Genomic DNA, 57,671 nt, shown 5'->3' with positions numbered 1-57,671 from the left:
GTGTGCAATTCTCATCACCCAAGGTAAAAACTTACCTTCTTCATTATAATTACCCTTTTTTAAAGTTTTAATTACTTTAATAAAAGTATCCTGAAAAACATCTTCAGTAATATCTTTATCTTTAACCTTACTGTATATGAAGCTGAATAGTCTTTGCTGGTGTCTTTTAATTAAAACCTCTAAAGCTGCTTCATTTCCTTGAATATAATCACTAACCAAGGTACTATCTGAAATTGTGTTTTTTCGCATCATAACTACTTTTTTGAAGAACAAAGTGGTTCTTACAATCTATTATTTTATTAATAATTTAAAAAGTAATTTTAAGCTATATGCGTCTAATTTTGTGATTCTTAAGTGTTCAAATATAGAATATATTTTTAATCTAACAAACTTTTTAACAAATTCTATCTTCATCTTTTTTAAAATTCATTTAAAATAGTGGTATTTTTATAGCTTATATTTTATTTTGATGAAAACAGATATTTCAACTATAAGTCCAAAAGAAAACATCATTATTAAAGGAGCTAAACTTCATAATTTAAAAAATATAGATGTTGTTATTCCAAGAAACAAACTAGTTGTTATTACTGGGCTGTCTGGTTCAGGGAAATCTTCTTTGGCTTTTGATACGCTGTATGCAGAAGGTCAAAGACGTTATGTAGAAAGTTTGAGCTCTTATGCTCGACAGTTTTTAGGAAAATTAGACAAACCAAAAGTAGATTATATAAAAGGCATAGCCCCAGCAATTGCTATAGAGCAAAAAGTAAATTCTACAAATCCACGTTCGACTGTAGGAACATCTACCGAAATTTATGATTATATTAAATTATTATATGCCAGAATTGGAAAAACCTTCTCTCCTATTTCTAGTAATGAAGTTAAAAAAGACACAACAACAGACGTTGTAAATTTTGTAAAAAAGTTTGATGAAAAAACAAAACTACTGTTATTATCTCCAATTACTATTGATGAAAACAGAGACATCAAAACCGTTTTGCAAGTTTTAGAACAACAAGGTTATGCTCGTTTAAAATGGAATGATACTGTTTATAGAATTGCAGATTTTCCTCAAAATGATCTTAATAATGAACCTTTATTTTTAGTAGTAGATAGAATTGTAACTAAAAATGAAGAGGATTTTTACAACAGATTAGCAGATGCAATTCAGACCGCTTTTTTTGAAGGAAAAGGAATTTGTTTTATAGAAAATTTAAACAATAATAAAGTAACTGAGTTTAGCAATCAGTTCGATTTAGATGGAATGTCTTTTTTAGAACCAAACACCCATTTATTCAGTTTTAACAATCCTTATGGAGCTTGCCCAACTTGCGAAGGTTATGGAAATGTAATTGGCATTGATGAAGATTTAGTAATTCCAAATACAGGTTTATCTATTTTTGAAGATGCTATTTTTCCATTTAGATCTCCTTCTTATATACATTATAAAGAAGATTTAATTGCAGTTGCCTATCAATTTGATATTCCTATTCACAAACCTTGGTTTCAATTAACTGATAAACAAAAAGAATTGGTTTGGAATGGAAATAAGTCTTTTAATGGAATCCACCATTTTTTTAATATTTTAGAAGAAAAAAGTTATAAAATTCAGAATCGAGTGATGCTATCACGTTATCGTGGAAAAACAAAATGTACTACTTGTAATGGAAAACGATTAAGGCAAGAGGCGAATTATGTAAAAATAAATGAGAAAACAATTTCTGATCTAGTTACACTTCCTTTAGATGAATTGGCTGTTTTTTTCAAAAATATCAAACTAGATAAATACGAAGAAAAAATTGCAAAAAGGTTATTGACTGAAATTAAAAATCGTTTAAAGTTTTTAACAGATGTAGGTCTCTCCTACTTAACCATTAACAGAACTTCGAATACACTTTCTGGTGGAGAAAGTCAGCGTATAAATTTGGCAACTTCTTTAGGAAGTTCGCTTGTAGGTTCTATGTATATTTTAGATGAACCTAGCATTGGTTTGCATCCAAAAGATACAGAACGCTTAATTGGTGTTTTAAAAGATCTACGCGATTTAGGCAATACAGTTATTGTTGTTGAGCATGATGAAGAAATCATGAGACAAGCAGATTATATTATCGATATTGGACCAGAGGCAGGTACTTTTGGTGGAAATGTGGTTGCTGAGGGAACGTATTCTGAAATCTTAAAATCAAACTCATTAACTGCAAAATATTTAAATGAAGATTTAAAAATTGAAGTTCCAACAAAACGCAGAACATCAAAAAATAAGATCGAAATTATTGGAGCTAGAGAGCATAACTTACAAAACATTAATGTTACTTTTCCTTTAAACTGTCTGTCTGTTATTACTGGTGTTTCAGGTTCTGGTAAAAGCACTTTAGTTAAAAATATTTTATATCCATCCATGCAAAAAAAATTGGTTGGTTATGGAGATAAAATCGGACAGCATACAGAAATAAAAGGAGATTTCGAAAATTTAAAAAATGTTGAATTTATTGATCAAAATCCTATTGGACGTTCTTCGCGCTCAAATCCTGTAACTTATATTAAGGCATATGATGATATTCGCGCATTATTTTCTAATCAGAAATTATCGCAAATTAGAAACTTTAAACCCAAGCATTTTTCTTTTAATGTAGAAGGTGGTCGTTGTGAAACTTGCAAAGGTGAAGGAGAAATTACGGTTGAAATGCAATTTATGGCAGATGTGCATTTAGAATGCGATGTTTGTAATGGAAAACGCTTTAAGAAAGAGGTTTTGGAAGTTAAGTTCGATGGAAAATCGATTGACAATATTTTAAATTTAACGATTGACGATGCTGTTGAATTTTTCTCAGAAAACTTGGTTAAAAAAATTGCTAGCAAACTAAAACCTTTGCAAGATGTTGGTTTGGGTTATGTCACTTTGGGGCAATCTTCCTCTACACTTTCTGGTGGTGAAGCACAAAGAATTAAACTAGCTTCATTTTTGGTAAAAGGAAACACCAAAGACAAGGCTTTATTTATTTTTGATGAACCTACAACTGGTTTGCATTTTCATGATATTAAAAAATTACTAAAATCTTTTAATGCTCTAATCAATAAAGGGCATTCTATTATTGTAATTGAGCATAATATTGATCTTATAAAATGTGCTGACTATATTATTGATTTAGGCTTAGATGGTGGTAAAAATGGAGGAAACCTTATCTTTCAAGGAACTCCTGAAGAATTGGCTAGAAATAAGGAATCTTATACAGCTAAATATTTGGCTGAGAAATTGAAATATTAAAAACAAAATTATTTTTGTTTGAAGCTATTTAAAGCTTGGAAATTTTCTGGTACGAAGTCGAAAGGCAAAATCTTTTTTCTTCTGTTCTCGATAAAAATTTGTTCATTACTCTCAAATTCACTTGAACTGAGAGAGAAAAGAATGAAATTCCAGCCAAGGTTAAAATTATTTTTTAAAGAATTATTTTTAATTTTATCATTTTTACCATAACGATTTTGATAAAATCCAAATTTGCAACGAATTCTAATTTATACTTCACGAATTCTAAAACACCCAAAATTTAACTGAACTTCTCTTCTACTTTTGGAGTGTATTAACACTTAAAAAATAGAAATCATGAACACAGTATTTAAAAAATCAGTATTTGCATCAGCAATAATTATTACTGCAAGTTTTTTTACAGCATGCAATTCATCCTCAGAAAATCAGCAAAAAGAAGAAATTGCAATTGTAGAAAATAATTCAGAAAACATTATCGGAAAAAACATTGTTACTAGAGAACCTGTGGTTTTTATTACAGGTTATGATAAAGTTGAAGAAACCTATTACAATAATGCAAGAGCATACTTTAAAGAAAGAAGAGTTGAAGTTGTGGAAGACCAATATTCTTTAGAAGAAGTGATTAATTGGCTAAATAACAATGCCATCGATCTTCCTTATGGAGAAATACATATTGTAAACAAAAGCAATCCTTTTAAAGGTTTAACTTTAGAAACTATTGTAAAAGGCGAACCAATAACTGCAGAAACATTAAGAAAAAATATCACTAAAGGTACTTTACCTACTTTAAAAGAATCTGTAAATGCAAATTCAAAAATTATAATTCATGCAAATGGTTTGGGCGAAAACAAAGAGTTAATGAGAACTTTAAAAGATGCTTTTTGTGCAGTCGAATTACCAAATGTGATTGCATCTCCTTATTATTCAATTTTTAATGGTGAATTTTCTAAACATTATTTAGCAAAACCTTTTTATGTATTTTATCCTACTGCACATTCTCCAGGAAAAATGGATTTATCTAAAGAAATTGCAAAAAAATATCCAGAAGAAAAAGATATTGATTGGTTTGATGCTTTAAATAATGATGAAGAAAGATATGTTGGAGAGGCTTATACAACTCAATTTACAATACCTGTAAAGTTCGAATTAGATTATCATAATTCAGATAATGAAATGCCAAATTTTGAACTTCAAGAAGAAGTGATGGATTTTATAGAGCAAAAAGAAGAACTTTATTCAGAAATTAAAAAATTGAATATTCCTTTAGAAAAATTCAGATGGAATTGGAGCGTAAAAAACAGCACTTTAACCATTAAAGGAAAAACCACAGGTTTAATTGTTTTAAAACCTTTGATAAAACCTTATGGAGAATTAGAATACATTCAGCCAGACACGAATAACAAAAGGCTGTATGCCATGAAATAATTTGGAATGGAAATTGTAGTTTTACCAACGTCATTGTGCAAATAATTGTGCAGTGACGTTTTAATAGTTTGTTATTTATGATGTTTCGCAAAAAAATCCTTCTCCTTTACAGTTGTTTTCTTATGCTCAACCTACAATCGCAAGAAACAAAATTTAAAAATTTTTCTTTAGATGATGGCTTGCCAGGTGAAATGGTTTATAACATCATTCAAGATGAAATTGGCTATTTATGGATTGCCACAGAAAAGGGAGTCGTAAAATTTGATGGTATTAATTTTGAAGAAATTAATAAAACACCAACATTCTCAATTTTTTCAGATGGACGAACTAAGTATTTTGGATTAGATAATGGTTTGTCCATTTATAAAAACAACAAAACGCAATTTTTTGAATCAAAGAAAATACTAAAAATTTTATCTCATAATAACAATATCTTTTTAGCTACCACAGAAGGTGTATCAATTTTGATGGAAGATTACATTCAGCCCATTCCAATAAATGGTAATGTAGATTTTTCTATAATTAACGATATTTTATTTTTTGATGACGCATTTTACATCGCTTCAAACAAAGGTCTTTGGAAAGTTAATAATTTAAAGAAACCTGAAAATAGTAAGTTACTAATTGATGATTCCATTATTAGTATTTTAGAGTTTGATAATAAATTAATTGTAGCTACTAAAAACAATGGACTAAAAATAATTAAAAACAGTGGAATATTAAATAGCTACAAAACAATTTCTGATGTTTCCGCCATTAAAAAAGTAAACAATGAACTTTGGATAACATCACATACAAATGGAATTGAAGTTTTAGTTCTGCCCTCTTTTTCATTTAAAAAAAATATAAATAAATACAATTCTTTACAAACAGACTTTATAAATTCAGTTTATATAGATAAAAACAATAATGTATTTATCACTTCAAATAAAGGTATTTATTTATTTGAAAATGAAATGATTGTAAATTCAAATAAAAAAATATATTTTGAAAATTTAATAATCAATCATCAACATTCAGATTCACTTTTAACAAGTAAAGCACCAATCCTTTTATATCCATCAGAAAACAATATTTCTATAAGTTTTAAAACTGTAGACTTACAATCACCTAAAAAAATACAATACAGATATCAATTTACAGATGGCTTTTCTGACTGGAGCTATAGCAATCAGTTGCAGTTTGCAAATTTAGATGCTGGAAAATATACCCTAAAAATACAATCTAAAGTAGGTGATCTATTGAGTAATATTAGCAGTTTAAAATTTACAATTAATACACCTATATATAAAGGAGCACCATTTATATTAACTTTAAGCATCATTTTATTGCTAACAGGGTATTTATGGATTCATTTTTATATTAAAAGCATTCACACCAAGAATAAGATAAAATTTAAGGCACTTCAAACAAAGAATCACTTACTTACTTTAGAACAGAAAGCTTTGCAACTGCAAATGAATCCGCATTTTATATTTAATGTTTTAAACGGAATTAAAGCTTTGGGCAATAATGGTAAGATTGACCAGTTAAATACCACTATAAATAAGTTCTCTATATTATTAAGAAGTATTTTACACAATTCAAGAAAAGAAGAAATAACCCTAAAAGAAGAAATTGTTGCGATTAAAAATTATATAGAACTAGAGCAAAGTATGAATTCTAAAGTTTTTGAGTATTCTATAGAAACAATTACAAACAATATTGATCTTGATGAAGTAATAGTGCCTTCTATGCTAATACAGCCATTTATAGAAAATAGCATTCAACATGGATTCCAACCAAACAAAAAAGGAATTCTTACTATTAAAATAGAAATAATTCATGGTTTTTTACACTTTACTATAATTGATAATGGTATAGGAATTTCCAATTCAAGAGAAAAAACATCCACCACAAATAATAATTCTCTCGCTTTAAAGGTTACTAAAGAAAGAATTTATTATCTTACACCCGTTAATTCTTTTAATATTGATGATATAAAAGAAGGATTAAACATAACAGGAACAAGAGTTTATTTTAAAATTCCTTTAAAAACAGACTATTAATGACAAGACTTACATCATTTGTGGTAGAAGATATTCCAGAGGCATTAGAAATGTTGTTGAATGATATTGAAATGCATCATCCTGAAATAGTAATTATAGGTAAAGCTACAAGTGTTGTAGATGCTGCAAAGCAATTACAGAGCAAGAAACCAGATATTCTATTCTTAGATATTATGCTAGGTGATGGAACAGGCTTTGATATACTGGAAATAGTGCCTAATATAGATGCTAAAGTTATATTTATAACTGCTAGTGATGAATTTGCATTGAAAGCTTTCAAGTTCTCTGCTATCGATTACCTATTAAAACCCTACTCTTTATCAGAGTTAGCGAGTGCAATCTCTAAAGCAAGACAGCAAATCAATCCTAAAGTGGAACAAATTGAAGTTTTAAAAGAATTAATAAACAAACCTCACCACAAACCGAGTAAAATATCATTACATACTTCTGATAAAATCATTATTGTAGATATAGAAGACATTATTCGTTGTCAATCTGACAATAATTATACTACTTTCTATCTTATTAGTGGGGATAAAATTTTAGTTTCTAAAACATTAAAATATTATGCAGATATGCTGAAATTTTTAGATTTCTTAAGAGTACATCAAAGTCATTTAGTAAATAAAGCCTATATAAAGGAGTTTATTAAGACTGATGGAGGTTATTTAATCTTAAAATGTGGTGAAAATATTCCTGTTTCTACTCGAAAAAAGCCCGAAATCATTGAGATTTTAAAAAAAATATAAAATAATTTAAAAAAAATCATTGTTTGTGGTATTTATTTATTACATTTGTTGAGCCCCATATTATGAAAAGCGAAGATAAAGAAAGAGCGGATAGAATTATAGAGGTTTTTAAAGACTCTGAATTAAACCAAAGACAGTTCTCGGAACTCTTAGGAGTTTCACAACAGTTGGTGAGTGCAGTAGTTAATTATACAAAAAAACCGAATGAAACAATTTTACTCGCTATTATTGACAATATTGAAGGAATAGATCCCATGTGGTTACTCACTGGAGTCGAAAAAAAAGAAATTAAAAACAATGCCCCTAAAAATGATGAGGTTCAATCCCCCATTGAACTTCATATAAAAACAATAGTTCAGAAGCAATTAGAAGAATTATCGTCAGAAATTCTTCAGAGATTATCAAACATTGAAGAGTTTGTTAAACAAGCTAACCCCTAGTTCTGTTTATAGAATAGCAAAAAAAACTCTTTAGCAACATTGTTCCCTAAACAATGTTGTCTATTGAAAAAGACCTTCAGTGTTTGATTAGCTTCTAAATTTTAAATTGTCCCCTAATTAAAACCCCCAAATATCCCCCTAAACCCCTAAAAAAAAGCCTTCTCAATTGAGAAGGCTTTTTTATTTTGGGTGGAAGACGGGACTCGAACCCGCGACACTCGGTACCACAAACCGATACTCTAACCAACTGAGCTACAACCACCATTTAATTTCGGTTGCAAATATAATTTATTTTTGATTGTAGAAAAACAAAAAATTAAATTAATTTACCTAAATTTTCGACAGAAACGTAACGTTCTGATGTAAAACCTTCTGCGTATTCTACACCAATAATTCTTCCCAAATCTCTGGCTCTATAATTTACACTATCAATAAAATTTTTACTGGTTATAGGTGTTTCTGCTTCTTTACTATTTGGATCAAAGAACTGTGATGAATATGCTAAAACTGCATTTGTTTTTTTATCAATAAAACCAGTAACGTTTACTACAAAATCTGGCTCAATATTTTTCCATTGAATATAATGATATACATTTTCTGGTCTCCATTTTTCTTGAAAATTCCCTTCTACCTTGGTTTCTATTTTTTGCAATCCACTTAAAAAACAAGCATTCGAAACTAAACTACTTCCCTTTGAATGATCTATATGTCTGTCTGAAATAGCATTGCACAATACTATTTTGGGTTGATATTTACGAATCATTTTAATAACTTCAATTTGATGTTTCTCATCATTAACAAAAAAACCATCTTTAAATCGTAAATTTTCTCTGACTGAAACTCCTAATATTTTAGCTGCTTTTGTAGCTTCTTTATCTCGTAAATCGGCAGAACCTCGTGTTCCTAATTCGCCTCTAGTTAAATCTATAATTCCTACTTTTTTTCCTAAAGAAATCTCTTTGGCAATTGTTGCTCCACAACCCAATTCTACATCATCTGGATGCGCACCAAAAGCTAATATATCTAATTTCATAAATGTTAATTTAACTTATTGTTCTGTATTCATAACAAGTTTTTCGATGCCTAAAATTATTTATACATTTTTAAAAAATAGAAATGAATACTATTTTTATGTAATAATTGACTTCAAAAGTAATTAAAATCAAAGTAATAATTACGAATACTAAAAATCTATTTCGTTTTCGTTTTTTGTTTTTTTAAAATTAGGTGGTAAAATCGATTAGAATGTGAAAAATGCTCTGAAATCATTAAGTATGACTTTTGTCATAAAATCAAATTACACTTGGTTATAACTTTACTCCTTATTAATAAGGAACAAATTTAATCGATAAAAAATGATGTATTTAATGATTGTGATATTAGTTATAACAATCGGATTATTTGTATGGGGAAAGTATTCACCTGATGTAGTTGCTTTAGTTTCTATGTTGAGTTTATTTTTATTTGGTATACTCGATTTAAGTGAAACTTTGAGTGGCTTTAGCAATCCTACTGTAATCATGATTGCAGCTTTATTTATTATTGGTGAAGGATTATCACATACAGGTTGGACTGCTTTGGCTGGTAAAAAATTAATTGAATTGGCAGGTAAAAGTATTCCTAAATTATTAGTTATTATCACTTTAGGATCTGGAGTGTTATCTGGTTTTGTAAGTAATACAGGAACAGTTGCTACCTTATTACCAGCAACAATTTCTTCTGCTTGGAGTATTGGCACAATGCCATCAAAAATATTAATTCCTGTAGCCTTTGGTTCTAACACTGGAGGTTTATTAACCTTAACAGGAACGCCACCAAACATCATTGCAAATAATGCGCTTATTGAAGCTGGTTTTGAAGGGTTTTCTTTTTTTGAATTTGGCTTGATAGGTTTACCGCTTTTAATAATTGCTATTTTATATTTTAGATATATTGGTTTTAAACTTTTACCAGAAAATAAAACAAATAATAAACCAATTAATATAGACAGTACTTTACACGACTGGATTAATGATTATAAAATTGATAATGATTATTACCAATTAAGAATTAGATCTATATCTCCTTTAATAAAAACCAAAATTGATGATTGGGATTTAGAAAATTCGTATAAAATAAATATTATTCGTTTAAAAAGAAGACATCCAAGTATGTTAAAAGGCATACAACCATTTATAGAATTTCCAGAAAAGGGAACAGAGTTAAGATATCATGACATTTTAACTGTAAAAGGGGAAACTGAAGATATAAATAGATTGATGATTAAATTTAGACTAGGCTTAATACCTAAAGAATCTGTAGAAATTGAGCTTCGAAATAACTTAATCAATCAAGAGGTAGGAATGTCAGAAATCATTGTAACTACGAAGTCTAGATTAGTAGGAAGAAAAATAAAATTACACGATTATTTCAAAAGATATGGCATTCAATTATTAGCTGCATCAAGACATACAAAACCTTATTTAGAAGACACCATTACTGTTGAAGCTGGTGATAGTTTTATTATTAGAGGTCCTTGGGGGGATATTGAAAAATTACAAGATCAACACGAACATATTGTAGTTGTAGGTAGACCAGATGAAATGTTGAAAGATGTTGATGAATTAACACCCAAATCTTTTATTGCTTTAGGTGCTTTAATTTTGATGATTGCATTATTAGTTATCAAAATTGTACCAGGAGCAATAGCTGCATTAATAGCTGCAGGTATTGTTTTATTTACAGGATGTGTACCTTTTGCAAAAGCTTATAAAACAATTAGTTGGACGAGTGTAATTATGATTGCAGCAATGATTCCTATGGGAGTTGCCATTCAAAAAACAGGCACAGCTTCTTTAATTTCTAATTCAATGATTAGTCTTTTAGGAAAAGAAAATCCTACATTATTATTAGGAGGTGTTTTTTTATTGACAACAACATTTAGTCAATTTATTAATAATTCAGCTACAGCAGTTTTAATGGCTCCCATTGTATTGTTAGCTGCAAGTACATTAAATATATCACCAGAACCATTATTAATAACAGTGGCCATAAGTGCTTCAACTGCATTTTTAACACCTATTGGTACTACAACAAATGCAATGGTATTAACTGCTGGAGATTATAAGTTTTCAGATTATTTTAAAGTAGGTGCTCCCCTACTTCTAATATTTTTCTTAACAACAACAACATTAGTGCCTCTAATTTGGCCATTTTAATTAAACTTTTTAAATATATTTTACATGAAAAAATCAGACAAACAAAATACTAAAGATGTCCTTCAATATGGAATTAAAAACGCAACTGTTCATTGGGATTTAAGTCCTGAAAAACTTCAGCAAATTACAGTAGAAAAAGGCATGGGTAAAGAGACTAAAAATGGTACTTTAGCTATTAATACAGGTAAATTTACTGGAAGATCTCCTCAAGATAGATTTATTGTTAAAGATGATTACACTGCAGATAAAGTTTGGTGGGGTAAAACTAACAAACCAGTTTCTGCGGAAAACTTTGATAAACTTCAAAACAATATTGTAGACTATTTATCTAACAAAGAATTATTTGCTAGAGATGGTTATGTATGCGCAGATCCAAAATACAAAACAAACATTAGAACCATTACAGAATATCCTTGGTCTAATATGTTTGTGTATAATATGTTTTTAAGACTTACAGAAAAAGAACAAGAAAATTTTCAAGAAGATTGGTTAATTCTTTGTGCTCCTGGTTATCAGTGTGATGAACCAAAAGAATACGGAATTAGACAAGGTAACTTTTCAATTTTAAATTTCACTAAAAAAATAGCTTTAGTAGGTGGATCAGCTTATACAGGAGAGATGAAAAAAGGAATTTTTTCTGCCTTAAATTTAATCTTACCTACAGAAAAAGAAGTCTTACCAATGCACTGTTCAGCAAATGTTGGTGAAGATGGTGATACTGCTATTTTCTTTGGATTATCTGGTACTGGTAAAACCACATTATCTGCTGACCCTAATAGAAAACTAATTGGCGATGATGAGCATGGTTGGACAGCAGAAAACAGAATTTTTAATTTTGAAGGAGGATGTTATGCAAAAGTAATTGACTTATCAGAAGACAAAGAACCTGAAATTTATAGAGCTATAAAACCTGGAGCAATCCTTGAAAATGTTGTATTTAAAGAAAATGGAGAAGTTGATTTTATGGATAGTTCAATTACTCAAAACACCAGAGTTAGTTATCCTATTAATCATATAGACAATATTCAAGAATCTTCTTTTGCAGACAATCCAAAAAATATTTTCTTTTTAACTGCTGATGCTTTTGGAGTATTGCCTCCAATATCAAAATTAACTCCTGGTCAAGCTGCTTACCATTTTATATCTGGATACACTGCTAAAGTTGCAGGAACTGAAGCAGGAATTACAGAACCTGTACCTTCTTTTTCAGCTTGTTTTGGAGAACCTTTTATGCCTTTACACCCAACAAAATATGCAGAAATGTTAAGTAAAAAAATGACTGATGCTGGTGTAAATGTTTGGTTGATTAACACAGGTTGGTCTGGAGGACCTTATGGTGTTGGATCAAGAATAAAACTAAAATACACTAGAGCAATGATTACTGCTGCTTTAGAGGGTAAATTAGACGATGTTGAGTTTGAACAACATCCAATTTTTGGATTATTTATGCCTAAATATTGTCCAGGTGTTCCAACAGAAATGTTAGATCCTATGAATACTTGGTTACAAAAAGGAGCTTACGTAAGTAAAGCAATTCATTTAGCACATTTCTTTCATTTAAATTTTGAAAAATTTGCCTCAGAAGCTTCAGATCATATCATGGAAGGAGGGCCATTAATTGATGAACATCATCATTTAGGAGATCATATTTAATAATTATTAGAAACCTTAAAGGCTAGATTTTGTGCAAAAATCTAGCCTTTAATTTCCCTAAAATGAAAAAGTATATTTTTATTTATTTTTTGATTTTTTTTAAACTAATGGCTTTTAGTCAAACTAATGCTGAGAAAAAATTTGGAAGTTGGTATGTTTTGTATGCAAATCATAGAATTTCAGATAAATGGACTATACTCACAGGTTTTGAAGAGCGTAATTACCAAACATTTAAAAATTATAACCTAACACTTTATACAATTGGGACAAATTATAAATTAACAAATCAATTAATAGGTACTCTTGGTTATATGTATCTTGATATTGATAGAACTTTTGATCCTGATGTAGACCCAAATACCATAGAGAATAGGATTTATCAACAATTAATTTATGCTACTAAATATTTTGAGCTCCCATTTTCTCATAGATTAAGATTTGAGCAAAGATATTTAAACTCAATGGGAGTTAAAACCAACATAAATAGAGTACGATACAAGCTAAAAGCAAAAATTCCATTGTCTGAAAAATTCTACTTAACGTCTAGTAATGAATCTTTTTTAAATTTTAAAGGAAATTTTTTTGCAGAAAATAGATTTATATCTTCTATAGGATTTAAAGCAAGTAAAAATGTTTCTATTGAGGCTGGTTATTTAGGTCATTATATAAATAACTTACACCTAGACAGATTGTTAGTTGGTTTATACATTAAAACAGATTTAAGAAAAAAAGCAAAGAATTAATTCTTTGCCTTTTTTATTGCCTGTTCTATATCATTTATTAAATCTTCAGATTCTTCAATTCCAACAGAAAAACGAATTAAACCATCTTTTATTCCTCTTTCCAAACGTTCTGCTTCACTTAACAAAGCATGTGTAGTTTGTGCTGGACTTACAGTTGTACTTTCCAAACCAGCTAAACTCATTGATGGTTTAATCAATTTTAGATTACGCTGAAATTCCATAGCATCTATTCCCTCTTTCAACTGAAAAGACAACATTGCTCCAAAACCTTTCATTTGTTTTTTTGCAATTTCATATTGAGAATGACTTTTTAATCCTGGATAATAAACAGCATCAATATTTGAGTTTTTCTCTAAATACTCTGCCATTATTTGCGCATTCTCTGTTTGAGCTTTCACTCTTAAATTCAAAGTTTTTAAACTTCTTTCTAACAACCAAACTGTTTGATCACTTAAATTTCCTCCTAAATTAATGGCTGTTTTCCAAATTTGGCCTATATGTTCTTTTGATGCTGCAACAGCTCCTGCAGAAATATCTGAATGACCACCCATATATTTTGTTGCAGAATGAATTATAATATCAATTCCGAAATCAATAGGATTTTGATTGATAGGTGATGCAAAAGTATTATCTATCATTGTTAAAATCTTATGTTCTTTGGCAATTTTCGAAATTGCTTTCATATCTGTAATTCCTAACAATGGATTTGAAGGCGTTTCTATATAAAGAATTTTAGTGTTTTCTTTTATTAAAGATTTAAAATCATAAGCATTATCGCTTTCTGTAAACGAATATTCAATTCCATATTTATCAAATTCTGATACTATAAAATTATAGGTTCCTCCGTAAATAACTTGCTGCACAACAACATGATCTCCCTTTTGTAAAAAAGCCAACATTGCAGATGATATTGCAGCCATTCCAGAACTAAAAATCAGTGCATCTTCAGTATTTTCTAATGCCGCAATTTTTTTACACAACATTTCTTGGTTGGGAGTATTGTAATAACGAGGGTAGCGTTTTACATCAACATTATCAAAAGCATACGAAGTAGACATATATATAGGAGAAACTGCTCCTTTAAATTGTTCGTCTTTTACTTCACCAACATGAACGCAAGTTGTATTTATTCCTAGTTTTTTTAATTTTTCCATATTCAAGTTTCTGAATGCTAATTTAACAAAACTTAAAAACATGTTGTCTTAAAATTTCAATATCTTCGTTTTATGATATCAATTTTACTAATTGGAAAAGGAAATGTAGCTACTCATTTATATAATGTTTTTTCCTCTATTGATGTTTTAAAAGTTACACAACTCAATTCCAGAAAGTTAGAAAACATTCCACAAGCAGATGTAACCATTATTGCTGTTTCAGATGATGCTATTGCTAAAGTTTCTTCAAAAATAAAAAATAGTTTTGTGGTGCATACTTCTGGAAGTGTTGCCTTAAAGGATTTGAAAAACAATACTAAAAAAGGCGTTTTCTATATGTTACAAACTTTTTCTAAGGATAAAAAAATTGATTTTTCTAAAGTTCCTTTTTGTTTAGAAGCAGAAAATGATGATGAATATCTATTATTAGAAAGACTTGCAAAATTGATTGGAGAAAAAATCTACAAAATAAACTCCGAGCAAAGAAAAACCTTGCATGTTGCTGCAGTTTTTGTAAATAATTTCACCAATTATTTATATAAAATTGGGGAAGATATTTGCAAAAAAAATAATATCCCTTTTGAGGTTTTACATCCTTTAATTATGGAAACATCTCAAAAAATTAAAACTTTATCCCCAGAAAAAGCACAAACAGGACCAGCAATTAGAAACGATAAAAAAACCATAAAAAATCACTTAAATTTGCTGAATAAAGAGCAACAAGAAATTTATAAAATTTTAACAAAATCTATCCAAAATGGAAATTAGTTACAAACAATTATTACCAAATATAAACACTTTAATTTTTGATGTTGATGGAGTTTTAACCAATGGATTGGTAACCATAATGCCTAATGGTGAGCTTATTAGACACATGAATATTAAAGATGGCTATGCTTTAAAAACTGCAGTAGACCAAGGTTTTAATATTTGTGTAATTTCTGGCGGAACAAATGAAGGTGTGAGAACACGTTTAGCCAATTTAGGGATTAAAGATATTTATTTGGGCGCTCATGATAAAATTAAACAATACAATGAATTGGTTGATAAATACAATTTAAAACCAGAAAATGTGTTATACATGGGTGATGATATTCCTGATTTTCCTGTAATGAAATTAGTAGGTTTGGCTTGTTGCCCAAATGATGCTGCTCCCGAAATTCAAAAAATATCAAAATATATTTCTTACAAAAAAGGTGGTGAAGGATGTGTTAGAGATATTATAGAGCAAGTATTAAAAGTACAAGAAAAGTGGGATGATAATTTTAACGCAAAATATGATTAAATAATTAATCTAAAATCTTAAACAATTTTTATTATGAAAAAAATACTATTAATTTCAACTTTATTAATTTTTACATTATCGATAAATGCTCAAAATATTTTCGGAAAATGGCACTCTAAAAACGATGAAACTGGTGAAGTTGATTCTGTTATAGAAGTATACGAAAAAGAAGGAAAAGCATTTGCTAAAATTATTGAAATTAAAAATCCTGAAAGAAAAAATGCTATTTGTGATTTATGCGAAGGCGAAAATAAAAACAAGCCAATTATGGGTTTAAATATTCTTACTGGTTTAAAGAAAGATGGAGACGAATGGTCTGGAGGTAAAATTTTAGACCCAAGAAATGGTAAAATATATAAATGCTATATTCAGTTAGAAGATACTAACAAGCTGAAAATTAGAGGATTTATTGGTTTTTCTTTACTTGGAAAAACCGCTTATTGGGAAAGAGCTAAGTAGTTTTTAGTTTTTAGTTTTTAGGAAAATTGAAAAATTATCAACTTTGAAACTTTTAAACCTTGAAACTTTTAAACCTTGAAACCTTGAAACTTTGAAACCTTAAACCTTTGAAACTAAAACTAATTTTTCTCTTCTAACATTGGTACAAAAGCAAAATCACCTAATTCGTGTTTTTCGAATTCTTTATTAGATTTTCTGATAAATAATGTCATTATTTGAGTTTCATCACCAACAGGAATTAACAACATCCCTCCTATTTTTAGCTGACTTAATAAAGGATTTGGCACAAAAGGTGCACCAGCTGTTACAATTATTTTATCGAAAGGAGCTTGACTTTTTAAGCCTTTGTAACCATCACCAAAAATAAATCTTTTCGGTTTATAACCTAATTTTGGCAAAAACATAGACGTTTTTTTAAACAATTCATGTTGTCTTTCTATAGAATATACTTCTGCTTTTAACTCTAACAACACTGCTGTTTGGTATCCAGAACCTGTGCCAATTTCTAATACTTTATCTCCATTTTTTATTGCTAAAGTTTGCGATTGAAAAGCAACAGTATAAGGTTGGGAAATAGTTTGATCTGCTGCAATTGGAAAAGCTTTATCTTGGTATGCATGAGATTCAAAACTCGAATCTATAAACAAGTGACGTGGAATTTTTCTAATAGCATTCAACACATTTTCATCTGTGATTCCTTTTGCTTTTAAAACTGTAGCTAATTGATTTCGAAGTCCTAAATGTTTTGATGTGTCTTTCAATTTTGGTTTGGTTTCTAAAGTCTAAAAATAGTAATAAATTGATTTAAATTCTTATAAAATTGTATCTTTGTTTTCATCAGATTTTTATACAAAAACAATACATTAAACGCACGTCTTTAAAATTGTGAATTCCAAAGTAATTTATGAACTTGGTTTTTTTTACTTTTTTCACGGAGACAAAATAAAATACAAATATGCTAAAAGTTGGAGTTTTAGGTGCTGGACATTTAGGGAAAATTCATCTTAAATTATTAAATCAATCAGAAAAATATGAGTTAATTGGTTTTTATGATCCATCCAAAAAAAATGCAGAAAAAGTTGTAAATGAATTTGGTTACAAGTTATTCGATTCTATAGATGATTTAATTGAGGCTGTAGATGTTGTAGATATTGTAACACCTACTTTATCTCATTTCGATTGTGCAAAAAATGCTATCGAAAAAGGTCGTCATATATTCATAGAAAAGCCAATTGCCAAAACTGTTTTAGAGGCTGAGGCTATTAGAACTTTGGCAAGCCAATATCATGTAAAAGGTCAAGTAGGTCATGTAGAGCGTTTTAACCCAGCTTTTACGGCTGTAAAAGACAAGATTAACAACCCAATGTTTATCGAAACACATAGATTGGCTGAGTTTAATCCAAGAGGAACAGATGTGCCTGTGGTTTTAGATTTAATGATTCATGATATAGATATTATACTTTCTTGTGTAAAATCGAAAGTAAAAAATGTGCATGCAAGTGGCATTTCTGTAATTTCTGATACTCCAGATATTGCAAATGCAAGAATTGAATTCGAAAATGGTTGCGTGGCTAATTTAACTGCAAGCAGAATTTCGATGAAAAATATGCGTAAAACACGTTTTTTTCAGAGAGATGCTTATATTTCTGTAAATTTTTTAAGTAAAGAATCTGAAATTGTTAGAATACAAGATGCTCCTAAAAACCCTGATGAATTTGCAATGATTCTAAAAAATGACGAAGGAATTGAGAAACAAATTTATTTCGAAAACCCTGAAGTTAGCAATAACAATGCAATTTTAGACGAACTAGAAACTTTTGCTGATGCTATTTTAAATGATACAGAACCTGTTGTTACACTTAAAAATGGTGCTGAAGCTTTAAGAATTGCTCAATGGGTAATTAACTGTTTTAAAACGGAAGCAGATTTATAGTTTTTATAAAAGCTGGCAAATAATTGCGTTAGGGATTGAATGGTTTGTTTGAGCTCTTTTTGTTTTTCACAAAAAAGCGAGGAATGAAAGCCCGTAAAAACGCCCAAAATAATATTAAAAGATTGGAAAATTAAATGATTCGAACTTTTAAACATTAATCAATAAACTTTTAAATACAAATTCATGAAAAATATAGCTGTAATTGGTGCTGGAACTATGGGAAATGGAATTGCGCACACCTTTGCTCAATTTAATTATAAAATACATTTAATTGATATTTCTGAAGCTTCTCTAGAAAAAGGTATTGCAAACATTGCTAAAAATTTAGACAGAATGGTTGCCAAAGAAAAGATTTCTGAAGAAGAAAAAACAAAAACCTTAGCCAATATTACAACATTTAACTCTATAAAAAATGGCGCAGAAAATGTAGATTTAGTAATTGAAGCTGCTACTGAAAATGCCGTTTTAAAAGCTAAAATTTTTAAAGAGTTGGATGAAGTTTGCTTAGAAAATACGATTTTGGCTACGAATACTTCATCAATTTCTATTACCCAAATTGCTGCTGTAACCAAAAGACCAGATAAAGTTATTGGGATGCATTTTATGAATCCTGTGCCAATTATGAAATTGGTAGAAATTATTAGAGGGTATAATACTTCTGATGAAATTACAAACACGATTGTTGAGCTTTCCAAGAAAATTGAGAAAATTCCTGTAGAAGTAAACGATTATCCTGGCTTTGTTGCTAATAGAATATTAATGCCTATGATAAACGAATCTGTTGAGACTTTATACAATGGTGTTGCTGGTGTTGAAGAAATTGATACAGTGATGAAATTAGGAATGGCTCACCCAATGGGTCCTTTGCAATTAGCAGATTTTATTGGTTTAGATGTTTGTTTGTCTATTTTAAAAGTGATGTATGATGGTTTTAAAAATCCGAAATATGCTCCTTGCCCACTTTTAGTAAATATGGTTAATGCTGGTAAATTGGGTATAAAATCTGGAGAGGGTTTTTATGATTATTCAGAAAGCAGAAAGGCTGAAAAAGTTGCTAAGATGTTTGTTTAAAACTTGTCAATGAAAAAAAGCATTTTATTCGTATTCCTTTTTTTTGCATTAAACTTAATGGCTCAAGAGAAAAAAACATCGAAATTAAAGCCTTATAAAATAGGCTTTCTATACAATTTTGGAGCAAACGAATATTTTTTTCATGATGATCCTGACTATACCTACTCTACAAATACTTATAAAGGCCAAGCTTTTTACAAATTAGGCAACTGGAAAAGTTTTGATTTTGAGTTAATTGTTCAGCCTCAAGTTCAGTTTTTAAAACATCAATTAATAAACGAACAATTTATTACACCAGATCAAGAAAACTATTTAGAGAAAAGATTAGAATTTACGAAACCAAAAGCAATGAGTTTATACGCCTTAGAGTTTGGCTTTTCTGCTAAAAGAAAAATTATAAATAAACTAGATATTCAAGCTTCTTTTGGCTTAGGTTTTTCTTTTATAGATACTAGAACAGAACGTTTGGCTAAAGGTTTTACCTTTTTAGAAAATTTCTCTATAGGTTTTAACTACAATATTTTTAAAAACTCCTATCTTTATATAGGTTCAAATTTAGGCCATATTTCTAATTTAAATTTCCAAAAACCTAATGATGGTTATAATATTTTAGGTTTAGAAGTAGGTTGCTCTTTTAACCTATAAACTTTACAACTTGAAAAATATAGAAAATTTGGTAATTTTTTAGAATAACTATAATTATTATTGATAGTTTTAATATCTTTATCAAAAATTCTTATTAATGACGATTACTCAATTAAAATACGTTTTATCTGTTGCAGAGTACCAAAACTTTACAGTTGCTGCAGAACATAGCTTTGTAACACAACCTACGTTGAGTATGCAAATTCAAAAATTAGAAGATGAATTAGGTGTAAAAATCTTTAATCGTTCTAAAAAACCAATTGAATTGACCGAAGTTGGTAAAAAAATAGTGGAACAAGGTAAAGTTATTGTAGATGAAAGTAATCGAATTTTAGACATTGTTCATCAGCAAAAAGGATATATTGGGGGTGAATTTCGACTAGGAATTATACCTACAGTAATGCCCACTTTATTACCAATGTTTTTAAATAATTTTACAAAAAAATACACTAAAGTAAAATTAATTATAGAAGAACTTACTACCGAAGAAATTATAAGAAAATTAAATGATGGGCATATAGATGCTGGAATTGCAGCTACACCTTTAGAGAATGAAGCTATAAAAGAAAGACCTTTATATTACGAACCTTTTGTGGGTTTAATTCCTGAAAATCATCGACTTTACAAAAACAAACAAATTTCTGCGGATGAATTAGAAATGGAAGATATCTTATTATTAGAAGATGGCCATTGTTTTAAAGACAGTGTAATTAATTTATGTAGAACTCATAAACTTGATAACAAAAAAGGATTTCAATTAGAAAGTGGAAGTTTTGACACCTTAATAAAACTCTCTAAAGAAGGTTTAGGAATGACACTTCTTCCTTATTTACATACCTTAGATTTAAACGAAATCGATAAAACTCATTTACGAGAATTTACAAATCCACCACCTGCAAGAGAAGTGAGTTTAATTTATCATAAATCGCAATTAAAGATGCAATTGATAGAAGCTCTAAAGAAAACTATTGATGGTGTTGTAAAAGGAGCTATTGCTTTTTCTGATGTTAAAATAATTAGTCCCTTACAGAAAAAATAAAACTGATAATTGGTTATTAGTTGTTGGTTTTTGGAAAATAATATTACCAAAAACCAACAACTAAAAACTAACAACTATTTTAGGCATACATCTTATCACGCAATTCTTTAACTTTAGGATCAGACAAATAATCATCAAAAGTTGAGTATCTATCAATAGCGCCTTTTGGCGTTAATTCTATAATTCTGTTTGCAACTGTTTGCGCAAATTCATGATCGTGTGTAGAAAATAAAACAGTTCCTTTAAAGTTAATTAAGGAATTATTTAATGCCTGAATTGATTCTAAATCCAAGTGATTTGTAGGTTCATCTAACAATAAAATATTCGCTCTTTTCATCATCATTCTAGAAAGCATGCAACGTACTTTTTCTCCTCCAGACAAAACGTTACTTTTCTTTAAGGCTTCTTCACCAGAGAAAATCATTTTTCCTAAAAATCCTCTTAAAAAAACTTCTTCACGCTCTTCTTCTGTTTGTGCATACTGTCTTAACCAATCTACTAAATTCAGATTTCCATTTTGGAAAAAAGATGAATTATCTAAAGGTAAATAAGATTGTGTTGTGGTTACTCCCCAAGAAAATTTGCCAGCATCTGCTTTTTCATTGCCAGTTATAATATCGTAAAAAGCGGTTACAGCTCTAGAATTTCTAGAAATTATGGCAATTTTATCTCCTTTATTTAAATTGATGTGAATATCATCAAACAACTTTTCTCCTTCGAATTCTTTACTTAAACCTTCTACATTTAAAATTTGATCTCCAGCTTCTCTATCTCTATCAAAAATAATTGCTGGATAACGTCTGCTTGATGGTTTAATATCTTCGACATTTAATTTCTCAATCATTTTTTTACGAGAAGTTGCTTGTTTAGATTTTGCAACGTTTGCAGAAAAACGACGAATAAATTCCTCTAATTCTTTCTTTTTATCTTCTGCTTTTTTGTTTTGTTGTGCTCTTTGTTTTGCTGCTAGTTGACTAGATTCGTACCAAAAAGTATAATTTCCAGAATAATGATTTATTTTGCTGTAATCAATATCAGAAATATGCGTACAAACTGCATCTAAAAAGTGCCTGTCATGTGAAACTACAATTACACAATTATCGTAATTTGCCAAGAAATTTTCCAACCATTGTATGGTTTCAAAATCTAAATCGTTGGTTGGCTCATCCATAATTAATACATCAGGATTTCCAAAAAGTGCCTGCGCAATTAAGACTCTCACCTTTTGTTTACCATCTAAATCTTTCATTAAAGTATAGTGCAAATCCTCAGAAATACCTAAATTTGAAAGCATTGAAGCAGCATCAGAATCTGCATTCCAACCATTCATTTCTTCAAAAATTATTTGAAGTTCTCCTATTTTTTCTGCGTTTTCATCTGTATAATCTGCATACAAAGCATCGATTTCCTTTTTAATAGAAAACAACTTCTTGTTACCCATTACAACTGTTTCTAGAACTGGCAACTCATCAAATTCATTATGATTTTGAGATAAAACAGACATTCTTTTTCCTGGTTCTAAGTGAACTTGTCCAGAAGTGGGATCCATTTTACCAGATATAATTTTTAAGAAAGTAGATTTTCCTGCACCATTTGCGCCAATAATTCCATAACAATTTCCTGTTTGAAATTTTGTATTTACTTCGTCGAACAAAATTCGTTTTCCAAATTGTACAGATAAGTTAGAAACTGATAACATAATTGTATTTTATTTTTTTGCAAAAGTACGAATTTGATTTTGCTCTTTCATTTGTTTTATTGAGTTTTTAAGCCAATATTACTCTGTTAAATTTAAGTTATTATTACAAGATTTTTAACAACGAATTAACAACCCCTGGACAACTGAATACCTAAATTTGTGAGTAGTAAAGTAACTACTTTATATGATAAAAAATATACATTATTTTATTTCTGCAATCCTACTATCTGCCTTAATTGGCTGTAAATCAGAAAAAAAAGATTTAGTCACTTATTTTGGAGGAAAAATTATTAACCCTAAATCTAATTTAGTTGTTTTGTTTTCTATGGATAAAGTTATTGACACTTTTTTATTGGATGATAAAGATAAGTTTATTGGTAAACTCTTAAATGCACAAGAAGGTTTGTATCATTTTTCACATGGTAATGAAAATCAGTACATATATTTAGAGCCACAAGACAGTTTAATGATTCGTTTAAACACTTGGGATTTTGATGAATCGCTTGTTTTTGCAGGAATTGGTGCAGAAAGAAATAATATTTTAATTGATTGTTTTATAGATAATGAAAAAGAAGACAATCTATTTTATTCTTACAACAAATTAAATCCAAAAGAATTTAAAGTAAAAGTTGACTCTATTTCAGCTCTAAAATTAAACACATACAAAGATTATTTAGAAATTTATCCAAATGAAACTGAAGGCTTTCAAGAAATTTTAAAAATTGCACTAACTTTTCCTTTATTTGCTAGAGTAGAGAAATATCCACTAATCTATTCTAGATTTTCAGAAACAGGAGATTTCCCGAAAACAACCAGTGCTTTTTATGAACATCGAACTGATATTGAGTTCAATAATAGTTCTTTAATGTATTACCCTCCATATTCTAATTTTGTAAAAAATTATTTATACAACGAAACTTATTCATTGGGTCATCCACCAGTAAAGAGTCAATATTCTTTGAAATTTACTATTGATTTATTAACAATTATCGATGAAAAAATTAAAGCAGAAAGCCCTAAAAATGCGTTTTTAAAACAGACTGTAGTTAGTCACTTTTACAATAAATCTAGCTGTAATTTGAATCAAAAACCTTTTGATAAATATTTTGAATTAAGCACAAATACCGAAGACAAAGAGCACATTCATCAACTTTTAAATGATGCTAAAAGTATAAAAGCCAATAAAAGGATACAAAATTTTAATGTAATAGATTACTCGAATACAGAAAGATCTATTTACGAAATCATAAAAGGAAAAAATACGCTACTTTTCTTCTGGAGTTCTGAATTTGTATCAGAATCTTACATTGTTTCAAGAATGAATTATCTGTCGAAGACATACCCAAATATTGAATTTATTCAAATAAGAATAGATGCAAATAACGCAAATAACAGAATTGAAAAGTTAGATATAAAAAATCAATTTTATATAAACTTAGAAAGTACAGCGCATCAATTTTTAACTAGTAAAATGCCTCGTTCTATTTTAATCGATAAAAATGGTATTGTTTTAAATGGATATGCTTCTATATCTTCCTACAATTTAAATCCTTTTTTAGAAGAACTTAATAAAATTAATTAATTTTCATTTCTTCTAATATCTATTTAATTTACAGTACCTTTGCACGTTTTTATTTTTGAAAAAAAACAAGTCGAATAAATAATCGGATTTGCAGGTGGGCTTCTGTGAATCTACAAAAAACACAGAATGTCAACATTTAAAGAATTAGGTTTAAAAGAACCTATTATTAAAGCATTAACGGATTTAGGTTACGAAAAACCAACCGTTATTCAAGAAAAAGCAATTCCTCAAATTATTACTTCAAAAACAGATTTAAAAGCATTTGCACAAACTGGTACAGGAAAAACTGCAGCATTTAGTTTGCCTATTTTACAATTAGCAAATGATGATAGCAAAGAAACGCAAGCAATCATATTATCTCCAACAAGAGAATTAGCAGTACAAATAGGTAATAACATTCAAGAATTTTCTAAATACTTGCCTAAATTAAAAGTAGTTACTGTTTATGGTGGTTCTAGTATAGAAGAACAAATTAGAGCTTTAAAAAGAGGAGCTCAGATTGTAGTTGGAACACCAGGAAGAACAGTAGATTTAATTAATAGAAGAGCATTAAAATTAGGTAATGTTGAGTGGTTAGTGCTAGATGAAGCAGATGAAATGCTAAATATGGGCTTTAAAGAAGAGCTTGACAGTATTTTAAAAGCAACTCCAGACACGAAACAGACCTTATTGTTTTCTGCAACATTTCCTCAAGAAGTGGAGTCTATTGCAAGAAACTACATGACCAAACCAATTGAGGTAACTTCTGGTGAAAAAAATCAAGGTTCAGATAATGTAAGTCATGAATTTTATGGTGTAACAGAAAGAACACGTTACCCAGCTTTAAAGAGAATTGCAGATTTAAACCCAGATATTTATGGAATTATTTTTTGTAGAACTCGAAGAGAAACTCAAGAAGTTGCAGACAATCTAATTAAAGATGGTTATAATGCAGACGCTTTGCATGGAGATTTATCGCAAGCACAGCGTGATTCTGTTATGGGTAAATTCAGAGCAAAAACAGTACAACTTTTAGTTGCTACAGACGTTGCTGCTCGTGGTTTAGATGTAGATAATTTAACGCATATTATCAATCATAAATTACCAGATCAAATAGAAAACTACAATCACAGAAGTGGTAGAACTGGTAGAGCTGGTAATAAAGGAATATCTATAGTTTTAGTAAATAACAAAGAAAAAGGTAAACTTAAAGTTATTGAAAGAATTATTAAACAAGAATTTGTAGAAACGAAAGTTCCTTCTGGACAAGAGATTGTGCAAAATCAATTAATGCATTTAATTGATAAGGTTAATAAAACTGAAGTAAACGAATCTGAAATAAAAGATTTTTTACCAAGCATTTATAAAAAATTAGAAGATTTATCTAGAGAAGAGCTTATTAAGAAATTTGTTTCTTTAGAGTTTAATACCATGTTAGCTTATTACGAAAATTCGAAAGATTTAAACGATTTAGGCAGAGACAACTCTAGAAGTAGAGATACAGCAGATAATATGACACGCTTTTTTATCAATATTGGTAGAAAAGACAGTTTAAATCCTGCGAAATTAATTGGTTTAATCAATGACCAAAATATTGGCGATAAAATAGAAATAGGTGCTATTGATATTTTAGACACCTTCTCTTTCTTTGAAATTGATAAAAATTTCGAGGATAAAACTTTAGAAGCTTTTGCAGCAAATCAACCAGATTTTGATGGACGCTCTGTAAACGTAGAAGTTACTAAAAAAGAACGTTCTGGAGGTGGAAGAAGAGGTGGTAAAAAACCTTTTGGTAAAAAAGAAGGTGGTTTTGGAAGACGCAGAAGTTCTGAAGGTTCTTCTGATAGAAAAAGTGATAGTGGAGATAGAAAAAGAAGTCCTAGAAAACCCTCTGATAGACCAGACAGAGCTACTGCTGATAAAAAATCGGGTGGCTTTGGAAGAAGACGTAGAGAAAGATAATTTTAATTCAAAATATAAAGCCTCACTATGTGAGGCTTTTTTTTATTACTGAGCTTTCAAATATTCTACAACTGCTTTTCGAATATCAAAAGTCAGTTCATTCTCTTTTGGATTGTATACAGACAAGACTTCTTTATTTTCTGAGGACAGAAAAGGTATATCAAATCCTTTTAACAAATAATCTGAAAATGCAACAGTATATGTGTTTTTAATATTCAGCTCTTTACCTTTTAAAAACCACTTCTCTCCTACTTTTTCAACATCATTTCTATGCAAATAAGCACCAGTTCCAGCTGCTAATTCTCCATAATCTAAAACCCTTTTCAATAATCTACCTTCGATTTTTACTTTTACAATGGCACCACCATAAGGTAAAACTCTAAAAATATCTACAGGTGTTATATCTCCTAATAATTCATCATCAATTCTAATAGAACCCCCATTTACGAGAGAACAATCTACAGTTTCATCATAAGCAAAAGACATTGCTTTGGTAATTATTTGCCCTAAATTAGTTTGTGCACTTCTAATTGGAGTGTCTCTTCCATCTAAAGGAATTTCTGTATTGTAAATAATTTCATCAGGATTTGGGATAACCTCTTTAATCTCCTTTTCTAAAATTTGCTGCCATTTATCAACTATTAAACCAACTTTTTCATCGGATTGAATTGAAGAATTTATTTCTTTTAATTCTGATTTTACAGTAGCTTTTTTTGTTTTTTTATCATAAGATATTCTATGAATGTAAACCGTTTTTGCATTGGCATCTGCTTTGGCTATTTTTACATCACCTACAATATTAAAAGAATTTGTGTGTTCATGTCCACCCATTATTAAAGGAATTTCTGGAATTAACTTGGCAATTCTTTTATCATTGGCAACTTTTACATGAGTTAAACCAAAAACAACATCTACAGAATCTTTAATAGAAATGTAAGAAGCTCTTGCTTTTACAAACATATTAGCATATTCTACATATTCTCTCGGATTTGAAGGAATGCAAACACTTATAAAACCTACTTTAACTTTTGTGCCATCTTTGTCTACAAACTCTTTAATAAATGTTTCTTTAACATTTTCTTTTATTCCATTTTTTTCCTTGTAAAATGGCATTGCAGCTTCATTGGTTTTTAATTTTACGTTGGCAGAAATCCAAGGAAAATTACTTTCATTTAATCTTTTTTGTAAATCTTGCTGAGATAAATCAAACTCATGGTTTCCAAAAGCAACCAAATCGAAATTCATGGCATTCATAACCTCTACCATTTGTTTGCCACGAATGCGTTCTCCATCAACTTTTAAAGTTCCTAATAAAGAGGGATTTAAAAAATCGCCAGCCATAAAAAGCATCGTATTTTTATTCTCAATTAATAATTCTTGATGTACAGTTTCTACTCTGGCCATTCCTCCAAATTGTCCTCCTTGAATTGATGATATTTCATAAACATCATTTAATTGTAGAAAAGTAAAGTCTATTTTTTCATCATCTTTTTTGCAAGAAAATAAAAAAATGATTATTAAAATAAATATAATTGATTTTGTTAGTTTCATTTAACAGTTTTAAAAATAAAAGTATTTTACCTTTTTTTATTAAGGCTTAACTAGTGGTTAAAAACCTCTAAAGCCTTGTTGTAAGAACTTTCAAAGCTCATGGGTTTTATATTAGTATCTGCTTTTTCAGCAGTAAAATAACTTACTAATTTTTCAGTTGGCATGTTACCTGTAAGTTCGTCTTTAGCCATTGGGCAACCTCCATAACCTTTTATAGCTCCATCAAAACGTAAACAACCTGCTTTGTATGCAGCATTTACTTTTTCATACCACTTATCTGGAGTTGTATGTATATGCGCACCAAATTCTATTTCTGGATATTTAGGAATTAAATTCGAGAATAAATAATTTATAACTTCTGGAGTTGAACTACCAATGGTGTCTGACAGTGATAATATTTTAACACCCATTTTCGAGAGTTTTTCTGTCCACTCTCCTACTATTTCCACATTCCAAGGATCTCCATATGGATTTCCAAAACCCATAGATAAATAAGCAACTACCTCTTTTTTTGTTTTATTGGCGATGTTTAAAATCTCGTCTAAAGTTTCAATAGATTCCTCAATGGTTTTGTGTGTATTTCGCATTTGAAAGTTCTCTGAAATAGAAAAAGGATACCCCAAATAATCAATTTCTTCAAACTGAGAAGCATCTTCTGCACCTCTTATATTTGCTATAATTGCCAATAATTTACTTTGTGTTTTAGAAAGGTCTAACATAGCCAAAACCTCTGCTGTGTCTCGCATTTGAGGTATTGCTTTTGGTGATACAAAACTGCCAAAATCAATCGTATCAAAGCCCACTCTTAGTAAAGAATTTATGTACAACGCTTTTTTTTCTGTAGGTATAAAATAAGATTTTATACCCTGCATTGCATCTCTAGGACATTCTATAATTTTCACTTTTTTCATCAACTCAAATATACAATAAAAGCTTTTTTAATTTTATGATGAATGGTGATTCTTTTAAACTAGAAAAGTAAAATAAATAACTTTTTAGAATCTTAATCTATTATCTTTTTAAGTATTCCAAAAACTTTCTTTTCTAAAACATCTACAGTTCCATCAGCAAAAAAAACATTTTTTATATCTCTGATTAAAGCTTCTTTTTCGTTTTGAGAATAATTATTTTCAGATAAATATTGCTGAATTTTATTCAAGTTATTTTCATCAGAATCTATAACTACTTCAGTATGAATTTTGTGGAATGTTTTCTTATCTACTCTAGACAAAATATAATTTTCTTCCTCTTTTGATTCAAAAAAATTACAATGTGCAGCATATAAAAGTACATACGCTTCGAACTCTTTTTTAGTCCATTCTAAGTTTTTCATATTATTTTTCTATTGGTAAACCTTCTGTAGAAGCCCATTCTGTCCAAGAGCCATCATATACTGAATGATTTTTATAACCCGATATTTCTGCTGCTAAAGCTAACACTGATGCTGTAATTCCAGAACCACATGAAAAAATAAATTCTTTATTTTCTGGATTTATATTTTGAAAAACTTCTTTTAAATCTTCTTTATCCATAAGTTTTCCATTCACAACAATTTCTGAAGTTGGCAAACTAATAGAATTTGGAATATGACCTCCTTTTAAATCTTTTCTAGGTTCTGGTTCTGTTGCAAAAAAACGCCCTTTTGAACGTGCATCTGCAATCAAAATATTTTCATTTTTGGTTGCATACAAAACATCTTGCGTAAATTTAATTTTTAAAGGTTGATAAACAGTTAAAAAATTCCCTTTTTTAAGTTGCTGTTTTGTTGGTTTTTCAATAGGATAATTTTTAGATCTCCATTCAGGAAAACCACCATTTAAAACTGCAATATTTGTAAAACCCATTAATTGAAATAGCCACCAAACTCTGGGAGAAGAATAGATTCCTAAATCATCATAAACAACTATAAAACTATCTTTATTAATACCTAATTTTTGTGCATTTATCTCAAATTCTTTAGCTGATAAAACTGTATTTGGAAAAGGAGCATTTTGATCTGAAAAAGTGTTTTGAATATCAAAAAAAACAGCATTTTTTATTTGCATTTTTTTATCAATAACTAGCTCTTTTTTAGCTGTAACCTTTGGTATTGTTGCATCTAAAATAATCAGATTTTCATCTTTTAAATTCTGAAATAACCAATCAGCAGAAACTATAGCATTAGTTAACATTTTTTTTAATACTTATAATTATCGTCCCAATTTTTTTCTTCTGGAATATCTTTTAGTTTTCCAACAGATTTTGCAACGATCATTGATACAGCAGCATCACCAGTAACATTTACCATAGTTCTACACATATCTAAAGGTCTATCTATTGCAAAAATTAAAGCCAAACCAGCTTCTGGTATTCCAGCTTGTGCCAAAACAATAACTAACATAACCATACCTGCACCAGGAACTGCTGCACTTCCAATAGAAGCTAAAGTTGCAGTTGCAATGATACCTAATTGAGCAGTAAAACTTAAATCCATACCAAAGGCTTGTGCAATAAATACTGCTGCTACTGCTTGATATAAACTAGTTCCATCCATGTTTATTGTGGCTCCAATTGGTAAAACAAAACTTGTAACTTCTTCATCTACTCCTAAATGTTCTTCGACTCTTTCCATAGTTACTGGTAATGTTGCAGCACTTGAACTTGTAGAAAAAGCCAGTAATTGTGCAGGTGAAATTCCGTTTATAAAAAATTTGGGTGATCTTTTTGTAAATATCCACACAAATAAAATATAAATACCTATCATAATGGTCAAGCCTGCAATTACACAAATTGCATACCAAGCCAGAGCTTTAAATAAATCTGTACTTGGAGATTCTACAACCAATGCTGCTAATAAAGCAAAAACTCCATAAGGTGCTGCCAACATTATTAAATCTATCAGTTTTAAAATAACTTCATTAAAACCATCAAAAAAGCTTTTAACTGGTTTGGATTGTTCTTCTGGAATTAAAATCATTCCAATGCCAAAAAAAATTGCAAAGAAAATAACTTGTAACATATTGCCATTATCGCCTGCTGCTTTAAAAATATTATCAGGGACAATATCTACCAAAGCTTGCAAAGGACCTGCATTTTTTTGTTTGGCAGCAGCTTCTATTTTAGAATTTGCATCATTTTGATAACTGTTTACCAATTCTATTCTTGTTTGTTCAGATATTGAATTTCCTGGTTTTATAAGATTTACCATTAATAAACCTATAGAAACTGCAATAACAGTTGTGGCTAAGTATAAACCTATTGTTCTACCACCCATTTTGGATAGTTTTGAGATATCTTTTAAATCTGAAACTCCTTTAATTAAAGATGCTAATATTAAAGGAACAGCAATTAATTTTAGAGAATTTATAAAAATGGTTCCAAATGGTTTGATCCAATTTGTAATAAAAGTAGAACCCCATTCAAAATTTGCTAAAATCAAAGCAAATACGACTCCTAAAACCATTCCAATAATTATTTTCCAATGTAAAGCCAGCTTTTTCATTTTATAGTTTAAAATTTTATTAAAGAATTTGAAAGATAAAAAATAATTTAAAATTAAAGTGCCTTTATTACTATATTGTCAAATATTTATTCAATGTAAAATAATTAATCAATAAAAACGTAAAATGGCAGGAATTTTAGACTTATTAAGTAGTGATTTAGGAAAACAAATAGTATCTGGTGTTGCAGGTTCTACAGGAACAGATTCGAGTAAAACAAGCAGCGTTTTAACAATGGCTTTGCCTGTTTTAATGAAAGCAATGGAAAGAAATGCATCTACGCCTCAGGGAGCTGAAGGATTAATGGGTGCTTTGTCTGGTAAACATGATGGAAGTATTTTAGACAATCTTGGAGGTTTGTTTGGTGGTGGAGTTGATGAAAGCGTGAAACAAGATGGTGCTGGAATTCTAGGTCATATTTTAGGTGCTAAACAAAAGGGTGTTGAACAAGTTATAGGACAAAAAGCTGGTTTGGATGCTGGTTCTGTTGCCAATATTTTAAAGGTTGCTGCACCTTTAATAATGGGTGTTTTAGCAAAACAAAAAAATGAACAAAATATTAGTTCCTCAGGAGATTTAACAGGACTTTTAGGTGGGTGGTTAGGAGGAAGTTCGGCTTCTAATGATCAAAGTTTTCTTGAGAAAATTTTAGATGCTGATGGTGATGGAAGTGTTATAGATGATGTTGCTGGAATGTTTTTAGGAGGTGATAAAAAATCTTCTGGAGGTGGAATTGGAGGAATGCTTGGTGGTCTTTTTGGAAAATAAATTTAAGCTAGAAGAAAAAAGCTTTCATCATAACAATTGAAATTATATTTAATAAAAAAGCTCAAAATTTAAATTTTGAGCTTTTTATTTTTTTTAAGATACTTCACTTTTATAGCAAGACTTGTAAATATCTTCGTAAACAGGTAGTATATTTTCTAACGAAAACTTCTTTGCATGTTCTTTTGCATTTTGTTTGAAACGTTGTAAAGTTACATCATCTTTTAAAATAGAAATTGCATTTTTAGCCATATCTTCAACATCGCCTAAATTGCTTAAAAAACCAGTTTCTCCATGAATATTTACCTCTGGCAAACCTCCTGTATTGGTAGAAATTATTGCGGTTTTTGCAGCCATAGCCTCTAATGCTGCTAAACCAAAACTTTCTGTTTTAGAAGGCAATAAAAAAACATCTGAATAACATAAAATCTTATCGATTTCTGTACTATTTCCTAAAAAGAAGACTTTGTTTTTAATACCTAATTGTTTTGTTAAAAGTTCGGCTTTTTTTCTTTCTGGTCCTTCACCAATCATCAATAATTTTGACGGAATTTCTTTTTGAACTTCATAGAAAATTTTAATAACATCTTCTACTCTTTTTACGGGTCTAAAATTACTAATATGAGTTAAAATACGTTCATTTGGTTCTGCTAATGCACCTCTTTTACATTCTTCACTTTCTGCTTTGTTATATTTTTTTACATCAATAAAATTATAAATAACTTTAATATCTTTTTTGATGTTAAAAAGCTTATTTGTAGTTTCTTTCAAATTATTAGAAACAGCTGTTACAACATCAGAATTATTAATACTAAATTCTACTGCAGTTTTGTAAGTAGGATGACTCCCTACCAAAGTAATATCTGTTCCATGCAAAGTTGTTACAACTTTTACATGAATTCCCTTTTCTTTAAGCATCTGTTTCGCCATGTATGCTGCATAAGCATGTGGAATGGCATAATGTACATGCAAAACTTCTAGTTCATGTTTCTGTACAACTTCTACCATTTTGCTAGAAAGAGCTAGTTCATAAGGTTGGTATTGAAACAAAGGATATTCTTCAATTAAAACTTGATGAAAATGTAATTTATGTGATAAATAATCTAGACGAACTGGCTGATTATAAGTAATAAAATGAACTTCATGACCTTTATCTGCCAAAGCCATTCCTAATTCTGTTGCCACTACTCCACTTCCTCCAAATGTTGGATAACAAACGATACCAATTTTCATATTAATTATTGAAAGATTAAAATGCCATAGTTTAAAACCATAGTAACTAAGCATATTTTAATAATTGTAAAGATAAAGGTAATCTTACAAATCAATCTAAATGAAATCATAAAAAAGAGCTTTCCATTTTATCTGAAAAACTCTTTTTTATATATAATTATTTTAAAACAGTGTCTATAAAAAGTTCCTTCCCTTTGGGAAGGTTAGGATGGGCTTTTAATAATCTCCTAAAGTTACAGGATTTTGATTTAAAGCACTTTCTAACTGCTCATCATTTGGGGCTTTTCCATGCCATGCATGCGTATTCATCATAAAATCTACTCCATTACCCATTTCTGTATACAATAATATACAAACTGGTTTTCCTTTTCCTGTTAATGATTTTGCTTTAGCTAAACCTGCTAAAATTGCATCTATATTATTTCCTTTTTTTACTTCCAAAACATCCCAGCCAAAAGCTTCGAACTTTGCTTTAATGCTTCCCATTGGTAAAACATCATCTGTTGCACCATCAATTTGTTTTCCATTTAAATCGATAGTTGCAATTAAATTGTCTACTTTTTTTGCTGATGCATACATAATTGCTTCCCAATTTTGGCCTTCTTGCAATTCTCCATCACCATGTAAAGAATAAACTAATTTAACATCTCCATTTAATTTTTTTGCTTGAGCAGCACCTAAAGCCACAGACATTCCTTGCCCCAAAGAACCAGAAGCTATTCTAATTCCAGGTAACCCTTCATGAGTTGTTGGGTGGCCTTGCAAACGAGAATTTATCAATCTAAAGGTTGCTAATTCTTCGACTGGAAAAAAACCACTATGAGCCAACACACTGTAATAAACAGGAGAAATATGGCCATTTGATAAAAAGAATAAATCTTCATTTTCACCATTCATTTCAAAATCTGTAGAATAGTCCATTACTTCTTGATACAAACAAGTAAAAAACTCAGCACATCCTAAAGAACCTCCTGGATGTCCAGAATTAACTTTGTGTACCATTCTTAAAATATCTCTACGAACTTGTTGTGTAAAATCTTGTAACTCTTTAGTTGTTGGCATTGTCTTAATTTATTTTATAATCACAAAAATACAAAAGTGATTTACTTTCTATTAAAATTCTAAAATATTTATTGAAGTTTTATTAACAGTTTTAAAACTATGTTTTTTGTTTCTTCTTTTTAGCTGCAGGAAACAATACATTGTTTAATATTAAACGATAACCAGGAGAGGTTGGATGCAAATCTAGTTCTGTTTTTGGATCGCCAACTCTATGCGTATAATCTTCAGGGTCATGACCACCATAAAAAGTAAACATTCCTTTTCCTTTGGTTCCATGAATATATCTTGCTTCTCTATTGGTTCTGTTTTCACCTAAAACTAGCACATTAGGTTTTACAGTATTTCTATCAAAAGAAGTAGTTTGCCCCATAAAACCTTTGACTAAAGTTGTGTGATTTTGTGTTAACATGGTTGGCACAGGATCCCATTTTGCAGAAAACTCTATCAAAGAAAAGTAATCTGAGGTTTTCGGAATTCTACGTTTACTAGTCATATCAATAGATGAGAATTCATAAACATTTGGACTTCTTGTGAGCTCGAAATCTTTAAAAGCAAACGTTTTATTAAAGTTGATTTTAGATTGATAATTAATTTCAGAAGCATCACCATCGAACATGGCTTCTGCAATATCTACACCTTCTGCTGCCAAAGCAATATCAAAACTATCTGTTGCAGAGCACATTGCAAACATAAAACCACCACCAATTACATAGTCTCTAATTTTTTTTGCGACAGCCAATTTTTCTTCAGAAACTTTATTAAAACCTAATTCTTTCGCTAATTTTTCTGCATTTAGCTTGGCTTCTATATACCAAGCTGCAGTTCTAAAAGAGCCATAAAATTTACCATATTGCCCTGTAAAATCTTCATGATGCAAGTGTAACCATTCGTAAATTAGTAACTTATCTTCTAAAACATCTTTGTCATAAATAACATCAAAAGGAATTTCTGCATAGGTTAAAACCATAGTTACAGCATCATCCCAAGGCATTTTATCTTTTGGAGAATACACAGCAATTTTCGGCGCTTTTTCTAAAGTTACAGCTTCTTGATTTGATGATGGTGAAGATATTTCTTGCAATATCAATTGTGCTTTTGCATCTGAAATAATTTCGTAAGAAACACCTCTTATTTTACATTCGTTTTCGATGGCTTTGTTATTTTCTATTAAAAATGCACCTCCATCATAATTTAATAACCATTTCGATTTTAAGCCAGCTTCTAATCCAAAATAAACAATTCCATAAGCTTTTAAATGGTTTCTTTGATTATCGTGATTCATAGGAACATAGATAAACGATGCCCAAATTGAGTTTGAGATTAGCAGAAATGTGAGGAATATAAAGAGTTTTTTCATATAAAAAACTAAAATACACAAATACTAAAAAGCAATTGTGTATTTCTGTAATTTTATTAATTATTTAAGATTTAAAAAGGTACATCTTCATCATCATCACCAAAAGCATCTTTTGGCTCAATTCTTTGGTTTACAGAAAAATCATCAGGAAAACTTGCATTCATAGATGATTGGAACTCAGAGCTAAACCCTTCATCTAAATCAGAGAATTTTGCTAAATGACCTGTAAATTTTAATCGAATATTATCCAAACCACCATTTCTGTGCTTAGCCACAATAAATTCTCCCTGACCTTCACAAGGTGTGTGTTCATCATCATCCCATTCTGTCATTCCATAATATTCTGGTCTAAATATAAAAGAAACAATATCTGCATCTTGCTCAATGGCACCAGACTCACGTAAGTCAGATAACAAAGGTCTTTTACTTCCTCCCCTTGTTTCCACGGCTCTAGAAAGTTGCGAAAGTGCAATGACTGGCACTGACAATTCTTTAGCTAAGGCTTTTAAGTTTCTAGAAATAGTTGAAATTTCTTGCTCTCTATTTCCTCCACCTTTTCCATTTCCACCTGCAGTCATTAATTGTAAATAATCTATTACAATAATTTTAACTCCATGTTGTGACACTAATCTTCTTGCTTTTGCACGTAGATCGAAAATTGATAAAGAAGGTGTATCATCAATAAAAATAGGAGCGTCAGATAATTTTTTAACTTTTACATTTAACTGTTCCCACTCATGAGGTGCTAAATTTCCTTTTCTTAATTTTTCTGAAGTTAAACCTGTTTCTGAAGAAATCATCCTTGTAATTAACTGAACTGAAGACATCTCTAATGAAAATACTGCAACAGGATGATTGAAATCAATGGCCATATTTTTAGCCATCGAAATTACAAATGCAGTTTTACCCATACCTGGTCTTGCTGCAATAATAATTAAATCTGATGGTTGCCAACCAGAAGTAAGTGCATCTAATTTAGTAAATCCAGTTGCCAAACCCGACATTCCTTCTTGATTCCCAATTTCCTGAATTTTCTTTAAAGCTTGTTTTACTAAAGAACCTGCGTCTTCTGAACTCTTTTTTAAATTACCTTGAGTTACCTCGAACAACTTCCCTTCTGCTTCATCTAAAAGATCAAATACATCTGTACTCTCATCATAAGAACTTTCAATAATTTCGCTAGAAATACTTATTAATCTTCTTTGAATATATTTTTGTAAAATAATTCTTGCATGGAATTCTATATGCGCAGAAGAAGCAACTTTTTGAGTTAAACGAATTAAATAAAAGTCGCCACCAACCAAATCTAACTTTCCATTTTTTCTTAACAAATTAGAAACTGTTAAAATATCTATTGGTTGCGAATTTTGGAATAATTCGTAAATAGCAGCATATATTTCGTGATGTTTTTGATCATAAAAAGCATCTGAATGCAATATATCAATTACATCGTCAATTCCCTTTCTATCAATCATCATTGCTCCTAACACAGCTTCTTCTAATTCCAAAGCCTGTGGTGGAATTTTACCTTTTTCAAGACTAATTATTCTTGAATTATCAAACTTTTTTGCTGCTATTGTGTTCGTTTTTTCCATTGAAACAAATGTACTTTTTTAGGTTGATTAGGGCTGTTAAATTAAAACTTTAATTTGTAAACACAAATTGTAAACAAAATTGTTATTATCTTGTTAATAACCAGCCAACTTCTAAAATGAAGTCTTATTTTTACAGCAATGAAATGGAATAAAAAACATATTTTTCTTGCTTTATTTTTACCAATTCAAATCATTTTGATTCAAATTGCTGCAAAAAATACTACCTTTATTGAGGAATATTATTCTAATGGATTGTATCCATATATTTCTTCATTTTTAAGGATACTTATTGGTTGGATTCCTTTTTCTGTTGGTGATATTTTAATTGCTTTTTTAGTCTTTACTTTTATTCGGTTTTTATTCAGATTGTTTAAAACAAAATTTACGAATTTATTCCCAAAAATGATTCATTTTGTAGCAATTTTATCCATCATTTATTTTTGTTTTTATCTTTTCTGGGGCCTAAATTATTACAGAGAACCTTTGGCTAAAAACTTGGGGTATCAGCAAAAAGATTATACTACAGAACAACTTAAAAATACTACAAAACAGATCATAGAAAAGCTAAATTATTATCAATATCAAATTACCAAAAACGATTCTCTGTTTGCTAAAAACCCATACCAACAAAAGGAAATGTATGAAATGGCTGTTTCTGGTTATAAAAATTTAGAAAAAGATTTTCCACATTTAAAATATCAATATAAATCTGTAAAAAGTTCTTTAATGAGTTTGTTGCAGAGTTACAATGGCACTTCTGGTTATTTAAATCCTTTAACAGGTGAAGCACAAATTAATGATAGAGTTCCAAAAACGGGTTATCCAACTACCACTTGTCATGAAATGGCACATCAAATTGGTTTCGCTGCAGAAAATGAAGCAAATTTCGTTGGCTTTTTAGCAGCAAATTATAATGACGATATCTATTTTAAATACGCAAGTTATAGAATGGCATTTGCGTATTGTATTTCTGAACTTAGAAAACGTGATCCAGAATTATCAACCGAACTTTGGAAAACAGTAAATAAAGGAATTTCTAAAGACTTTAATGCTAGTTATAATTTTTGGAAACAGTATAAAAATCCTTTTGAACCTATGGTAAAAAAAGGATATAATGCTTACCTAAAAGCTAACAAACAAGACAAAGGTGTTGAATCTTACAACTATGTAGTAGATTTATTGATTTCTTATTTCGAGAAATCAAAATCAATCTAATTTTCTTAAAATTTTGTTAAATTCATTTCTTTTAGCAATTTACAAGTTGCTTATCAATAAATTTAGAAATAATTCAAAATAAATCAAACTACATGAAAAAACTACTATTCTTACTCTTTTTCTTGTCGCTAACTGATATGCAAGCACAAGAATATTTTCCTACGAATGCTGGAGTAAAAACAACAGAGAATTCAATTTTTGCATTTACAAATGCGACCATTTATGTTACACCTACAGAGGTTATACAAAATGGAACTTTACTAATTAAAGAGGGTAAAGTAATAAGTGTTGGTACTTCTGTTAAAATTCCTAATGGCACAAAAACAATAGATTTAGCAGGAAAAACAATTTATCCTTCCTTTATAGATCTGTATTCAGATTTTGGAATTGAAAAACCTAAAAGAGCTTCTACCAATTTTAGAACAGCGCAATATGAACCTACAAGAGAAGGTTATTATTGGAACGATCATATAAGATCAGATGCAAATCCTGTTGATAAATTTAACTTCGATGCTAAAAAAGCAAAAAGTTTAATTGAAGCTGGTTTTGGTGTTGTAAATACACATATGCAAGATGGAATTATTCGTGGAAATGGTTTGTTAATTGCTTTAAACCCAAATTCTTCAAATGCATACAGAATTATAAATGCAAAATCTGCACAATATTTATCTTTTGATAAAAGCGTACAATCTAATCAAGCATATCCAAGCTCTAGAATGGGTGCTATGGCTTTGTTAAGGCAAGTTTATAATGATGCAGATTGGTATGCAAAAGGTAATATGAAAAATAAAGACATGGCTCTTGAGGCATTGAATAGGAACAAAAACTTGGTCCAAATTTTTGAAACAGGCAATCATTTAGATGCATTAAGAGCAGATAAAGTTGGTGATGAATTTGCAATTCAATATACAATTGTTGGTTCTGGAGATGAATATGAACGTGTAAATGACATCAAAGCAACGAATGCAAATTTTATAATTCCTATTAATTTTAGCAATGCTTATGATGTTTCAGATCCGCTTTTAGCGCAACAAATATCTTTACAAGATATGCGTAAATGGAATCAAGAACCATCTAACTTATCTGTGCTTTCTAAAAACGGAGTTAATTTTGCTTTAACAACTCACAATTTAAAGGATGTAAAATCTTTTCACAAAAACTTACAGAAAGCTATTAAATACGGTTTTGATAAAGAAAAAGCATTAGCAGCTTTAACTACAATTCCTGCCAATATTATAGGAAATTCTTCTATTGGGAATTTAAAAACAGGAAGTTATGCAAACTTTATAATTACTTCTGGCGATATTTTTGATACCAAAACAACCTTATATGAGAATTGGGTTCAAGGTGATAAAAATGTTATAAATGATATGGATATTAAAGACATCACTGGAAATTACGGATTGTATGTAAACAACAAAAATTACGATTTAACCATTTCTGGTTCAGGTGATAAACAAACTGCAACTATTAAATTAGATAGTACAAAAATAAAATCAACTTTTTCTTTTAAAGATGGTTGGGTTTCTATCAATTTGAATGAAGGTGGTACTTATACAAGAATGTTGGGTAAAATTATAAACGCAGCCAATGTAATGGAAGGAACTGCTTTTGATAGTCAGCAAAATGAAACTCCTTGGTCTGCGAGCCAAAGAATGAAAAAAGAAGAGGATAAAAAAGAGGATAAAAAGAAAGAAGACGATGATGAAAAAGAAGTTGTAGTAATACCTGTAAGCTTTCCAAATATTGGTTTTGGTAATTTTAATCAGCCAAAAACAGAAACCATTTTAATTAAGAATGTCACTCTTTGGACAAGCGAAAAAGAAGGTGTTTTAGAAAACACAGATGTACTTTTAAAAGATGGAAAAATAGCTAAAATTGGCAAAAATTTAAGCACTAGTGGAGCTACAGAAATTGATGGAACAGGAAAACATTTAACTGCAGGTATTGTTGATGAACACTCACATATTGCAGCTTCATCAATTAATGAAGGTGCTCAAAATTCATCTGCAGAAGTAACCATAGAAGATGTTGTAGACCCAACAGATATTAACATTTACAGAAACCTTTCTGGAGGAACAACTTCTGTACAAATTTTGCATGGTTCTGCAAATCCTATTGGAGGTCGTTCTGCAATTGTGAAATTGAAATGGGGAGAAAATGCACAAAATATGATTTATGACAACTCTCCAAAATTCATAAAATTTGCTTTGGGTGAAAACGTAAAACAATCTAGAAGCGCAAATGGAACCCGTTTTCCACAAACTAGAATGGGTGTAGAACAAATGATTACAGATTATTTTACAAGAGCCAAAGAATATGATGCTATAAAAAAATCTGGCAAACCTTACAGAAAAGATGCTGAAATGGAAACTTTAGCAGAAATTTTAAATAAAGAACGTTTCATTTCTTGTCACTCTTATGTACAATCAGAAATTAATATGTTAATGAAAGTTGCAGAAAAATTCAACTTTAACATCAACACATTTACCCATATTTTAGAAGGTTACAAAGTAGCTGATAAAATGGCAGCACATGGTGTTGGCGGTTCTACTTTTTCAGATTGGTGGGCGTATAAATACGAGGTAAATGATGCAATTCCCTTTAATGCGGCTATTATGCACAATGCAGGAGTTACAGTAGCAATTAATTCAGATGACAGAGAAATGTCTAGACGTTTGAATCAAGAAGCTGCTAAAACCATTAAATATGGTGGAATGTCTGAATTAGAAGCTTGGAAAACAGTAACTATCAATCCTGCAAAATTATTGCATATAGACGATAAAGTTGGTAGTATAAAAGTTGGAAAAGATGCTGATGTAGTTTTATGGAGTGATCATCCAATGTCTATTTATGCCAAAGTAGAAAAGACAATTATTGAAGGTAAAGTATTTTTTGATAGAACTGAAGATGCTAAAAAACGTGAAGCAATCAAAGAAGAAAAAAGTACATTAATCAATATGATGTTGAAAGAAAAAATGGGTGGAGGAAAAACAAAAGCACCTATGAAAAGAGAAGATAGAAACTTTCAATGTGATACTTTAGAAGAACTAAAAAACTAAATAATGATGAAAAACAAAATATATAGTTTGCTATTTATCTTTCTTGTAGGAAGTATATACGCACAACAAACACCAGCAGCTAGACAAACTTCAGCAATTTCTATTGAGGGTGCAACTGCGCATTTAGGAAATGGACAAATAATTGAGAATTCGTTAATTATGTTCGCTGATGGTAAAATAACATTTGTAGGTTCTGCAATGATGAAAATTGCAAGACAAGGAACAGTAATTAATGCTGAAGGAAAACATATTTATCCAGGATTTATTGCTGCAAATGCTTCTTTAGGTTTGGTAGAAATTGATGCTGTAAAAGCAAGTGATGATGAAGACGAAATTGGCACAAACAATCCACACATAAGAAGTATTATCGCTTATAATGCAGAAAGTAAAGTTGTGGAATCTATGAGACCAAATGGAGTATTAATGGCACAAATTGCTCCTAGAGGAGGCACTATTTCTGGAACTTCTTCTATTGTTCAATTGGATGCTTGGAATTGGGAAGACGCTGCTGTAAAAACAGATGACGCAATTCACATGAATTGGCCAGGAAGTTTTACTCGTGGAAGATGGTGGTTAGGAGAAGATCCTGCTTTAAAAGCTGATCCAAAATATGCTGAAAATGTAGATAATATTAAAGCTTATTTTACAGATGCAAAAAATTATTTGGCAGGTACTAAAGATAAAAAACACTTGCCTTTCGAAGCGACTAAAGGTCTTTTTAATGGTTCACAAAAATTATTTATTCATGTTAGTGGACAAAGAGAAATTACGGATGCAATTAATACTACCAAAGAATTAGGGATTAATAACATTGTTATTGTGCATGGTGAAGGTGCAGAAAGTGTTGCAGATATGCTTGTAAAAAACAATATTCCTGTAATTTTAGACAGACCTCATAGAAATCCTAATTCCGATGACGATGCTTATGATTATACATACACCATTGCAAAAATTTTAGTTGACAAAGGCGTTTTAGTAAGTTTAGGAATGGAAGGACAAATGGAACGCATGAACACTAGAAACTTACCTTTTTATGCTGGTACTTTTGCAGCCCATGGTTTAGATAAAGAAGTTGCTTTGCAATTGTTAACCTCAAATACTGCCAAAATTCTAGGAATTGATAATATGGTTGGAACTCTTGAAGTTGGCAAAGATGCTACTCTGTTTATTTCTGAGGGAGATGCTTTAGATATGAGAACAAATCAATTGACCAACGCATATATTCAAGGAAGAGATATTAGCTTAGAAACACATCAAACAAAACTTTGGAAACGTTATTCTGATAAATATAAATCGAAATAAAATTTAATTTTAATAGAAAAAGGCTCGCAATTGCGAGCCTTTTTTAATCTAACATAACATGAAACTTTTTTCTTTCTCTTTCTTAGCAATTTTTCTTTTATCAAATAATAATAAAAAAGAACTATAATTTTATTTAACAAATATCATTAAAATCAGTTAAACCTAAATACCTACAATTAAGTATATTTGTATTGATGAAAGAAATTACCAGCATTCAAAACTCTTACATAAAAAACCTTCTTAAACTTCAAGAAAAATCTAGAGAACGTAAAAAACAAGGTTTGTTTCTTATTGAAGGAAAACGTGAAATATATCTTGCTATAGAAGCGAATTACAAATTTGATACTGTTTTGTTTTATGCTGATTTAATATCAGAAAATGATATTTTAACCTTATTCAATTCAAATATCAATAGAATAGAAATTTCTAAAGAAGTGTATCAAAAATTGGCTTATAGAGATTCTACAGAAGGCATAATTGCAGTTGCAAAAACGAAAAATTTCTCTCTTAAAAACATTCAATTTACAAACGACAAACCACTAATTTTAGTTGCTGAAAGTATCGAAAAACCTGGCAATATTGGCGCACTTTTAAGAACTGCAGATGCTGCAAATATAGATGCCGTTTTTATTGCCAATCCAAAAAGCGATTTGTATAATTCCAATATAATTCGTTCCAGTGTTGGATGCTTATTTACCAATCAAATTGCTGTGGGTTCATCAGAAGAAATAATTACTTTTTTAAAAGAGAAAAACATTGCTATTTATGCTACTACTTTGCAAAATTCGAACGAATATCATCAAGAAAATTATACAAAAGCATCTGCAATAGTAGTTGGAACAGAAGCTACAGGTTTATCAGAAATATTTAGAGAAAAAGCAACACAAAATATAAATATACCTATGCAAGGCAAAATAGATTCTATGAATGTTTCTGTAGCTGCTGCAATTGTTATTTTTGAAGCAAAAAGACAAAGAGATTTTAAAATATAGAGAATGAAAATACTAGGAATAGATATTGGAGGAACAGGAATTAAAGCTGCAATAGTAAACACAAAAACAGGAGAATTACTTTCTGAAAGACACAGAATTCCAACACCAAAACCAGCAACACCAGAAGCTGTAGCAAAAATTATTAAAGAAATGGTGAATCATTTTAATTGGGAAAAAGCTGTTGGTTGCAGTTTTCCAACAACAATTGTAGATGGTAAATGTATTCATTCTGGAAATTTAAGTGAAAAATGGTTGAATGTAAAAGTAGACAAGCTCTTTAAAAAAGAATGTAAACTCCCCTTTTATATTAGTAATGATGCAGATTTAGCAGGAGTTGCAGAAGTAAATTTGGGTGCTGGAAAAAATGAGAAAGGAGTTGTTATTGTTATAACAATTGGCACAGGAATTGGCTCAGGACTATTTTATAATGGTAAATTAATTCCTAATTTAGAATTAGGAAAAATGTTACACTCAGATGGAAAAATTATTGAATTTTACACAGCAGATTCTGTTAGAAAAAAAGAAGGTTTAACCTTAAAAAAATGGGCTCAAAGATTTGATGTTTTATTAAATTACACCAAAATTGTTTTTTCACCAAGTCTAATAATTTTAGGAGGTGGCATTAGTAAAAGATTCGACGGTTTTAAACAATTTTTAGAATCGGACGTAAAAGTAGAAGTTGCAGAATTTAAAAACAATGCAGGCATTATTGGTGCTGCTTTGTTTGCAAGTAAAAATTTAAAAAAATAAAATGCAACCTACTTCCCTATTCTATCTATTAATTTCAATAATCATCATTAGTTTTATTATTGATAAAATTTTAGGCATTTTAAATGCCAAACATTTTGATGATAAAATTCCTGCAAAATTAGCAGATGTTTATGATGAAGATGAATACAAAAAATCTCAAGCTTATAAAAAGACAAATGAGAAATTTTCTAATTTAACTTCCATATTTTCAATTATTCTAACCTTAACTTTCTTTTTTGTTGATGGATTTAAATATGTAGATGATTTTGCTAGAAATTTTACAAACCATCCAATTTTAGTAGCTTTAATTTTCTTCGGCTTTATTATGTTAGGTTCAGATATTTTAACAACACCATTTTCTTATTACAAAACTTTTGTAATTGAAGAAAAATTTGGTTTTAACAAATCTACCCAAAAAACATTTTGGCTAGACAAAGTAAAAGGTTGGTTAATGTCCATTATTTTAGGAGGAGGAATTTTAGCACTCATTATTTGGTTTTATCAATTGGCTGGAGAAAATTTCTGGATATATGCTTGGGTTTTAGTCGCTGTTTTTTCATTGTTTATGAATATGTTTTATGCAAAATTAATAGTTCCATTATTTAACAAGCAAACTCCTTTAGAAGATGGAGAATTAAAATCAGCCATAGAAAAGTACGCAAAAAAAGTCGGTTTTACTATCAATAATATCTTTGTAATCGATGGCTCTAAACGTTCTACAAAAGCCAATGCCTATTTTTCTGGTTTTGGTTCACAAAAAAGAATTACCCTTTTCGATACTTTAATACAAGATTTGGAAACCGATGAAATTGTCGCTGTTTTAGCTCATGAAGTTGGTCATTACCAAAGAAAACACATCATTTTTAATTTAGTTTCCTCTATCCTTCTCACAGGATTCACTTTATTTATTTTATCACTTTTTATAAATTCAAGTGTTTTATCTGAAGCTTTGGGAGTTTCAATACCAAGTTTTCATATTGGTTTAATTGCATTCGGAATTTTATATTCGCCAATATCAGAAATTACAGGCTTATTTATGAATTATATGTCGCGTAAATTTGAATATCAAGCAGATAATTATGCCAAAGAAACATTTGCAGGCAAACCATTAATAACATCACTCAAAAAATTATCTAAAAATAGTTTGAGTAATTTAACACCACATCCTGCTTATGTGTTTGCACATTACTCACATCCAACTTTGTTAGAAAGAATTCGCAATTTAGAATCTTAATTCCTTGCTCGTTAAAATTGTATTTCATAAATTCACTCTAGATTTTAAATAGAAATCTTTAACCTAGTTTATGGAATATACAGCAACCATAGAAGAAGAAAATAAAGAAATCGCAAATCGTTACAAAGATTTGCTAAAAGGTACTTACGAAGTTTTATCAAAAGAAGATAAAGAATTAATAAGAAAAGCCTTTGATATTGCTGTAGATGCTCATTCCAAACAACGCAGAAAAACTGGAGAACCTTATATTTTTCATCCAATTGCAGTGGCTAAAATTGTAGCTATGGAAATTGGTTTGGGGGCTGTTTCTATTGCTGCTGCTTTATTGCATGATGTTGTAGAAGATACCAGTTACACCATAGATGATATGGAGCATTTATTTGGAAAAACGATTGCTAAAATTGTAAACGGACTCACAAAAATATCTCGTTTAAACAAAGAACAAGACGCTTCTATTCAGGCAGAAAATTTTAGAAAAATGCTCTTAACGTTAAATGATGATGTTCGAGTTATTTTAATAAAAATTGCAGACAGGTTGCACAATATGCAAACTATGGATTCAATGCCTGCAGATAAACAACTTAAAATTGCCTCAGAAACCATTTATATTTATGCACCTCTTGCTCACAGATTGGGCCTTTATAACATTAAAACTGAATTAGAAGATTTAGGTCTAAAATATACAGAACCAGAAGTTTACAATGGAATTTTAAGTAAAATAAAAGAAAGCAAGGAAGAACAACAAAAATATTTAAATACTTTTGCAGATACACTTAAAGAAGGTTTAGACAAAGAAAATTTCGATTACGAAATTAAAGGACGCTTTAAATCGGTTTATTCTATTCGTAGAAAAATGCAAAGTCAAAATGTAACATTTGACGAAGTTTACGATAAATATGCCATCAGAATTATTTATAAGGCTGATTCTAAAGACGATAAATTTGCAGCTTGGAAAATATATACGATAGTTACAGATTATTTTAAACCAAACCCAGCTCGTTTACGAGATTGGATAACACAACCAAAATCTACAGGTTATGAAGCACTTCATATTACTGTAATTGGTCCTTATGCAGAATGGGTAGAAGTTCAAATTCGTTCTGAAAGAATGAATGAAATTGCAGAAAAAGGGTATGCAGCGCATTTTAAATACAAACAAAATCAGAAAAATGAGAGCGGTTTAGAGTCTTGGTTAAATAAGTTAAAAGAATCTTTAGAAACCCAGAGTTTAAATGCTGTAGATTTTGTAGAAGATTTTAAATTAAATTTATATGCCAAAGAAATTTACGTTTTTACACCAAAAGGCGAATTAAAATCTTTACCTAAAGATGCTTCTGCTTTAGATTTTGCTTTTTCAGTGCATACAGATGTAGGCTTAAAATGTAGAGGCGCAAAAGTAAATGGAAAACTGGTACCTTTAAGTCACGTCTTAAAAAGCGGAGATCAAATAGAAGTAATCACCAGTTCTACAAACAAACCCAATTCTAGATGGTTAGATTTTGTAATAACAGCAAGAGCAAAAACCAAAATTAGAGCAGCTTTAAAAGAAGAAGAAAAATTAATTGCAGAAGAAGGGAAAGCCATTTTAACAAGAAAATTGCGTCATTTAAAAATTCCTTTTACAGAAAAAACAGTAAATGAACTTGTTGTCTATTTTAAATTAAAAACAAGTTTCGATTTATTTTATAGGTTTGGAAATGGTGCTATAGACAATACACAATTAAAAGCCTACTTATCTCAAAGAAACAGTACCATCCTAAATTTCTTTAAAACCAAATTAAGAAGAAGTTCTCCCACCAATGAGTCGCAAGAGAACTCAGATGAAGTAACAAATAAATACGATGCTTTAGTATTTGGCAAAGAAGAAGAAAAATTAGATTATGCTATTTCTAAATGTTGTAATCCAATTCCTGGTGACAAAGTTTTTGGGTTTTTAACAATTAATGATGGTTTAAAAGTTCATAAAAAGAACTGTCCTAATGCAATTTCTTTACAATCTAATTACGCTTATAGAATTATGCCTGCAAAATGGATAGATTCTACAAAGCAAGATTTTAAGGCTGTTTTGCATATAAGTGGTGTAGACCATTCAGGAATTGTAAATAACGTTACAAGAATAATTTCCAGTAATATGGGTGTTTTTATTCACAGTATAAATATATCTGGAGACGAAGGTGTTTTTGATGGTAAAATATCTCTAAGCGTTAAAAATAATACACAAATTCATAAGCTTATTAAACGCATTCAAAAAGTAGAAGGCGTTAAAAATGTAGAACGTGTTGATAGAATGTAAATATCATTTTTATAAAAGTTGATTTTTATTAAGAAATAACTGTAAATTTGTTTTTTGTAAATTAAATATAATGAGTAATTCTCTTGAAAATCAAGAAGTAGTTAAAACGGTTTTCACATCATACTTAGAAGAAAACAAACACAGAAAAACTCCTGAAAGATACGCTATACTTCAAGAAATTTATGCAGCAGAAGAACATTTTGATATAGAATCACTCTACATTAAAATGAAAAACAAAAACTACAGAGTAAGTAGAGCTACTTTGTACAATACCATAGATTTATTATTAGACTGTAATTTGGTTCGTAAGCATCAATTTGATGGACAATCTATGGCACGTTATGAAAAAAGTTATTTTGATAAAAACCACGATCATGTAATTTTTACAGATACTGGCGAAGTGAAAGAATTCTGTGACCCAAGAATTCAAGTCATTAAGAAAACGATCGAAGATATTTTTGATATCGATATTCAAAATCATTCACTTTATTTTTACGGAACAAAAAAAAAGTAAGCAGTTTCTATGAACAGTTTGCAAAAAAAACACAACAGATAAACAACTAAATAATTACAAATTTATAAAATGGCTGTAGATTTATTACTAGGATTACAATGGGGAGATGAAGGAAAAGGTAAAATTGTAGATGTTTTAACCAAAAATTACGACATTATTGCTCGTTTTCAAGGTGGCCCAAATGCTGGTCATACTTTAATTTTTGATGGTTTTAAACACGTTTTACATACAATACCATCAGGTATTTTTCATAAAACAGCATTAAATGTTGTAGGAAATGGCGTGGTTATAGATCCTGTAATTTTTAAAAAAGAATTAGAAAATTTAGACAAGCATAATATCGATTATACCTCAAAATTACTAATTTCTAGAAAAGCACATTTAATTTTACCAACTCATAGATTATTAGATGCAGCTTCAGAAACCTCTAAAGGAAAAGCTAAAATTGGTTCTACTTTAAAAGGAATTGGTCCTACTTACATGGATAAGACTGGTAGAAATGGAATGCGAGTTGGAGATTTAGAATTAGAAAACTGGAAAGAAAAATACGATACTCTAACAGAAAAACACATTAAAATGTTAGAGTTTTTTGATGTTCAGATAGAGTACGATTTAACAGAATTGGAAGCTGAATTTAGAAAAGGAATCGATAAATTAAGAACATTAGAGTTTATTGATAGCGAAGAGTTTTTAAATCAAGCAATAAAAGATAAAAAAACAATTTTGGCAGAGGGTGCACAAGGTTCTTTATTAGATATCGATTTTGGAACCTATCCTTATGTAACATCATCAAACACAACTGCAGCAGGTGCTTGTACAGGTTTAGGTGTTGCCCCAAACAGAATTGGTGAAGTTTTCGGAATTTTTAAAGCCTACACAACAAGAGTTGGTTCTGGACCTTTTCCAACAGAATTATTTGATGAAGATGGAGCAACAATGGGAAGAGTTGGACACGAATTTGGTGCAACAACAGGCAGACCAAGAAGATGTGGCTGGTTAGATTTAGTAGCTTTAAAATATGCTGTAGATGTAAATGGTGTTACCCAATTAATGATGATGAAAGGTGATGTACTTTCTGGTTTTGATACCTTAAAAGTTTGTACATCATACAATTACAAAGGAAAAAAAATAACACATTTACCTTATAATATAGAACCAGAAAATGTTTCTGTGAACTATACAGAATTTAAAGGTTGGCAAGCAGATTTAACAAAAATGACTTCTGCAGAGCAATTACCTAAAAACTTATTAGATTATGTTGCTTTTATAGAAAAAGAAACTGGAGTTCCTATTAAAATTGTTTCTGTAGGTCCAGATAGAAAGCAAACTATTCTTAGATAGATTTATATAAATATTAAGAGCTTAAGATATTCTTTTCATTATTTTTGTTGCAAAACAAATCTTTTGAAAAGAATATTTTTTTTATTGCTAGTTATATCAGTATCGATTTCTTTTTCTCAGGAAAAGAAAAAAATTGAATATGAAGCTGAAATACAAGAAGCTGATGAAGAAAAATTTCCAGGAGCAACAGTGCTTATTGGAAATGTGAAAATGAAACACGAAGGTGTAGATTTAACTTGTCAGCAAGCTTTATATTACAGAAAAGAAAACTTTTTTAAAGCTATTGGAAATGTTTTTATAAAACAAGGAGATACCATAACTCAAACAAGCGATTATGCAGATTATGATGCAAATTCTAAACAAGCACTTTCTTGGGGAAATGTTGTTTTAACAGACCCAACAATGGTTTTAACCACAGATACTTTACAGTTTGATAGAATAAATCAAAAGTTATACTATCAAAGTTATGGAACTATAAAAGATGAAACAAATACTCTAAAAAGTAAAAATGGAAATTATTATTTAGAGACCAAAAAATTCATAGCAACAACTAGAGTAACTGTTGTAAACCCTGAGCATAACTTAGAATCTAACCATTTAGATTACTATACAGAAACTGGACTTGCTTATTTATATGGTCCATCAACCATTACAAATACGGAAAATCAAAATAGAATTTATTGTGAAAGAGGTTTTTACAATACCAAAACTGATATTTCTCATTTTGTAAAAAATGCGAAGATTTTTCTAAAAGAAAGAACTATTGAAGGTGATAGTTTATATTATGATAAAAAAAGAGGTTTTGCATCTGCAACCAACAATATTCAAGTAATAGATACAGTTCAGAATTTTATATCAAAAGGAAATTATGCAGAATTGTTTGAGAAAAAAGATTCGTTATTTATCATTAAAAAAGCAGTTGCTATATCAATCATAGATAAAGACTCAATGTTTGTGCATGGTGATACATTATTGGTTACAGGAAAACCAGAAAAGCGAATTATCAGAACCTATCACAGAGTAAAAATATTTAAATCGGATTTACAAGGTAAATGCGATTCTATCTATACAAATCAAGAAACTGGATATACAAAAATGTATAGAAATCCTGTTATTTGGTCAGAGGAAAACCAGATTACAGGTGATTCTATTTATTTACAATCAAACCTAGAAACCGAGAAACTGGACTCTCTAAAAGTGTTCAACAATGCATTTATTGTCTCTAAAGACTCTTTATCTCTTGAAGATTTCAACCAAATAAAAGGTAGAAATATGTTTGGTAAATTTGAAAATAGCAAGTTAAAAACATTACTAGTTTTAGGAAATGCAGAATCTGTTTATTACAACAGAAATGATGAAACCGATATTTTAGAAACAATTACCAAAGAAATATCTAGCAATATTGAGTTTACTTTAGATGATGGAGTAATAGAAACTATAAAATATTTAAAAAAATCTGACGGAAAAACTTACCCTCCTTCTATGTTACCTGAAGAAGTAAGAAGATTAAAAGGTTTTATTTGGCGAGAAGATGAGCAACCAAAAAAGATGCAAGATATTTTTATACAAGATAAAGAAAGAGATAGAACTCCAGTTAAAAAGAAAAGTATTCAAAAACCTGCTGCAATTTTAGACAAAGAGCCTTCTCCTAAAAAGAAGAAAGGTATTTCAAAAATAGATAATTAAGTTGAAATCAGATTTTTTTAAATATCAAGCACAAACCTCTCCTCACCCACTTGCCATAGAAATTTCGAAAGCAAAAGGATCTTATATTTATGATATTAATGGTAAAAAATATTTAGATTTTGTAGCTGGAGTTTCTGCAAATAGTTTAGGTCATAATCATCCAAAAGTTTCAGAAGCAATTAAAAATCAAGTGGATAGTTATTCACATGTAATGGTTTATGGTGAGTTCATTCAAAAACCACAAGTAGATTTGTGCAAAATATTAGCCTCTACTCTACCAAAGAATTTACAATCCGTTTATATTACAAATTCAGGTACAGAAGCTACTGAAGGTGCTTTAAAATTGGCAAAAAGAGTTACAAATAGGTCAGAAATAATTGCTGCAAAAAACTCTTATCATGGAAATACACAAGGTGCCATGAGTGTTTCTGGAGTAGAAAGACAAAATGCTGCTTTTAGACCTTTAATTCCTGGAATTAAATTTATCAATTTCAATTGCGATTTTTGCTTGCAAAAAATAACCAATAAAACAGCAGCTGTTATTTTAGAAACTATTCAAGGTGGAGCTGGTTTTATTGAATCTCAAAATAATTACTTAGCAAAAGTTAAACAACGTTGTAAAGAAGTTGGGGCTTTATTAATTTTAGATGAAATACAGACAGGAATTGGAAGAACTGGAAAATTCTGGGGATTCGAAAATTACAATGTAATTCCTGATATTATTATTACAGGAAAAGGTTTAGGTGGTGGAATGCCAATTGGGGCTTTTATTGCTTCTTTTGAGCACATGAGTTTGTTGAAAGACAATCCTAAATTAGGCCATATTTCTACATTTGCAGGACATCCTGTAATTGCTGCTGCTGCTTTTGCAACAGTTACAGAAATCCTTGAACAAAACTTGACTTCAGAAAGTTTACGAAAAGAAAAAATCATTAGAAAACACTTACAACATTCTGCTATTAAAGAAATTAGAGGAAAAGGCTTAATGTTGGCTGCTATTGTTGAAACACCAGAATTAGCCGCAAAAATTATTCACAAATGTTTAGAAAAAGGATTGATTTTATTCTTTTTATTATTCGAAGGAAGAGCCATGAGAATTACACCTCCATTAACCATTTCAGATGAAGAACTTATTTTAGGTTGCTCAATTCTAATAGAATCTATTGAGGAATTGACTTAAACTCTCTTTAAAATTTCTTCTTCACTCTAAATTAGTCCTTTTTCATTTTTATCTTTTATTTTAAAAACGTACCTTTCTGAAAACTATGTAAATAGCTTTTTCAGCAAAGCTGTTTTAAAAAGAAATATTAATCAACTAACCAAACAACTTTTTTACCTATGGAATTAAAAATTGAAAATCTTAGTAAAACGTATTCTAATGGAGTACACGCTTTAAAAAATATAACTCTAAATATTCCTCAGGGAATGTTTGGTCTTTTAGGACCAAATGGTGCAGGAAAATCTTCTTTAATGAGAACGTTAGCAACGCTTCAACAAGCAGATTCTGGAACAGTAATGTTAGATGATATAGATATTTTAAATGATAAAGCTCAAGTTCGAAAAATCTTAGGTTATTTACCACAAGAATTTGGTGTTTATCCAAAAGTGAGTTCTTATAATATGCTTAGTCATATTGCAGCTTTAAAAGGAATTGCAAGCAAAGGAGAGCGTAAAGATTTAGTAGAATCTTTATTAAATAAAACAAATTTGTGGCAATTTAGAAATAAAAGTTTAGGAACGTATTCTGGAGGTATGAAACAGCGTTTTGGAATTGCACAGGCTTTAATTGGCGAACCAAAATTAATAATTGTAGATGAACCAACTGCTGGTTTAGATCCTGCAGAACGTGTTCGTTTTCATAATTTATTAAGTGAAATTGGCGAAAACACGATTGTTATTTTATCTACTCATATTGTAGATGATATTTCTAATTTGTGTAACAATATGGCAATTATTTGTTTAGGGGAAGTTGTAGCCAAAGGAAATCCTGCAGTTTTAACAGAAGCTGTAAAAGGTAAAATTTGGAAAAAAGCCATTGAAAAAGCAGATTTAGAAAACTATCAAAACGAAATGCAAGTTATTTCTACGCATTTAAAAGCAGGACAAACTGTAATCCACGTGCTAAATGACAATCAGCCAGATTCAACGTTTGAATCTAGTCCAGCTACTTTAGAAGATGTTTATTTTGCTGAAATTACTTCACGTATGGAATCTATTCATGCATAATTGTTTATTAACCAAACTAAAATCAATCAATTATGTTTAAAGAAATTTTTATATTCGAAATAAAATATAGATTAAAGCGTCCTGCAACATGGGCTTATTTTGGAATACTTTTAATTTTTGGGCTAATCGTTTCCATTGGAGGAAATGGTCCTGCATCAGAAAAAGTATTTGTAAACTCACCAGTTGCAATTGCAACAATGCTTTCTACCATAAGTATTTTTGGCATTATGCTTTCGAGCGCAATTATGGGGGTTCCTATTTATAGGGATATAGAACACAAAACAGAAAATTATTATTTTTCTTATCCTTTAACTGAAAAAGGCTATTTATTAGGTCGATTTTTCGGCTCTATGTCTGTGCTATTTTTGGTAAGTTTAGGATTACAAATTGGTTTAATTATCGGTTTTTTTATTGGTCCTTTTGCTGGTTACGAGGAACCAGAACGTTTTACAACTTTTAATTTTTGGCATTATTTACAACCAACACTTATGTTGTATTGGACAAATTTCTTCTTTGCAGGCTGTATCTTTTTTGCTTTAGTAAGTCTCACTAAAAAAGTAATGTTAGCGTATGCAGGTGGTGCAATTCTGTTTATTACATATTTGATAACGTTGACTTTAACTCAAGATATTGAAAACAAAAACTTGGTAAGTTTATTAGATCCTTTTGGATTAGGAACGTATCAAAATATTATTCAATATTGGACCCCTGAAGAGCAAAACTCATTAACAGTTCCATTTAGTGGAATGTTAGTTTGGAATCGTTTAATCTGGGTAGGTTTGGGTTTAGTTGCTTTTTTATACACTCTTTTTAGATTCGATTTTATTCGTTTTTTGAACAAAAATTATAATACTAAAAAGAAACACGATAATTTAGATGAAGCAAAACCATTATCAGCTTTAACTAAAATACCAAAAGTTACACAACTATTTTCAAGCAGTTTAAACGTAAAATTACTATTTAGTTTGGCTTTTATGGAGCTAAAAAATATTGTGAGAGACAATTTCTTTAAAGCAATATTAATAGCTGCAGTTTTATTCTTGTTTTTTGATGGTTGGTTTGGTTCTCCTTTATATGGAACACCCTCTTTACCTTTAACAATTTACATGTTAGAAGTAAAAAGTTTTACGTATGTTATTCTTATATTTATTCTGATTGTTTTTATGACAGGAGAAGTTTTACATAGAGAACGTAATGTAAATTACGATCAAATTTTTGGCTCACTCCCACTTCCTAATAAAATTGTTTACGGCTCTAAGTTTTTAGCATTGGTAATGATTAGCTTCATTTTAGTGAACTTAATTTTGGTAAGTGGTGTTCTAAATCAAGTATTAAAAGGATATTTCAATTTTGAGTTTGATTTGTATTTTACAGATTTATATCTCATAGAATTCCCAAAATACATCACCTTTATAATGCTTGCTTTTTTTGTACACTCTTTAGTTACCAAAAAATTTATGGGGCATGTAATTGCCATCGCAATTTGGGTGCTGTTATTTGGTTTAAATAATCTAGCAGATATAAACAACAACTTATATTTATATAGCTATTCTCCTGGTTATACTGTTTCTGATATGAATGGTTTTGGGCATTTTGGTGAAGCTTTATTTTGGTTCAGAACGTATTGGTTAGCTTGTGGAGGTTTTCTCACAGTTATTGGTTATTTATTTTGGAAACGTGGAACAGATTCTGGAAGAAAAGCAAGATGGTCAATAGTAAAAGAACGATTAAATGTAAAAACTTTAAGTACTGCTATTATTTTGTTAATTGTATTCGTTAGTTCTGGGTTGTATATAAACCACAATACAAAAACAATCAATAAATACGCAACTGTAAAAGCAGGAACAATTGGTTCTGCTAATTACGAAAAAATTTTAGGCAAGTACAATAAAATTGCACAACCTAAAATTATAGATGTAAAAGTAAATGCAGATTTAATTCCAGAAGAACGCTCTGCAACTATTAAAACGACTTATATAATGGTTAATAAAAGTGATGAAGTTATAGACTCATTACATTTAAGTTGGGGGCCTGAAGGTTTGCTTAAAAAGGAAGTGAAATCTTTTACTTTAGATGGTAAATCTCCGAAATTAGGAAAAAGGTTTGACGATTATGGTTATGAAATTTATGCTTTCAATACGCCTTTACAACCCAAAGATACAATTACATTAGAAATGGAAGTTTTTGCTTCGTATAAAGGTTTTCCTAATGAAGGTTCAGGAGCAGATATTGTTTACAATGGTACATTTTTAAACAATAATTTTTTTCCTTCTTTTGGCTACAATTCACAAGGAGAATTAACAAGCGATCAAGATCGAAAGAAATACAATTTGCCAATAAAAGATTATCAATTACCTGTCCAAACTGATGCTTGGGGAACTAGTAATTTACTTTTTAATGATGATGCAGATTACATAACTTTCGAAGGTACTGTTAGCACAGCTCCAAATCAGATTGCAATAATGCCAGGAAAATTACAAAAAGAATGGGAAGAAAATGGACGTAAATATTATCATTATAAAATGTCTGGAGAATTGGATTTCTTCTATAATATTTCATCAGCAGCATATTCAGTTCATCGTGAAGTTTGGAATGGTAAATCTGGAGAAAAAGTGAATATCGAAATTTTTCATCACCCAACACACACCTATAATTTAGATCGCTTTGTAAAGGGTGTAAAACATTCTATGGATTATTTTTCAGAAAATTATGGGCCTTATCAATACAAACAAATGCGTATTTTAGAATTCCCACGATATTCTACTTTTGCACAATCTTTTCCAAATACTGTTCCATTTGCAGAAAGTTTTGGTTGGGTTGGCGATTTTAGTGATCCAAACGATTTAGATTATGTGTACACAGTAACTGCTCACGAAGTTGCGCATCAATGGTGGGGACATCAAATATCTCCTTCTGCAACACGTGGTTCAAATCAAATATCAGAATCTATGGCAGAGTATTCTTCTTTAATGGTGATGAAAAAAGAATATGGAGTTGATGCCATGCAGCAATTTTTAAAAGAAGAATTAGACAGATATTTAAGAAGTAGAGCCAACGAAAGTAAGTTTGAAAAAACACTTTTAGATAATGATAATCAAGCTTATGTTTGGTACAGAAAAGGTGGTTTAATACTTTATGCATTGCAAGATTTAATAGGAGAAGATAGTCTAAACTCAGGTTTTAAAGCCTATACAAATGCTGCGAAATTTAGAGAAGCTCCATTTACAACTACTTTAGAATGGTATGATTATATGAAAGGAGTTACACCAGATTCTTTAAAATATTATTTAGAAGACAGTTTCGAAAAAATAACACTGTATTCTAATAAAATTAAAAAAGCGACTTATAAAAAAATAAGTGATAATAAATATGAAGTAAGTATTGAAGTAGAAAGTGCTAAAAATTATTTTGATGGTAATGGAAAATTACTGGAAGAAGGCACAAAACCAAACTTACTTGAAATAGCCATTTTTGATACAGACATTAAAAATAAACAAGGTATGACTATTAAATCTCCTTTATTTTTAGAAAAAACTTGGGTTAAACCTGGAACATCAACCTATACTTTTACAACTGATAAACTACCTTTAAAAGCAGGTATAGATCCTTATAATAAAATGATAGACAGAATTCCAGATGATAATATCATAAACATAGAAGAGATTCTTAAATAGTTTTTTTAACTTTAA

Annotated in this window: 45 protein-coding genes and 1 tRNA gene (1 of these 46 running past the window's edge); 31 read left to right on the top strand and 15 right to left on the bottom strand. The window is 29.8% G+C overall.

Annotated elements, in window-relative coordinates:
• On the bottom strand, positions 1–252 hold the beginning of the coding sequence (locus WAO74_RS13455; RefSeq protein ID WP_422162775.1) for an RNA polymerase sigma factor. The gene continues 336 nt to the left of window position 1, outside the view; only the first 252 of its 588 coding nucleotides appear in the window; it begins with the start codon at positions 250–252; the stop codon falls past the left edge of the window.
• 217 nt (positions 253–469) lie between these two features.
• Here WAO74_RS13455 and uvrA point away from each other — a divergent pair, with 217 nt between their 5' ends.
• The 5 genes from uvrA to WAO74_RS13430 all read left to right on the top strand — a co-directional run bounded on the left by uvrA (position 470) and on the right by WAO74_RS13430 (position 7,924).
• Positions 470–3,262, top strand: a complete 2,793-nt coding sequence (uvrA, locus tag WAO74_RS13450; RefSeq protein WP_422162774.1) for an excinuclease ABC subunit UvrA — start codon at positions 470–472, stop codon at positions 3,260–3,262.
• A 336-nt stretch (positions 3,263–3,598) separates the two neighbouring features.
• Positions 3,599–4,687, top strand: a complete 1,089-nt coding sequence (locus tag WAO74_RS13445) for a hypothetical protein (protein WP_422162773.1) — start codon at positions 3,599–3,601, stop codon at positions 4,685–4,687.
• A 122-nt stretch (positions 4,688–4,809) separates the two neighbouring features.
• Positions 4,810–6,735, top strand: coding sequence for a histidine kinase (locus WAO74_RS13440; RefSeq protein WP_422162772.1), 1,926 nt, complete (start codon positions 4,810–4,812; stop codon positions 6,733–6,735).
• Positions 6,735–7,484, top strand: coding sequence for a LytR/AlgR family response regulator transcription factor (locus WAO74_RS13435; RefSeq protein ID WP_422162771.1), 750 nt, complete (start codon positions 6,735–6,737; stop codon positions 7,482–7,484). The genes WAO74_RS13440 and WAO74_RS13435 overlap by 1 nt, the downstream gene beginning before the upstream one ends.
• Positions 7,485–7,546: 62 nt before the next feature.
• Entirely contained in the window at positions 7,547–7,924 is a 378-nt protein-coding gene (locus tag WAO74_RS13430) for a helix-turn-helix domain-containing protein (protein ID WP_422162770.1), read from the top strand.
• A gap of 187 nt (positions 7,925–8,111) precedes the next feature.
• Here the strand turns inward: WAO74_RS13430 and WAO74_RS13425 are convergent.
• Together WAO74_RS13425 and bshB1 are read right to left on the bottom strand one after the other, a co-directional pair.
• Positions 8,112–8,187, bottom strand: a tRNA-His gene (locus tag WAO74_RS13425).
• A gap of 53 nt (positions 8,188–8,240) precedes the next feature.
• On the bottom strand, positions 8,241–8,957 hold the full coding sequence (bshB1, locus tag WAO74_RS13420) for a bacillithiol biosynthesis deacetylase BshB1 (RefSeq protein ID WP_422162769.1): 717 nt from the start codon (positions 8,955–8,957) through the stop codon (positions 8,241–8,243).
• A 334-nt stretch (positions 8,958–9,291) separates the two neighbouring features.
• Here bshB1 and WAO74_RS13415 point away from each other — a divergent pair, with 334 nt between their 5' ends.
• The 3 genes from WAO74_RS13415 to WAO74_RS13405 all read left to right on the top strand — a co-directional run bounded on the left by WAO74_RS13415 (position 9,292) and on the right by WAO74_RS13405 (position 13,517).
• Positions 9,292–11,121 carry an SLC13 family permease gene (locus WAO74_RS13415; protein ID WP_422162768.1) on the top strand — a complete coding sequence of 610 codons (1,830 nt, stop codon included), beginning with the start codon at positions 9,292–9,294 and terminating at the stop codon, positions 11,119–11,121.
• Between the two features lie 24 nt (positions 11,122–11,145).
• The gene (gene pckA / locus WAO74_RS13410; protein ID WP_422162767.1) at positions 11,146–12,774 is read left to right on the top strand and encodes a phosphoenolpyruvate carboxykinase (ATP); all 1,629 of its coding nucleotides are present in this window, start codon (positions 11,146–11,148) and stop codon (positions 12,772–12,774) included.
• Between the two features lie 107 nt (positions 12,775–12,881).
• Positions 12,882–13,517 carry a DUF2490 domain-containing protein gene (locus tag WAO74_RS13405; RefSeq protein ID WP_422162766.1) on the top strand — a complete coding sequence of 212 codons (636 nt, stop codon included), beginning with the start codon at positions 12,882–12,884 and terminating at the stop codon, positions 13,515–13,517.
• On the opposite strand, the gene WAO74_RS13400 is transcribed toward WAO74_RS13405, so the two are convergent.
• On the bottom strand, positions 13,514–14,671 hold the full coding sequence (locus WAO74_RS13400; protein ID WP_422162765.1) for a trans-sulfuration enzyme family protein: 1,158 nt from the start codon (positions 14,669–14,671) through the stop codon (positions 13,514–13,516). The genes WAO74_RS13405 and WAO74_RS13400 overlap by 4 nt on opposite strands.
• A gap of 72 nt (positions 14,672–14,743) precedes the next feature.
• Here WAO74_RS13400 and WAO74_RS13395 point away from each other — a divergent pair, with 72 nt between their 5' ends.
• Genes WAO74_RS13395 through WAO74_RS13385 form a run of 3 tightly spaced genes read left to right on the top strand, consistent with a single transcriptional unit; the run spans position 14,744 to position 16,415 of the window.
• Positions 14,744–15,439 carry a Rossmann-like and DUF2520 domain-containing protein gene (locus WAO74_RS13395; RefSeq protein WP_422162764.1) on the top strand — a complete coding sequence of 232 codons (696 nt, stop codon included), beginning with the start codon at positions 14,744–14,746 and terminating at the stop codon, positions 15,437–15,439.
• Positions 15,429–15,956, top strand: coding sequence for a KdsC family phosphatase (locus tag WAO74_RS13390; RefSeq protein ID WP_422162763.1), 528 nt, complete (start codon positions 15,429–15,431; stop codon positions 15,954–15,956). Before WAO74_RS13395 ends, WAO74_RS13390 begins: the two co-directional genes overlap by 11 nt.
• 33 nt (positions 15,957–15,989) lie before the next feature.
• Positions 15,990–16,415 (top strand): DUF2147 domain-containing protein, encoded by a 426-nt coding sequence (locus tag WAO74_RS13385; protein WP_422162762.1) that lies wholly within the window; start codon positions 15,990–15,992, stop codon positions 16,413–16,415.
• A 119-nt stretch (positions 16,416–16,534) separates the two neighbouring features.
• On the opposite strand, the gene WAO74_RS13380 is transcribed toward WAO74_RS13385, so the two are convergent.
• The gene (locus WAO74_RS13380) at positions 16,535–17,176 is read right to left on the bottom strand and encodes a protein-L-isoaspartate(D-aspartate) O-methyltransferase (RefSeq protein WP_422162761.1); all 642 of its coding nucleotides are present in this window, start codon (positions 17,174–17,176) and stop codon (positions 16,535–16,537) included.
• Positions 17,177–17,370: 194 nt separating this feature from the next.
• Between WAO74_RS13380 and WAO74_RS13375 the strand changes: the two genes are divergently transcribed.
• The 4 genes from WAO74_RS13375 (at position 17,371) to WAO74_RS13360 (ending at position 21,103) form a co-directional block, all read left to right on the top strand.
• Complete coding sequence (locus tag WAO74_RS13375) at positions 17,371–18,348, top strand: Gfo/Idh/MocA family protein (protein WP_422162760.1); 978 nt, start codon at positions 17,371–17,373, stop codon at positions 18,346–18,348.
• A 183-nt stretch (positions 18,349–18,531) separates the two neighbouring features.
• Positions 18,532–19,419 carry a 3-hydroxybutyryl-CoA dehydrogenase gene (locus tag WAO74_RS13370; RefSeq protein WP_422162759.1) on the top strand — a complete coding sequence of 296 codons (888 nt, stop codon included), beginning with the start codon at positions 18,532–18,534 and terminating at the stop codon, positions 19,417–19,419.
• Between the two features lie 9 nt (positions 19,420–19,428).
• A complete protein-coding gene (locus WAO74_RS13365) occupies positions 19,429–20,064 on the top strand; it encodes an acyloxyacyl hydrolase (protein WP_422162758.1) in 636 nt (211 codons plus the stop codon).
• Between the two features lie 97 nt (positions 20,065–20,161).
• Positions 20,162–21,103, top strand: coding sequence for a hydrogen peroxide-inducible genes activator (locus WAO74_RS13360; protein WP_422162757.1), 942 nt, complete (start codon positions 20,162–20,164; stop codon positions 21,101–21,103).
• Between the two features lie 79 nt (positions 21,104–21,182).
• Here WAO74_RS13360 and WAO74_RS13355 read toward each other — a convergent pair whose 3' ends face one another.
• Positions 21,183–22,802: an ABC-F family ATP-binding cassette domain-containing protein gene (locus WAO74_RS13355; protein WP_422162756.1), complete on the bottom strand. Its 1,620-nt coding sequence runs from the start codon at positions 22,800–22,802 to the stop codon at positions 21,183–21,185.
• Positions 22,803–22,986: 184 nt separating this feature from the next.
• Here WAO74_RS13355 and WAO74_RS13350 point away from each other — a divergent pair, with 184 nt between their 5' ends.
• Together WAO74_RS13350 and WAO74_RS13345 are read left to right on the top strand one after the other, a co-directional pair.
• Positions 22,987–24,384 (top strand): TlpA family protein disulfide reductase, encoded by a 1,398-nt coding sequence (locus WAO74_RS13350; protein ID WP_422162755.1) that lies wholly within the window; start codon positions 22,987–22,989, stop codon positions 24,382–24,384.
• Between the two features lie 126 nt (positions 24,385–24,510).
• Positions 24,511–26,325, top strand: coding sequence for a DEAD/DEAH box helicase (locus WAO74_RS13345; RefSeq protein ID WP_422162754.1), 1,815 nt, complete (start codon positions 24,511–24,513; stop codon positions 26,323–26,325).
• Between the two features lie 45 nt (positions 26,326–26,370).
• On the opposite strand, the gene WAO74_RS13340 is transcribed toward WAO74_RS13345, so the two are convergent.
• The 5 genes from WAO74_RS13340 to WAO74_RS13320 form a co-directional block, all read right to left on the bottom strand.
• A complete protein-coding gene (locus WAO74_RS13340; RefSeq protein ID WP_422162753.1) occupies positions 26,371–27,876 on the bottom strand; it encodes a bifunctional metallophosphatase/5'-nucleotidase in 1,506 nt (501 codons plus the stop codon).
• 50 nt (positions 27,877–27,926) lie between these two features.
• Positions 27,927–28,787, bottom strand: coding sequence for a hydroxymethylglutaryl-CoA lyase (locus WAO74_RS13335; RefSeq protein WP_422162752.1), 861 nt, complete (start codon positions 28,785–28,787; stop codon positions 27,927–27,929).
• A 92-nt stretch (positions 28,788–28,879) separates the two neighbouring features.
• Complete coding sequence (locus tag WAO74_RS13330; protein WP_422162751.1) at positions 28,880–29,209, bottom strand: hypothetical protein; 330 nt, start codon at positions 29,207–29,209, stop codon at positions 28,880–28,882.
• Position 29,210: 1 nt separating this feature from the next.
• A complete protein-coding gene (locus WAO74_RS13325) occupies positions 29,211–30,047 on the bottom strand; it encodes a sulfurtransferase (RefSeq protein ID WP_422162750.1) in 837 nt (278 codons plus the stop codon).
• A 5-nt stretch (positions 30,048–30,052) separates the two neighbouring features.
• Positions 30,053–31,357: a dicarboxylate/amino acid:cation symporter gene (locus WAO74_RS13320; RefSeq protein ID WP_422162749.1), complete on the bottom strand. Its 1,305-nt coding sequence runs from the start codon at positions 31,355–31,357 to the stop codon at positions 30,053–30,055.
• 124 nt (positions 31,358–31,481) lie between these two features.
• Between WAO74_RS13320 and WAO74_RS13315 the strand changes: the two genes are divergently transcribed.
• The gene (locus WAO74_RS13315) at positions 31,482–32,123 is read left to right on the top strand and encodes a DUF937 domain-containing protein (RefSeq protein ID WP_422162748.1); all 642 of its coding nucleotides are present in this window, start codon (positions 31,482–31,484) and stop codon (positions 32,121–32,123) included.
• Positions 32,124–32,216: 93 nt separating this feature from the next.
• Here the strand turns inward: WAO74_RS13315 and bshA are convergent, their stop codons facing one another.
• The 4 genes from bshA to dnaB form a co-directional block, all read right to left on the bottom strand.
• The gene (gene bshA / locus WAO74_RS13310; RefSeq protein ID WP_422162747.1) at positions 32,217–33,353 is read right to left on the bottom strand and encodes an N-acetyl-alpha-D-glucosaminyl L-malate synthase BshA; all 1,137 of its coding nucleotides are present in this window, start codon (positions 33,351–33,353) and stop codon (positions 32,217–32,219) included.
• A 216-nt stretch (positions 33,354–33,569) separates the two neighbouring features.
• A complete protein-coding gene (locus WAO74_RS13305; RefSeq protein WP_422162746.1) occupies positions 33,570–34,415 on the bottom strand; it encodes a transketolase in 846 nt (281 codons plus the stop codon).
• Between the two features lie 97 nt (positions 34,416–34,512).
• Positions 34,513–35,697: an asparagine synthetase B gene (locus tag WAO74_RS13300; protein WP_422162745.1), complete on the bottom strand. Its 1,185-nt coding sequence runs from the start codon at positions 35,695–35,697 to the stop codon at positions 34,513–34,515.
• Between the two features lie 146 nt (positions 35,698–35,843).
• Positions 35,844–37,367 (bottom strand): replicative DNA helicase, encoded by a 1,524-nt coding sequence (dnaB, locus tag WAO74_RS13295; RefSeq protein ID WP_422162744.1) that lies wholly within the window; start codon positions 37,365–37,367, stop codon positions 35,844–35,846.
• A 138-nt stretch (positions 37,368–37,505) separates the two neighbouring features.
• Here dnaB and WAO74_RS13290 point away from each other — a divergent pair, with 138 nt between their 5' ends.
• From WAO74_RS13290 to WAO74_RS13230, 13 genes are all read left to right on the top strand, one after another.
• On the top strand, positions 37,506–38,582 hold the full coding sequence (locus WAO74_RS13290; RefSeq protein ID WP_422162743.1) for a DUF3810 domain-containing protein: 1,077 nt from the start codon (positions 37,506–37,508) through the stop codon (positions 38,580–38,582).
• Positions 38,583–38,674: 92 nt separating this feature from the next.
• The gene (locus WAO74_RS13285) at positions 38,675–41,644 is read left to right on the top strand and encodes an amidohydrolase family protein (RefSeq protein ID WP_422162742.1); all 2,970 of its coding nucleotides are present in this window, start codon (positions 38,675–38,677) and stop codon (positions 41,642–41,644) included.
• Between the two features lie 6 nt (positions 41,645–41,650).
• Positions 41,651–42,946: an amidohydrolase family protein gene (locus WAO74_RS13280; RefSeq protein ID WP_422162833.1), complete on the top strand. Its 1,296-nt coding sequence runs from the start codon at positions 41,651–41,653 to the stop codon at positions 42,944–42,946.
• A gap of 194 nt (positions 42,947–43,140) precedes the next feature.
• Positions 43,141–43,938 (top strand): TrmH family RNA methyltransferase, encoded by a 798-nt coding sequence (locus WAO74_RS13275; protein ID WP_422162741.1) that lies wholly within the window; start codon positions 43,141–43,143, stop codon positions 43,936–43,938.
• Between the two features lie 3 nt (positions 43,939–43,941).
• Positions 43,942–44,688 carry a polyphosphate--glucose phosphotransferase gene (ppgK, locus tag WAO74_RS13270; protein ID WP_422162740.1) on the top strand — a complete coding sequence of 249 codons (747 nt, stop codon included), beginning with the start codon at positions 43,942–43,944 and terminating at the stop codon, positions 44,686–44,688.
• Position 44,689: 1 nt separating this feature from the next.
• Positions 44,690–45,922 carry a M48 family metallopeptidase gene (locus WAO74_RS13265; protein WP_422162739.1) on the top strand — a complete coding sequence of 411 codons (1,233 nt, stop codon included), beginning with the start codon at positions 44,690–44,692 and terminating at the stop codon, positions 45,920–45,922.
• 70 nt (positions 45,923–45,992) lie between these two features.
• The gene (locus tag WAO74_RS13260) at positions 45,993–48,215 is read left to right on the top strand and encodes a RelA/SpoT family protein (RefSeq protein ID WP_422162738.1); all 2,223 of its coding nucleotides are present in this window, start codon (positions 45,993–45,995) and stop codon (positions 48,213–48,215) included.
• A gap of 70 nt (positions 48,216–48,285) precedes the next feature.
• Complete coding sequence (locus WAO74_RS13255) at positions 48,286–48,729, top strand: Fur family transcriptional regulator (RefSeq protein WP_422162737.1); 444 nt, start codon at positions 48,286–48,288, stop codon at positions 48,727–48,729.
• A 69-nt stretch (positions 48,730–48,798) separates the two neighbouring features.
• Entirely contained in the window at positions 48,799–50,070 is a 1,272-nt protein-coding gene (locus tag WAO74_RS13250; protein WP_422162736.1) for an adenylosuccinate synthase, read from the top strand.
• Between the two features lie 63 nt (positions 50,071–50,133).
• Positions 50,134–51,756, top strand: a complete 1,623-nt coding sequence (locus tag WAO74_RS13245; protein ID WP_422162735.1) for an OstA-like protein — start codon at positions 50,134–50,136, stop codon at positions 51,754–51,756.
• A 1-nt stretch (position 51,757) separates the two neighbouring features.
• On the top strand, positions 51,758–52,936 hold the full coding sequence (locus WAO74_RS13240; protein WP_422162734.1) for an aspartate aminotransferase family protein: 1,179 nt from the start codon (positions 51,758–51,760) through the stop codon (positions 52,934–52,936).
• A gap of 158 nt (positions 52,937–53,094) precedes the next feature.
• Positions 53,095–53,982, top strand: a complete 888-nt coding sequence (locus WAO74_RS13235; protein WP_422162733.1) for an ABC transporter ATP-binding protein — start codon at positions 53,095–53,097, stop codon at positions 53,980–53,982.
• A 32-nt stretch (positions 53,983–54,014) separates the two neighbouring features.
• Positions 54,015–57,656, top strand: coding sequence for an ABC transporter permease/M1 family aminopeptidase (locus WAO74_RS13230; protein WP_422162732.1), 3,642 nt, complete (start codon positions 54,015–54,017; stop codon positions 57,654–57,656).
• Positions 57,657–57,671: the final 15 nt, after the last annotated feature.

It is taken from the genome of Polaribacter sp., from assembly GCF_049276715.1.
GTDB lineage: Bacteria > Bacteroidota > Bacteroidia > Flavobacteriales > Flavobacteriaceae > Polaribacter.
The sequence above is the reverse complement of the archived record's forward strand: the minus strand, read 5'-3'. Positions and strand labels throughout refer to the sequence as shown.

What these genes read in the sequence shown, in the direction of transcription:
- uvrA (WP_422162774.1), top strand. Translation starts at nt 470, where the DNA reads ATGAAAACAGATATTTCAACTATAAGTCCAAAAGAAAACATCATTATT.
- WAO74_RS13445 (WP_422162773.1), top strand. Translation starts at nt 3,599, where the DNA reads ATGAACACAGTATTTAAAAAATCAGTATTTGCATCAGCAATAATTATT.
- WAO74_RS13440 (WP_422162772.1), top strand. Translation starts at nt 4,810, where the DNA reads ATGCTCAACCTACAATCGCAAGAAACAAAATTTAAAAATTTTTCTTTA.
- WAO74_RS13435 (WP_422162771.1), top strand. Translation starts at nt 6,735, where the DNA reads ATGACAAGACTTACATCATTTGTGGTAGAAGATATTCCAGAGGCATTA.
- WAO74_RS13430 (WP_422162770.1), top strand. Translation starts at nt 7,547, where the DNA reads ATGAAAAGCGAAGATAAAGAAAGAGCGGATAGAATTATAGAGGTTTTT.
- bshB1 (WP_422162769.1), bottom strand. Translation starts at nt 8,957, where the DNA reads ATGAAATTAGATATATTAGCTTTTGGTGCGCATCCAGATGATGTAGAA.
- WAO74_RS13415 (WP_422162768.1), top strand. Translation starts at nt 9,292, where the DNA reads ATGATTGTGATATTAGTTATAACAATCGGATTATTTGTATGGGGAAAG.
- pckA (WP_422162767.1), top strand. Translation starts at nt 11,146, where the DNA reads ATGAAAAAATCAGACAAACAAAATACTAAAGATGTCCTTCAATATGGA.
- WAO74_RS13405 (WP_422162766.1), top strand. Translation starts at nt 12,882, where the DNA reads ATGGCTTTTAGTCAAACTAATGCTGAGAAAAAATTTGGAAGTTGGTAT.
- WAO74_RS13400 (WP_422162765.1), bottom strand. Translation starts at nt 14,671, where the DNA reads ATGGAAAAATTAAAAAAACTAGGAATAAATACAACTTGCGTTCATGTT.
- WAO74_RS13395 (WP_422162764.1), top strand. Translation starts at nt 14,744, where the DNA reads ATGATATCAATTTTACTAATTGGAAAAGGAAATGTAGCTACTCATTTA.
- WAO74_RS13390 (WP_422162763.1), top strand. Translation starts at nt 15,429, where the DNA reads ATGGAAATTAGTTACAAACAATTATTACCAAATATAAACACTTTAATT.
- WAO74_RS13385 (WP_422162762.1), top strand. Translation starts at nt 15,990, where the DNA reads ATGAAAAAAATACTATTAATTTCAACTTTATTAATTTTTACATTATCG.
- WAO74_RS13375 (WP_422162760.1), top strand. Translation starts at nt 17,371, where the DNA reads ATGCTAAAAGTTGGAGTTTTAGGTGCTGGACATTTAGGGAAAATTCAT.
- WAO74_RS13370 (WP_422162759.1), top strand. Translation starts at nt 18,532, where the DNA reads ATGAAAAATATAGCTGTAATTGGTGCTGGAACTATGGGAAATGGAATT.
- WAO74_RS13365 (WP_422162758.1), top strand. Translation starts at nt 19,429, where the DNA reads ATGAAAAAAAGCATTTTATTCGTATTCCTTTTTTTTGCATTAAACTTA.
- WAO74_RS13360 (WP_422162757.1), top strand. Translation starts at nt 20,162, where the DNA reads ATGACGATTACTCAATTAAAATACGTTTTATCTGTTGCAGAGTACCAA.
- WAO74_RS13355 (WP_422162756.1), bottom strand. Translation starts at nt 22,802, where the DNA reads ATGTTATCAGTTTCTAACTTATCTGTACAATTTGGAAAACGAATTTTG.
- WAO74_RS13350 (WP_422162755.1), top strand. Translation starts at nt 22,987, where the DNA reads ATGATAAAAAATATACATTATTTTATTTCTGCAATCCTACTATCTGCC.
- WAO74_RS13345 (WP_422162754.1), top strand. Translation starts at nt 24,511, where the DNA reads ATGTCAACATTTAAAGAATTAGGTTTAAAAGAACCTATTATTAAAGCA.
- WAO74_RS13340 (WP_422162753.1), bottom strand. Translation starts at nt 27,876, where the DNA reads ATGAAACTAACAAAATCAATTATATTTATTTTAATAATCATTTTTTTA.
- WAO74_RS13335 (WP_422162752.1), bottom strand. Translation starts at nt 28,787, where the DNA reads ATGAAAAAAGTGAAAATTATAGAATGTCCTAGAGATGCAATGCAGGGT.
- WAO74_RS13330 (WP_422162751.1), bottom strand. Translation starts at nt 29,209, where the DNA reads ATGAAAAACTTAGAATGGACTAAAAAAGAGTTCGAAGCGTATGTACTT.
- WAO74_RS13325 (WP_422162750.1), bottom strand. Translation starts at nt 30,047, where the DNA reads ATGTTAACTAATGCTATAGTTTCTGCTGATTGGTTATTTCAGAATTTA.
- WAO74_RS13320 (WP_422162749.1), bottom strand. Translation starts at nt 31,357, where the DNA reads ATGAAAAAGCTGGCTTTACATTGGAAAATAATTATTGGAATGGTTTTA.
- WAO74_RS13315 (WP_422162748.1), top strand. Translation starts at nt 31,482, where the DNA reads ATGGCAGGAATTTTAGACTTATTAAGTAGTGATTTAGGAAAACAAATA.
- bshA (WP_422162747.1), bottom strand. Translation starts at nt 33,353, where the DNA reads ATGAAAATTGGTATCGTTTGTTATCCAACATTTGGAGGAAGTGGAGTA.
- WAO74_RS13305 (WP_422162746.1), bottom strand. Translation starts at nt 34,415, where the DNA reads ATGCCAACAACTAAAGAGTTACAAGATTTTACACAACAAGTTCGTAGA.
- WAO74_RS13300 (WP_422162745.1), bottom strand. Translation starts at nt 35,697, where the DNA reads ATGAATCACGATAATCAAAGAAACCATTTAAAAGCTTATGGAATTGTT.
- dnaB (WP_422162744.1), bottom strand. Translation starts at nt 37,367, where the DNA reads ATGGAAAAAACGAACACAATAGCAGCAAAAAAGTTTGATAATTCAAGA.
- WAO74_RS13290 (WP_422162743.1), top strand. Translation starts at nt 37,506, where the DNA reads ATGAAATGGAATAAAAAACATATTTTTCTTGCTTTATTTTTACCAATT.
- WAO74_RS13285 (WP_422162742.1), top strand. Translation starts at nt 38,675, where the DNA reads ATGAAAAAACTACTATTCTTACTCTTTTTCTTGTCGCTAACTGATATG.
- WAO74_RS13280 (WP_422162833.1), top strand. Translation starts at nt 41,651, where the DNA reads ATGAAAAACAAAATATATAGTTTGCTATTTATCTTTCTTGTAGGAAGT.
- WAO74_RS13275 (WP_422162741.1), top strand. Translation starts at nt 43,141, where the DNA reads ATGAAAGAAATTACCAGCATTCAAAACTCTTACATAAAAAACCTTCTT.
- ppgK (WP_422162740.1), top strand. Translation starts at nt 43,942, where the DNA reads ATGAAAATACTAGGAATAGATATTGGAGGAACAGGAATTAAAGCTGCA.
- WAO74_RS13265 (WP_422162739.1), top strand. Translation starts at nt 44,690, where the DNA reads ATGCAACCTACTTCCCTATTCTATCTATTAATTTCAATAATCATCATT.
- WAO74_RS13260 (WP_422162738.1), top strand. Translation starts at nt 45,993, where the DNA reads ATGGAATATACAGCAACCATAGAAGAAGAAAATAAAGAAATCGCAAAT.
- WAO74_RS13255 (WP_422162737.1), top strand. Translation starts at nt 48,286, where the DNA reads ATGAGTAATTCTCTTGAAAATCAAGAAGTAGTTAAAACGGTTTTCACA.
- WAO74_RS13250 (WP_422162736.1), top strand. Translation starts at nt 48,799, where the DNA reads ATGGCTGTAGATTTATTACTAGGATTACAATGGGGAGATGAAGGAAAA.
- WAO74_RS13235 (WP_422162733.1), top strand. Translation starts at nt 53,095, where the DNA reads ATGGAATTAAAAATTGAAAATCTTAGTAAAACGTATTCTAATGGAGTA.
- WAO74_RS13230 (WP_422162732.1), top strand. Translation starts at nt 54,015, where the DNA reads ATGTTTAAAGAAATTTTTATATTCGAAATAAAATATAGATTAAAGCGT.